The following is a 45,158-nucleotide window of genomic DNA, read 5'->3' as shown; positions in this document are numbered from 1 at the left end:
CCCACACTGGCCTCTTCCCGGCTGAAGCCGGTCCCACTATTTGAACGCGATCGTCCTGTAGGACTGGCTTTAGCCGGGAAGGCGTCTCGCGCTGCACCGCAAAGCTTCCCACTACACTCCTCGGCAGCTTGGCCCGCTCAGCCTGCTGCGCTACCATCCAGTCCCCAACGAACTCCGACCAGGACGACGCGATGAACCGAGTGTTGTACCCCGGCACCTTCGACCCTATTACCAAGGGTCATGGCGATCTGGTCGAGCGCGCCTCGCGCCTGTTCGATCAAGTGGTCATCGCCGTCGCCGCCAGCCCCAAGAAAAACCCCCTGTTCCCGCTGGAGCAACGTGTTGCGCTCGCCCGCGAAGCGACCAAGCACCTGCACAACGTGGAAGTCGTAGGATTCTCGACACTGCTGGCGCACTTCGCTCAGGAACAGAACGCCAACATCCTGCTGCGCGGCCTGCGTGCGGTGTCGGATTTCGAGTATGAATTTCAGCTCGCCAACATGAACAAGCAACTGGCCCCGGACATCGAGAGTCTTTTTCTTACGCCGTCGGAACGCTATTCGTTCATTTCATCTACGCTGGTCAGGGAAATCGCAGCGCTGGGCGGTGATATCACCAAATTCGTCCACCCCGCCGTGGCCCAGGCGCTGAGCGAACGTTTCAAAGCCTGAGGCCTTGCGTCGAGGTAAGGTGCATACCGAGCGCTAATGCGGCACAATTCGCCGCATTCGTTTTGATATGCCCCGGTGTCGACCGTGGCAGGAGTATCCATGTCCCTGATCATCACCGACGATTGCATCAACTGCGACGTCTGCGAACCCGAGTGCCCGAACGAAGCGATTTCCCAGGGTGAAGAGATCTACGTGATCAATCCCAACCTGTGCACCGAATGCGTCGGCCACTATGACGAGCCGCAGTGCCAGCAAGTCTGCCCCGTGGATTGCATCCCGCTGGATGAAAACCATGTGGAGAGCAAGGACGAGCTCATGGCCAAGTACAACCTGATCACCAGCAAGGCATAACCGAACGCATATCCTGTCGGCATACGTGCTTTCGCCGAAGACACTGGCTTATAACGCCCGTTGAATTGAGCGAGATACGCATGATCTCTATGCTGGAACGGATACCTGTTTTGTCAGGCGCAGTGTTTCTGCTGTGCGCTTTTTCGGCCCAGGCCAGCCCCGATCACCCCGATCAGGCTGCCATCGCCAGCCCGCATCCCATTGCCACCGCCGCCGGCCGGGAAATCCTGGTGGATGGCGGCAACGCATTCGATGCCGCCATTGCCATCAGTGCCACGCTCGCCGTCGTTGAACCTTACGGGTCGGGCCTCGGCGGCGGCGGGTTTTTCCTGCTGCGCCAATCCGGCGACCCCGTTCAGTATCAGTTTCTCGACGCGCGCGAAAAGGCGCCGCTCAAATCAAAACCCAAAATGTTCCACCGCAACGGGATCCTCCAGCCGGACCTGTCCCTTAACGGACCACTGGCGGCCGCGATCCCCGGGCTTCCCGCGGCATTGGTCGAACTCGCCGAACGCTATGGCCGATTGCCGCTTTCGATCTCGCTGGCGCCCGCCATCCGGGTCGCCTACCGCGGCTTCAAGGTGGACAGCGTTTATCGCGAGCGCGCCAGCTGGCGGCTGTTCGCGTTGCGCAACAATAAAGAGAGCGCGCGCCTGTTCCTGCGCAACAACGACGTGCCGAATCTGGGTGACGTCATCACCCAGCCTGAGCTGGCGCAAACCCTGGGGCGCCTTGCCGATAATGGCCGCGCCGGGTTCTACAGTGGCTTGGTGGCGCAGGCGATGGTCAGTGGGGTGCGTCGCGCCGGCGGTATCTGGAATTACCATGATTTCGAAGAATATGAAGTCATCACGCGAACGCCTCTGCGCTTTCAGATGGCCGATCAACGGGAACTGATCAGCGCACCGCCGCCCTCGGCAGGTGGCATTGCACTGGCGCAAAGCCTGTCGATGCTGCAACAGCTGCCGTGGCGGGGGTCGGAGAACATTCAGCGGGCGCATTTTGTGATTGAGGCGCTTCGCCGTGCGTATCGTGATCGCGTGCTGCTGGGCGACCCGGACTTCGTGCCCAACCCGGTGGCTCAACTCCTGTCCACCGACTACTTGCTGCAGCTGACCACCAGCATCGATCCCCACCGCGCCACGCCCAATAACACCCTGCCCCCCGCGCCGCGCTGGCGTGAGGGCGACAACACCAGCCATTTCGCCGTACTGGACAACGAAGGCAACGCCGTGACGGCGACACTGTCGCTAAACCTGCCCTTCGGCTCAGCGTTTACCGTGCCCGGCACCGGGATCATCCTCAACGATGAGATGGACGACTTTGCCATAGACCCCAAAGGTCAGGGCAACTCGGCCTCAGCCGGCGGACACGCCAATGCCATCGAGCCGGGCAAGCGACCGATCTCAAGCATGAGCCCGAGCTTCATCGAAGGCCCGCAATCACTCGCTGCCTTCGGTACCCCGGGCGGCAGCCGCATCCCCAGCATGGTGCTGCTGTCGATGCTGCAGTATCTGGACGAGCAGCCGATTGCCAACTGGGCATCAACGCCGCGCTACCACCACCAGTACACGCCGGATGTGGTGGAGTACGAGCCGGAGACATTCACGGAGCAGGAACTGGCGGACCTGCGCGAGCGCGGTTACGCGCTGAAGGAGACGGCGAAGGATTTCGGCAATCAGCAGGTGCTGTTATGGCACAAGAACAGTGCCCGGGTCGAAGCGGCCAGTGACCCGCGTGGCATTGGCGTATCGACGACTTTCAAACCCGGTGACGCGCTGAAGCTGATGCGCGCCTGCGCCGATCAGTCCTGCTTGCCATAACCGTCGCCGGTGCAACCCAGGCAGCGGACGAATGCCGCCTTGCCCGGATCCACCACCAGCGCCTTGCCGGTTCGGCCAATGCCGCCGCCGGCGGCGGTAAACGGCAGTGCAACCACGAACAACCCGGCGCCGATGATGGTGGCAGCAATGAGAATCGGCCGCGCGATCAGCAGGTCGCCGATCATCGCGTAGGCGGGAGGGCTTTCGATTTCGTAGACGGGGTCACCACTGCCGGTCGCGTCCTGAGCCAGCGCAGGCGTGAATTGCAAGCCGAAGAACACGGCCAGGGTGGCAGCAAGCATGCGAAACGGGCTCATGGCATGGTCCTTCAAGCTAAGGCAGATATGAAGCTGTTCACTATAAACAGGGCGCGGGCTTACGCAAGAGGCGGCGTGTCTCACTGACAAGACACGCCCTGTAGGAGGGATCGGATAAACCCTCGCGATCCGGGGCAGTCAGCGATCCAGGCCGACGGCTCTGCTGCTGTCTGGAACTACTTCTGGCACTTGGGGCAATAAACACTCGCCCGCTGACCCAGCTTCACTTCTCGCAGCGTGGTCCCGCACACCTTGCACGGTTCCTCGCCGCGTCCGTAGGCGAACAGTTCCTGCTGGAAGTAACCGGGCTGGCCGTCCCCGCCGATGAAATCACGCAGCGTGGTACCGCCCCGTTCGATGGCGGCGGCCAGGATGCGTTTGATTTCAATCGCCAGCTTTATATAGCGTGCCTTGGACACGCTCCCGGCGGCGCGGCGCGGATCAATGCCGGCGGCAAACAGGGCCTCGGTTGCATAGATGTTGCCGACGCCCACGACGATCGCGTTGTCCATGATGAACGGCTTGACCGCCATTGCCCGGCCACGGGACAGCTCGAACAGACGCAGCCCGTCGAACACCTCGGTCAGCGGTTCCGGCCCAAGGCGCGCGAGCAATTCATGGTTAAGCGGGTCGAGGCTCCAGAGCATGGCGCCGAAACGCCGAGGGTCGGTGTAGCGCAAGGCCAGGCCGGACTCGAGTTCGATGTCGACGTGCTCGTGCTTGAGCGGCGGCAGACCGGCGTCCACCAGGCGCAGATTACCCGACATGCCGAGGTGGCTGATCAACGTGCCGACCTCCGCCTGGATCAGCAAATACTTGGCACGACGCTCGACAGCCACGATTTTCTGACCTGACAGGCGCACGTCAAGGTCTTCGGGGATCGGCCAGCGCAGCCGACGATCACGCACAATCACGCGGCTCACGCGCTGGCCCACCAGATGCGGCGCAATGCCCCGGCGGGTGGTTTCGACTTCAGGTAATTCAGGCATGCGGCAGCTCGATGAAGGGCAAGGTCAGGCGCAGGGTCAGTGCGCGCTCAGCTCGCGAATACTTTCCTTGAGGTTTTCGAAGTCGTAGTCGGACAAGCCAACGTAATCGAGAACCAGAGGACCAATGCTGTTCCACTCGTGGTCGACGGGCTCGTTGCCCAATACACGGTGGGATTCGCAGACATGCTCGGCCATCTTCAGCACGGCCAGCATGTTTTTCAGTGGCGCGTTGCGACCCGAGTCGTCCTTGAAAATCGCCAGCGCATTATGGTGATTGGCGATCGCATTGCTGACATGTTCAGGCAAACGCCAGGACTTGGCGGTGAAATAACCGACAACGGCGTGGTTGGTGTTCAGCAGCCGGTTCTCGGTGTCGACCACCCGACACTCGGCGGTGGTGTTGGAATACGCCTCTTCGAGCACGCTCATGTAGTCGGGGAAACGCTTGATCATCAGCGGCACGCCGCAGTCATGAAACAGGCCCAGTGCGTAGGATTCGTCGACCGTTTGCGAGCCGATGCGCTTGGCGATCGTCAGACTGGTCATTGCGACGTCCTGGGCGGTGTCCCAGAAACGGTTGAGCACGACGATGGTTTCATCGCTCATCTCGCCCTTGATCGACTGTGCGTTGATCAGGTTGATGACCGAGCGGCTGCCGAGCAGGTTCACCGCCCGTTGGATCGAGGCGATTTTGTTGGTCAGTCCGTAATGGCTGGAATTGACGATTTTCAGCAGCGCGCCGGAGAGCCCCGGATCCTGGGCGATCAACCGGGCGATGGCACCCAAGTCAGGGTCAGGCATGTACTGCTCCATCTGCAAATCCACCATGATTTGCGGCTGGGGCGGAACGCTGATGCCTTGTAACGCCTGCTGGATCTGCTCGGACGTAAGCTCTTGGGACATAACTTCACACTCGGGGTCAGGCCACGATTCTAACCCCTCGCGGCCACGGGTCGACAACTGGATGACGATCCAACGGATCCGACGGACAGCCAGACGGTAATCGACCACGGCGCGCCCGTCAGCGGGTTCACGCGCTATACTCCCGCTCTTTTTTCCGGAGCGACGTCATGTCCCTGCCTAGCTTGCGCCTCAAGCCCAACGCCGATCGCCGTTTGCGCAACGGTCATTTGTGGGTCTACAGCAACGAAATCGACGTCGCTGCCACCCCGCTCAACGGCTTTGCTCCGGGCGCTCAAGCCATTCTGGAAGCTGCGGGCGGCAAGCCGCTGGGCATCGTCGCAATGAGCCCGCAAAACCTGATTTGCGCACGTTTGCTGTCCCGCGACATCAAGCTGCCACTGGACAAGTCGCTGCTGGTTCATCGCCTGAACGTCTGCCTGTCGCTGCGCGAGCGTCTGTTCGACAAGCCGTTTTATCGTCTGGTCTACGGCGACTCCGACCTGTTGCCAGGTTTGGTGGTGGATCGCTTCGGCGACATTCTGGTGGTGCAGCTGGCGTCAGCAGCCATGGAGCAGCTCAAGGACGACGTGCTCGCCGCGCTGATTCAAGTGATCAAGCCGAGGGGCATTCTGCTCAAGAACGACTCCGCCGCGCGCGACGCCGAAGGGCTGAACCGCTACGTTGAAACCGCGTTCGGCCTGGTGCCGGAGTGGGTCGCGCTGGAAGAGAACGGCGTGAAGTTCGAAGCGCCGGTGATGGAAGGCCAGAAGACGGGCTGGTTCTACGACCACCGCATGAACCGCGCGCGCCTGGCACCGTACGCCAAGGGCAAGCGTGTACTGGACCTGTTCAGTTACATCGGCGGCTGGGGCATCCAGGCCGGTGCGTTCGGCGCCAGCGAAGTCTTCTGCGTCGACGCGTCAGCCTTCGCGCTGGACGGTGTCGAGCGTAACGCCGCACTGAACGGCTTCGCGGAAAAGGTCACCTGCATCGAAGGCGACGTGTTTGAGGCGCTGAAGGAACTGAAAGCGGCTGAAGAGCGTTTCGACGTGATCATTGCCGACCCGCCCGCGTTCATCAAACGCAAGAAGGACATGAAAAACGGCGAAGGCGCCTACCGCCGCCTGAACGAGCAAGCCATGCGCCTGCTCAGCAAGGACGGCATTCTGGTCAGCGCTTCCTGCTCGATGCACCTGCCGGAAGATGACCTGCAAAACATCCTCCTGACCAGTGCCCGCCATCTGGACCGCAACATCCAGCTGCTCGAGCGCGGCGGCCAGGGCCCGGACCACCCGGTCCACCCTGCAATCCCCGAAACGCGCTACATCAAAAGCATCACCTGCCGGTTGTTGCCGAACAGCTGATGGCTGATAGCGTGACGTAACGAGCCGCCCACTCCTACAGGCCATCTGCAGAACCTGTAGGAGCGTGGCTTGTCCCGCGATCTGCCGGGAACCGGCAGCAAATCAGACGACAGTGATATGCCTGACTGAATGCATTGCAGGATTGCTGTCGCTTCGCAACAGATCGCGAGCAAGCTCACTCCTACAGGCGATGCACAGTACCTGTAGGAGTGAGCTTGCTCGCGATTCTGCTTCAAAACCAACTCGCGTCCCACAGCGGATAATCTCCGACCCGTTTGACCAATCCAGCCCTCAACGGATTGGCGACAATGTATCTGGCCATCATCAAAAGATCGTCCTCCCGTCGTAATGCTCTGTCGTGAAAACCCCTCTGCCAGACTTGCCGGTGCGTTCCTCGCGACTGATTGATTGCGCGAGCGCTTCGCGATTTCACTCCCTGTAAAATCCGAGTGAGTTCACCTCCCGTCAGTTCAAGCAGCCAGTGGATGTGGTCGGGCATGATGACCCACGCTAACGAATCCGCCGCCCCCGAGGACTGAACAGCGCGAAACTCGTTTACGACCAATCGTCCAAGCTTCCAGTCGCTGAAAACCTGCTCCCGGTTATGGGTGACCGACGTGACGAGGTAAATCCGTCCCGACTCCGAAAATCTCCCGCTCCTTAGATATCTTCCACGCGGTAATTCCGGCATTAGTCGCTCCCGTTGGTGATTACCAGGAAGGCTAGAACAGTGCCTGAGGGGTAGACGCCAAACAGAGATTCCGGATGTGTCTGCAAGATCCTTATCGCGAGCAAGCTCACTCCTACAGTGGTTCCGCGCCGAACTTTGCATTCGTGCCGGGACCATTGATCGCTCGAATCAGGGGGCATCTTTGTAGGAGTGAGCTTGCTCGCGATTGAGGTCGGATCCCCCACCGACCCGTTTGGCAATCAGACCGATGAGTCCGCAGCCCCACTTCCCGCCATTCCCTCCCGCCCCCACAGGTGTAGAATCAGCGCTATTCATCGCCAGTCATCCCCGGCGGGTTTATGAGCTCAGGCTGGGCGTACGGTGATCCCGTATCGTTCGGTTTCTTCGCTGCATCCGGTCACTGCCTTTTGCACACGACGTCACTAGAAGCTCACTCCCTTCCTCATTCAGCCGATTAGCCGGAGTGTTCCAATGCCTGATTACCGTTCAAAAACGTCCACCCACGGCCGCAATATGGCCGGCGCGCGCGCCTTGTGGCGTGCCACGGGCATGAAGGACGACGATTTCAAGAAGCCGATCATCGCCATCGCCAACTCGTTCACACAGTTCGTTCCGGGCCACGTCCACTTGAAGGACATGGGTCAGCTGGTGGCGCGCGAGATCGAAAGAGCAGGCGGCGTCGCCAAGGAATTCAACACCATCGCGGTGGATGACGGCATCGCCATGGGCCATGACGGCATGCTGTATTCGTTGCCCAGCCGCGAGATCATCGCCGACTCCGTCGAATACATGGTCAACGCCCACTGCGCCGATGCAATCGTCTGCATCTCCAACTGCGACAAGATCACCCCCGGCATGCTGATGGCTTCGTTGCGCCTGAACATCCCGGTGATCTTCGTTTCCGGCGGTCCGATGGAAGCCGGCAAGACCAAGCTCGCCAGCCACGGCCTGGACCTGGTCGACGCCATGGTCATCGCTGCCGACTCCACCGCGTCCGACGAAAAAGTCGCTGAATACGAGCGCAGCGCCTGCCCGACGTGCGGTTCGTGCTCCGGGATGTTCACCGCCAACTCGATGAACTGCCTGACTGAAGCACTGGGCCTTGCGCTGCCGGGCAACGGCTCCACGCTGGCGACCCACTCCGACCGCGAGCAGCTGTTCCTGCAGGCCGGGCGCACCATCGTCGACCTGTGCAAAACCTACTACAAAGACAACGACGAGTCGGTGCTGCCGCGTAACATCGCCAACTTCAAGGCGTTCGAGAACGCGATGACCCTCGACATCGCCATGGGCGGTTCGACCAACACCATCCTGCATTTGCTGGCCGCTGCCCAGGAAGCCGAGATTCCGTTCGACTTGCGCGACATTGATCGCCTGTCGCGCCGAGTGCCGCAGCTGTGCAAAGTCGCGCCGAACATCCAGAAGTACCACATGGAAGACGTCCACCGCGCCGGCGGCATCTTCAGCATCCTCGGCTCGCTGGCCCGTGGCGGCCTGCTGCACACCGACTTGCCGACCGTGCACAGCAAATCCATGGAAGAAGCCATCGCCAAGTGGGACATCACCCAGACTGACGACGAAGCGGTGCATCACTTCTTCAAAGCGGGCCCTGCGGGCATTCCGACCCAGACGGCCTTCAGCCAGTCGACCCGTTGGGACACCCTGGACGACGACCGCGAGAACGGCTGCATTCGCAGTGTCGAGCACGCCTACTCCCAGGAAGGTGGCCTGGCCGTGCTGTACGGCAATATCGCGCTGGACGGCTGCGTGGTGAAAACCGCTGGCGTGGACGAGTCGATTCACGTGTTCGAAGGCAACGCCAAGATCTTCGAAAGCCAGGACAGCGCTGTTCGCGGCATTCTGGCGGACGAAGTGAAGGCCGGCGACATCGTGATCATCCGTTACGAAGGTCCGAAAGGCGGCCCGGGTATGCAGGAAATGCTGTACCCGACGTCGTATCTGAAATCCAAAGGTCTGGGCAAAGACTGTGCGCTGCTGACCGACGGGCGTTTCTCGGGCGGGACCTCTGGCCTGTCCATCGGCCATGCGTCTCCTGAAGCCGCAGCAGGTGGCGCGATCGGTCTGGTCCGTGACGGCGACAAAGTACTGATCGATATTCCGAATCGCTCGATCAATCTGTTGATCGACGACGCGGAAATGGCCGAACGTCGCGCCGAGCAGGAAAAGAAAGGCTGGAAACCGGTTGAGTCACGCCCGCGCAAAGTGACCACCGCCCTCAAGGCCTACGCCCTGCTGGCGACCAGTGCCGACAAGGGTGCTGTGCGTGACAAGGCGATGCTCGACAAGCTGATGCCGTAAGCATCAACCCGCACTGGAAAACACCCCGCATGTCGGGGTGTTTTTTTGCCTGCCAACCGCTTGGAGGAGGAGGTAAGGCTCGGACACGGGTCGAACACCCGGCCGAACCTTCAATTAGCCTCCAACAGATCCGGACACCGGCGGTTTCAGGAGCCAACGGCTACAGTGATCGCGCCCAGCAGCAGGCAAAGACTGGCGACCAACGTTAAACGCAGGCGCATCGGCAAATACCAGTCGGGCAGTGTTGTGGTTTTCACCAGACGCCGGTCCTGCCAGTAGTGCGTGACGAAACCGAAAATCAGCAGCAACAGCCCCAGCGGTGCCGGCAATAACAGTGCGGGCCAGGCGATCAGCGCCGGGATGACACTCCAGATGAACCGCTCGCGACACTGGTCGGCATTCAAGCCTTGCAGGGTCATGGCGAATCCCCAATGCAGCGCGCCCACAAAACTCAGGATCACCGCTCCGTAAGCGAGCAGCGCGTGCGTCAAGAAAGCTCGGTAGTCGACTGCAAACAGGATCAGCAACAGCAGCCCAACGAACGGCAGCAAACCGCCATAACCCAGCAGCGCCACGTACCTTGGCGACGAAGACAGCGACAACGCTTTCATTTGAGCCCCTTTCAGTCATTTACTTGAAAGACTATGGCTCAAAAGTGCAATGCTGTTTAGCTTCTCTTGCTCGACCGGAAAAAGGACCACGTCCTGTCACCCACTGATCAAGGCCTCGATCCCTGGGCGCTGAGACCTTCACATGAATACGTTGATCTATTGGTTCCGTCAGGACCTTCGGCTTGCCGACAACCCCGCATTCACCCACGCATGCGAACTTGCCCACACGCTGCTGCCGGTTTACTGCACACCCGTGGTGACGTCCACGCCGTGGGGATTCGAGCGCATCGGCGCCCACCGCCAGTATTTCGAACAGACCGCGGTCAGCGCACTGGCCGGGCAGCTGAGCGCACGAGGCAACGCGCTGATGCAGATTGAGGGTGAGTCCGTTGAACGCCTCGTCGCCCTGGCCCACGAGCTGGGCATCGATACGATCATCTGCGAACGCATCGCGGCGCCGGAAGAGGAAGCACAGGTGCAAGCCCTCCGCGCGGCGGGACTGACCGTGGAGGATCACTGGCAATCGACGCTGTTTACGCTGGATGAATTGCCAATGGCGGTCGAGCAGCTGCCCGACGTATTCAGCAGCTTTCGGCGTCTTGTGGAAAAGGCCCACGCTTCTGCCCGCCCCGCCATACCATCGCCAGCGACAATTCCAGCGCTGCCGCAAGGTGTGAGGATTGAACCGGTCACGCTGCAAACGTCTGCGGCTCCGGACTCCCGCTCGGCGTTTCCTTACCAACAGCAAGCATTTCACGGCGGCGAGCAGGCGGCCATCGAGCATCTGCAGCAGTATTTTCGCCGGGGCCTGGCGAACAGCTATAAAGCCACCCGCAACAACTTGAGCGCTGTGGACGACTCCACCAAGTTTTCGCCCTGGCTTGCACGCGGTTCGCTTTCAGCGCCGCAGGTCGATCAGGCGCTGAAGGCTTTTGAGTCCGAACATGGCGCCAATGACAGTACGTACTGGATCTACTTCGAGTTGCTGTGGCGCGATTACTTTCGCTTGCTGCATCTGAAATACGGCCGGCTTCTCTATCGCGCCAGCGGCCTGAAAGGGAGCAGCGAACCGGGCCACAATCCACAGGGCTTTGCGCGCTGGTGTCGGGGTGAAACCGGAGAGGCGTTGATTGACGCGGGTATGCGGGAATTGGCAGCGACGGGCTATCTGTCCAACCGCATGCGCCAGATCGTCGCCAGTTACCTGATCTTCGATCTAAAGGGTGATTGGCGCGCCGGGGCCGCGTGGTTCGAGGCGCAGCTGGTGGATTACGACGTTTACAGCAATCAGGGCAATTGGCTGTACATCGCCGGCTACGGAACGGACCCGCGGGGCGGTCGGCGCTTCAACACCGTGAAGCAGGCCGACGAACATGATGCCGACGGCGCATACCGCAGGTTATGGGCCTGAAAAAGTGCGACACGGCAAATCGCCGCGCCGCGCAATGAGACGGCTTACTGAATCTCGTCCGGCTTGACGATCACCCAGTTCTTGTCCGCCGTGACCGGCAAGCCTTCTTTGGCCTGAGCCTCGGCATTGGTCTTCATCATGCCGTTGAGCTGGGTCATGTACTTGTCCTTTCGGTTGATCCACAGATGAACGCCGCCTTTGCTGACGTCGACGCTGTGGAACAGCATGTAGCCATCGCTGGTGGGGGTGTCGCCGCCCACCAGCACCGGTTTTTTCCACTGATCGATGTAGGTCAGAATCGCTGCCTGCTTGCCGGCCATCCAGGTCGCCGGGGTCCACAGGTAAGGCGTCAGCTCAAGACCGAGGTTGGCCTTTTCGTCGTATTTGCCGGCGGTGATCTGCTTGCGGGCGGTGGTCAGCTCGCCTGTCTCGCGGTTCTTCAGCAGAGTGGTCACCCCGATGACGTTCTGCGGCTTCACGTTGTAGCCGTATTTGGGATCGGCGGCGACCATGCGCACCAGCTCTTCTGACGCCGCGGTCATGACATAGACCTCAATACCGTTTTCCATCAGCTTGTTGTACAGCTCGGCCTGACCGGTGAAGACCTTGGGCGGCTGCACTTCGATGGTCTTGACCACATCGCCTTCGTAATACGTACTCGGCACCGGCTTGCCCGAGGCCATCAGCTCGTCGACGTAGCCTTTGAGCTCTTTGAGGGTGAAGCCGGAAAACACTTGCGCGACCCACGGATAGCAGACCATGTCGTCGATTTCGCAAAGCCGGTAGTAGTAGCTGAACAGGCTTTCCTTGTGGTCAGCGGTGTCCTTGAACGGGATGAGCTTGAGGGAAGGATCGAGTGTGTCGCGGGTGATCAGCCCCTTGTTTTCCATGAACGGCAGCAGCGACTCTTCCAGGTCGAAGCGGTAGCTGGTGTTGTCCATGTCGAAAACGGCGAAATTACCTTTGTTGGCGTTTGCCGCAATCATGGCGTTGAGCTGCTTGGCGGCAGGCGCAGGCCAGTGGGTCAGTTCGGTGGCGAGTGCATGTCCGGCCAGACCCAGACACAGCGCGGTGGCCAATAATGTTGGTACGAATTTCATGGTGATCCCCTCCCCTTTTTTGGTTCGAGGAGGACCGTAACAAAAAGCCATGACTGTTTGGATGCGTCAGCGACAACGTCTGTTCTGATGGCGTCACCCCGATCGCCATTCACGACAGATGACATGAAAACGACATTTTTGTGACAGCGTTGGGCTGCTCACTCCCACAGTTGACCGCATTCCCCTGTAGGAGTGAGCTTGCTCGCGATAGCGATATCAGGCCCGCTCCCAAACCTCGAAACTGTACGCAGGCTTGTCATCCAGTGCCGGGTTTGGAGTGTCGGAAACCAGTTTCCACTGCGCCAGATCGAATTCCGGAAACCACGCATCGCCTTCGGGACTCAGCGCCACGCGGGTGAGGTACAGGCGGTCAGCGTTCTCAAGGGCCTGGCCGTAAAGCTGGGCGCCGCCGATCAGCATCACTTCACTGACGCCCTGCTCGGCCGCCCACTCTTCCGCGCGGTGCACCGCCGCTTCCAGAGAGGTGAAGACCTCGGCGCCCTCAAGCTGCAAATCCTGTTGGCGCGTGACCACCAGATTCAACCGCCCCGGCAGCGGACGACCGAGCGAATCCCAAGTCTTGCGACCCATGATGATCGGCTTGCCCAGCGTGGTCGCCTTGAAATATTTGAAATCACCCGGCAAGTGCCAGGGCATGGAATTGTCGACGCCGATGACCCGGTTTTCGGCGAGTGCGGCGATCAAGCTCAAGGGGAGATGTTTTTTCATGGCGCGAGGATATCAGAGCGCCCTGCCCCAGCACATTCGCTCGCCACGCGGTCCAAGCACCGATACCCGTTCGCTGCGCGATCGCAGCCACACCGGTTATGCTCAACCACGACTTTACCGACGAGACGCCGCGTGACTGCACTGACTCCCCTTGATGAACTCTGGCTGACCGAAGCCGTGCGCCTGCGTGAAGAACACGCCGGCGCGCTCGAAGACGAAGAAGCCAACCGCCGCGCACGCGCCTCGGCGGGCGACCTGCAAACCCGGATCAAACACCGCGCCCTGTGGCTCGCCGAACGCGACGGCATGCTCAAGGCGCTGCATCACTGGAAACAAGGCGCGCGCCTGGCGTTGATCGTGCTGGCGGTGTTCGCGGTGGTCAGCGGCGCCGGACTGGCGTTCGCTGCCTTGGGCGACGGCCAGACGCCCGTCAATGTGTTCTGGGCGCTCGGCAGCCTGCTCGGGCTTAACCTGATTCTGCTGTTGAGTTGGGCCATCGGCGTGCTCTTCGTCGGGGAAAGTACCGCCGGCCTCGGTCGCCTCTGGCTGTGGCTAAGCGAGAAACTGGCGCGCGATGCCCAGGCGGCGCAGCTCGCGCCGGCGTTGATATTGCTGCTGCAACGCAAGCGCCTGAACCGCTGGGTGCTGGGTATCTGCGTCAACGGCTTGTGGCTGCTCGCCTTGGTCAGCGCCCTGACGCTGCTGCTGTTACTGATGGCGACGCGGCGCTACGGCTTCGTCTGGGAAACCACCATTCTGGGCAGCGACACCTTTGTCAGCCTGACCCGAGGCCTGGGAGCAATCCCCTCGCCTCTCGGTTTCAGCGTCCCCACCGAGTCGATGATCCGCGCCAGCGGTGATAACGCGCTCGCCATCGAAAACGCCCGTCAGGCCTGGGCTGGATGGCTGGTCGGCGTGCTGGTGGTGTTCGGTATTGTGCCGCGCTTGCTGCTGACGATGCTGTGTTACCTGCGTTGGCGCGTGGGTCGACGAGGGTTGTCACTGGATCTGAGCCATCCCGGTTTCGTCGAGCTGCGCGAGCGCTTGATGCCCAGCAGCGAACGGCTGGGCATCAACGATGCCGCGCCTCCCGAGCTTCACACCGTGGTCACCGGTCCGTCAGCGAGCGAAAGCCAGGGCGCGCTGCTGGTCGCCATCGAGCTGGACAATCAGCAGCCGTGGCCGCCCGAGCTTCCCGACAGCGTGGTCAACGCCGGCATTCTCGACTCCCGTGAGTCAAGGCGCACACTGCTCGACCAACTGACACGCTACCCGCCTGCGCGTCTTGCCATCGCCTGCGATCCACGTCGCTCGCCGGATCGCGGCAGCCTGGCGTTGATTGCCGAGTTGGCTCGCTGCGCCACCGCGACGCGCATCTGGCTGTTGCCGGCCCCCACCGGACAGGTGCTGGACGCCGACCGACTGGAGGATTGGCACACGGCGCTGCAGCAGCTTGAACTGCACTGGACCGACAGTGCGCCGATGACCTGGCTGGAGAGCGGGCATGACTGACAAGGACGCAATTCTCCCGTTGAAACTGGCCGTGGTCGGCCACACCAACGTCGGCAAAACCTCACTGTTGCGCACGCTCACCCGCGACGTCGGCTTCGGCGAAGTCTCCCACCGCCCGAGCACCACCCGGCACGTCGAAGGCGCGCGGTTGTCGGTGGATGGCGAGGCGCTGCTGGAGCTGTACGACACGCCCGGCCTGGAAGACGCCATCGCCCTGCTGGATTACCTCGAGCGGCTGGACCGACCCGGCGAACGGCTCGACGGCCCGGCGCGGCTCGGGCGCTTTCTGGAAGGCAGCGAGGCGCGCCAGCGTTTTGAACAGGAGGCCAAAGTGCTTCGTCAGCTACTCGCCTCCGACGCCGGCCTGTACGTGATCGACGCGCGAGAGCCGGTGCTTGCCAAGTACCGCGACGAGCTTGCGGTGCTTGCCAGTTGCGGCAAGCCGTTGCTGCCCGTGCTCAATTTTGTCAGCAGTGCGCAGCAGCGCGAACCGCACTGGCGTGAAGCGCTGGCGCGTCTCGGCCTGCACGCGCTGGTGCGTTTTGACAGCGTTGCACCGCCCGAAGATGGCGAACGCCGTCTGTATGAAAGCCTGGCCCTGCTGCTGGAAACCTCCCGCGGCAGACTGGAGCGTCTCATCGCAGATCAGCAGGCCCAGCGTGAGGCTCGCAAGCAGAGCGCCGCCAGGCTGATCTCCGAGCTGTTGCTGGACTGCGCTGCCTGCCGCCGAAGTGTTGCGACGGATTCCGGTCAGGTACAGGCGGCCATCGACGATCTGCGCAAAGCCGTGCGCCAGCGCGAACAACGTTGCGTCGAGTCGCTGCTCAAGCTCTACGCGTTTCGTCGAGAAGATGCCTCGGCCAGCGATTTGCCGTTGATGGATGGCCGCTGGGGGGATGACCTGTTCAATCCCGAAACCCTGAAATTGCTGGGCGTACGTGTGGGTGGCGGTATTGCTGCGGGCGCGGCAGCAGGTGCAGGCGTGGACTTGCTGGTGGGCGGCATCACGCTGGGTGCGGCGGCACTGGTCGGCGCGATTGCCGGCGGCGCTCTGCAAACAGCGCGCAGTTACGGCGGGCGGCTGATGGACAAATTCAAGGGGCAGCGCGAACTGACGGTCGACGATGCCGTGCTGCGACTGTTGGCGCTGCGCCAACGGCAATTGCTGCAAGCGCTGGAAGTGCGCGGCCACGCCGCCATGGAGAGCATCAAACTGACCGCGCCTCTGGACAAGACCTGGCGCGAAGGCAAGCTGCCGGAGGCGCTGCACAAGGCGCGAGCGCATCCGCAATGGTCGTCGCTGAATCCTGGCGCAAAGCTGAACCAGAGCGAGCGGCAGGAGCAAGTCGAGGCCTTGGCAAAGACCGTGCTGGTCTGAAATGGGCGGCCGCAATGCTCTACCGGTCAGCAGCCGACAGTCGCCCCGACGATTTTGCGATAGGGGAATTGCGCGCGGACCGGTATGATCGCGCGCCCGATACACCCGGAAGCACACGCGCATGAAACCCACCTTGATCGCCGCTGCAGAACTCGACCGCATCGAGACCTGGCAGAAATATTCCAGCTACATGTGCGGAGGCTGTGTTTCCAGTTGCTGCACGCTCCCTGTGGAAGTGAAGATCAAGGACCTGATCCGCATCGGCATCGTCGACGAGTTCGAACAGGGCGATAACCCGAAGAACATCGCCAAACGCCTGCAGAAGGACGGGATCGTCGAGCGCTTCAATCAGAAGTCCGGGATCTTCACCCTCCAGCGCATGAGCAACAACGATTGCCTGTACCTGGATCGCAAGAGCCGGCTGTGCACCATCTATGACAAACGCCCCGACACTTGCCGCAACCACCCGAAGATCGGCCCGCGCCCGGGTTATTGCGCCTATAAACCGAAAGAAGTCGTGCGCGAAGCTACCGGTACGCTGAACTCGAACTCCGGCCGGGTGCCGTTGAAGTTCTAAGCCTTCTATAGTGCTCGCGTACGCCTTCCCGGCTGAAGCCGGTCCTACCAAAGGCGCGCAGACCTTAGTGGGACCGGCTTTAGCCGGGAAGACGCCGGATTGAGCGACATCGCCCTCACAGCATCGACACCGGCCAAACCAAAACGCAGACAAACAAAAACGCCCCCGGCCTTTCGACCGGGGGCGTTTTCGTTCAGCCGGGGCTAGTTACGCCTTGGCTTTCTTGGCAGCACGGGTACGCTCGCCTTCGTCGAGGATCTTCTTGCGAAGACGGATCGACTTAGGGGTGACTTCGCACAGCTCGTCGTCCTGGATGAATTCCAGAGCCTGTTCCAGGGTGAAGCGAACAGGTGGAACCAGAGCGATGGTTTCGTCTTTGCCCGAAGCACGCATGTTATCGAGCTTCTTGCCTTTGGTTGGGTTCACGCCCATGTCGTTATCGCGGCTGTTCAAGCCAACGATCTGACCGTTGTAGATCTCCTGACCGTGCTCGACGAACAGCTTGCCGCGCGCCTGCAGGGTTTCCAGGGAATAGGTCAGTGCCTTGCCGGTCTCAACCGATACCAGAACGCCGTTCTGACGACCGGACATGTCGCCGGACTTCATGGTGTCGTAGCGGTCAAAGATCGAGGTCAGGATGCCAGCACCGTTGGTCAGGGTCAGGAACTGGTTACGGAAACCAATCAGGCCACGAGCAGGGATGTTGTATTCCAGACGCACACGGCCTTTGCCATCCGGCACCATGTTGGTCAGGTCGCCCTTACGCAGACCCATCTCTTCCATGACCTTGCCCTGGGATTCTTCCGGGGTATCAATGGTCACGTTTTCAAACGGTTCCTGCTTCACGCCGTCTACCTGACGGATGATCACTTCAGGACGACCGACACCCATTTCGAAGCCTTCGCGACGCATGGTTTCGATCAGTACCGACAAGTGCAGCTCACCACGGCCGGAGACCTTGAACTTGTCAGCCGAGTCGCCTTCTTCAACGCGCAGAGCAACGTTGTACAGCAGCTCCTTGTCCAGACGCTCCTTGATGTTACGGGACGTCACGAACTTGCCTTCTTTACCGCAGAACGGCGAGTCGTTGACCTGGAAGGTCATCGAAACGGTGGGTTCGTCAACGGTCAGCGGCTTCATCGCTTCCACTGTGTCCGGGTGGCACAGAGTGTCGGAGATGAACAGCGATTCCATACCGCTGATGCAAACGATATCGCCAGCAGCAGCTTCTTCGACGTCGATGCGGTGCAGACCGTGGTGACCCATCAGCTTCAGGATACGGCCGTTGCGGCGCTTGCCGTCGGCACCGATCGCAACAACCGGAGTGTTTGGCTTGACGCGGCCACGAGCGATACGGCCAACACCGATGACGCCCAGGAAGCTGTTGTAGTCCAGTGCCGAGATCTGCATCTGGAACGGACCGTCACGGTCAACCTTTGGCGCAGGGACGTTGTCGACGATCGACTGGTACAGCGGGGTCATGTCTTCAGCCATGTCGGTGTGATCCAGACCGGCAATACCGTTCAGGGCCGAGGCGTAGACGACTTTGAAGTCCAGCTGTTCTTCGGTAGCACCGAGGTTGTCGAACAGGTCGAAGATCTGGTCCAGAACCCAGTCCGGACGCGCGCCTGGACGGTCAACCTTGTTGATGCAGACGATTGGACGCAGGCCGGCTTCGAAAGCCTTCTTGGTCACGAAACGCGTTTGCGGCATAGGGCCGTCCTGGGCGTCGACCAGCAGCAGAACGGAGTCAACCATCGACATCACGCGCTCTACTTCACCGCCGAAGTCGGCGTGGCCCGGGGTGTCAACGATGTTGATGTGGTAGCCATTCCAGTTGATCGCGGTGTTCTTCGCGAGAATGGTAATACCGCGTTCTTTTTCCTGGTCGTTGGAGTCCATCACGCGTTCGTCGTTGAGCTCGTTGCGCTCAAGGGTGCCGGACTGGCGCAGGAGCTTGTCAACGAGGGTAGTTTTACCGTGGTCAACGTGAGCAATGATGGCGATGTTGCGTAGATTTTCGATCACTTGTGTATCTCGATCAGAGGATTCGGTCAGCTGTCTGATTGTAGGCAGCTATGAACGGTGGAGCCGGCGAAAGCCGTTACGGCTGACGACTGGTGTCGGGGGGCCGGTGACGCAAGCCACAGGCAAACAGCCCCGGGCACTTAGCTCGGTCGATAAACGCGCACATTGGCATGCCCCTCACTGAGCAGATGATGAGCATGCAGGCGACTCATGACGCCTTTGTCGCAATAGAGCAGGTACTGGCGCGTATCATCCAGTTCCTTGAAACGGCTGTTCAATGCAAAGAACGGCAGCGTTTGTACTTCAACGCCAGTCAGCGCCAGCGGGCGGTCTTCAGTGTCATCCGGGTGACGGATGTCGATGACCACTTGCCCGACCAGCGCCTGACCGACTTCTTCAATCTGAACGTCCTGGCCCAATTCCTCGATCACGCGATCGATCGGTACCAGACGAGCGTTTTCAAGCGCACGCTCGAGCACGGCCATGTCGAACGATTTTTCTTCGTGCTCGACCCGGTTGCGCTTGGCAGCGGTCTTCGGGTTCACCGAAATCACCCCGCAGTATTCGGGCATGTGCCGGGCAAAATCGCCGGTGCCGATCTGATCGGCCAGGTCGATGATGTCCTGCTTGTGACTGGCGATCAGCGGCCGCAAGACCAGCTTCTCCGTCACGCAATCAATGACCGACAGGTTGGGCAGCGTCTGGCTGGACACCTGGGAAATCGCCTCGCCGGTGACCAGCGCGTCGATTTCCATCCGGTCGGCAATGTTCGTCGCGGCGCGCAACATCATACGCTTCAATACTACGCCCATATGACTGTTATCGACTTTTCCGAGAATTTCTCCCAGAACTTCCTCGAACGGTACGCTGACAAACAGCACGCGCTGGGAGCTGCCGTACTTCTTCCAGATGAAGTGCGCGACTTCCATCACGCCCAGCTCGTGGGCACGTCCGCCCAGGTTGAAGAAGCAGAAATGGCTCATCAGGCCACGACGCATGATCTGGTACGCGGCCACGGTGGAGTCAAAACCACCGGACATCAGGATCAGGGTCTGCTCAAGCGAACCCAGCGGATAACCGCCCATGCCGTTGTGCTGGCTGTGAATCACGAACAGGCGCTGGTCGCGGATTTCGATTCTGACTTCGACTTCCGGGGCCTTCAGCGAGATGCCGGCGGCGTTGCATTCACGGCGCAGCTTGCTGCCGACGTACTTCTCGACGTCCATGGAGCTGAAGTCGTGATGACCCGCTCGCTTGCAGCGCACCCCGAATATCTTGCCGGGGATCGCATCGCCGAAGTGCAGCTTGCACTTCTCATAGATGTCTTCCATGTCGCCCAGCGGATACTGGTCAACCTGCAGAAAGTGCGTGATGCCGGGCATGCAGCTCAGCCGCTCGGTCATCTCGCGCAGTACTTTGGCATCCTCGACCCTGGTTTCGACCTCAAGGTTGTCCCACACGCCATCCACCACCAACGCCGGGTCCAGATCGCGGAGCACCGTACGGATGTTCTTGGCCAGCTGTTTGATGAAGCGCTTGCGCACAGGCCGGCTTTTGATAGTGATTTCTGGGAAGACTTTGACGATTAATTTCATGAAAACAGCGCGCTAGGTCCCGGTCGAAAAAGGGGGGCGCGGATTATAGCGGAAATTGCTCAAGGTTTAACCAGTTATCGTGCAGTCAATCGTCCACGCACCAAAACGGCCCTGTATACAATTACTTGGCACCACAACGGTGCGCCTGTTTTCGAATATGCGACGTTTAACACGCTAAAAGACAGGTATTCCCGAGGAAATCCCAACACAGGGCACTGGCATGCAAATTGCTCCCTTGTGAGGCAGGTTGCCTTGGTCGAGTATCGCGCCCGGCATCACCCAAATTGAAGGGCCCACTACTACTCAGGCCCTAATCCACCCCGGAGGACAACATGTCGAAGTCGGTTCAACTCATCAAAGATCATGACGTTAAGTGGATTGATCTGCGCTTCACGGACACCAAAGGCACTCAGCACCACGTGACCATGCCGGCCCGCGATGCGCTGGAAGACGACTTCTTCGAAGTCGGCAAAATGTTCGACGGTTCCTCCATCTCGGGCTGGAAAGGCATCGAAGCCTCCGACATGATCCTGCTGCCGGACGACGAAACCGCCGTCCTGGATCCGTTCACCGAAGAGCCTACCCTGATCCTGGTTTGCGACATCATCGAACCGTCGACCATGCAAGGTTATGATCGCGACCCACGCGCCATCGCTCACCGCGCCGAGGAATACCTGAAGTCGACCGGCATCGGTGACACTGTATTCGCCGGCCCTGAGCCAGAATTCTTCATCTTCGACGAAGTGAAATTCAAGTCCGACATCTCCGGCTCCATGTTCAAGATCTACTCCGAACAAGGTTCGTGGATGTCCGACGCTGACATCGAAGGCGGCAACAAGGGCCACCGTCCAGGTATCAAAGGCGGCTACTTCCCGGTTCCACCGTTCGACCACGACCACGAAATCCGCACCGCAATGTGCAACGCTCTGGAAGAAATGGGCCAGGTCGTCGAAGTTCACCACCACGAAGTGGCAACCGCTGGCCAGAACGAAATCGGCGTGAAATTCAACACGCTGGTTAAAAAGGCTGACGAAGTTCAGACCTTGAAATACGTCGTGCATAACGTTGCCGACGCTTACGGCCGCACCGCTACCTTCATGCCCAAGCCTCTGTACGGCGATAACGGTTCGGGTATGCACGTTCACATGTCCATCTCCAAAGATGGCAAGAACACCTTCGCAGGCGAAGGTTATGCCGGCCTGTCCGACACCGCTCTGTACTTCATCGGCGGCATCATCAAACACGGCAAGGCCCTGAACGGCTTCACCAACCCGGCAACCAACTCGTACAAGCGTCTGGTTCCAGGCTTCGAAGCGCCGGTCATGCTGGCCTACTCGGCTCGTAACCGTTCGGCTTCGATCCGTATTCCTTACGTCAATAGCCCTAAAGGCCGTCGTATCGAAGCACGTTTCCCGGACCCGGCAGCCAACCCTTACCTGGCATTCGCTGCCCTGTTGATGGCTGGCCTGGACGGCATCCAGAACAAGATCCACCCTGGCGATGCTGCTGACAAAAACCTGTATGACCTGCCGCCTGAAGAGGCGAAAGAGATCCCACAAGTTTGCGGCAGCCTGAAAGAAGCCCTGGAAGAACTGGATAAAGGCCGTGCGTTCCTGACCAAAGGCGGCGTATTCAGCGACGACTTCATCGACGCTTACATCGCTCTGAAATCCGAAGAAGAAATCAAAGTACGCACCTTCGTACACCCACTGGAATATGAGCTGTACTACAGCTGCTGATCCAGTCGCGCCGGCGTAAGCCGCGTGAACAAGAGGCCTCCTTCGGGAGGCCTTTTTTGTTACTGAGCGCGTATTGTTCAGTCGCTATAAATATGTACCGCAGATGGGAACGATGCTTCCGGCAACCTTGTGCTTTCTGCTCTTCAACAAGCACAAGGATTTCTTTCATGCTCAACATCACCCCCGCCTGCCTGCTGCTGGCGATGATCGCCCTTGGCGGATGCGCCACCGCGCAAACGTCCAGCTCCGCTCCAGTCTCAACGGTCGAGTCCACCGTTCTGCTCAAAAGCTCAACTTCCTGGGACGGAACACCCTATGACGCCTACCCTGTCGGCAACCCTGAGCTGACGGTCCTCAACATCAAGATCCCCGCCAACACCGCCCTCAAATGGCACGAGCACCCGATGCCCAATGCGGCCTATGTCGTGTCCGGCAATCTCACGGTGGAAACCCGCGAAGGCGGCAAGTCGATTCAGCTGAAACCAGGCGATGTGCTGCCTGAAATGGTCGCCAGGCAGCACCGAGGCCTGACGGGAGACACCGCCGTGGAGCTCGTCGTTTTTTACGCCGGAACACCGGGAATGCCACTTTCTTCCAGCCAAAATGTTAAACAGTGATCGCTTGGTCATACGTGAGGACATGACAATGCTCAAACAGCTCCAACTCGCCGCCCTGGCCTGCGGCCTGGTGTCGGCCGGCGTTCACGCGGCGCCTGCTCAGCAGCCTCCTGGGCAACTTCAGCCGCTTATTGCGGCCATGGAGCAAAGGCTGGAAATCGCCAATGACGTGGCGCGCAGCAAATGGCACAGCGGCAAGCCGGTACAGGACAGTGAGCGCGAGCGCCAGGTGATCCAGAGCGCCGAATCACGGGCGGGTGAATTCAAACTGGCGGCCGACGACGTGCGCGAGTTCATGACCGCCCAGATGGAAGCCAACAAGATGGTGCAATACGCGCGCATCGAGCAGTGGCGTGAAACCGGCCACTCTCCGGAGAAGCCCGAATCCAGTCTCACCGATGGCATCCGGGGTCGGCTGGATACGCTGCTGCCGGTGTTGATGCAAAGTTACTCGGCGTTTCAGCCTTATCGCAGCGATGCCAAGTGCCCGGGTTGGGTGCAGTCGGAAATCCAGCGGCAGGCAAGTGATCCGGTCATCGTGACCGCGTTGCAACGGGCGGCAGGCGACCTTTGCCGGATCAAGGCAAGCCAGTAAGCAGGCACGCAGATCCGCTTCTCAACTGACACCGTCGATCAGTATTCCTCTATGCTGATCCTGTGCCGCGCCATGCATTGAGCGCGGCACCATTGTTGGTTGTCCTGATCGCTGCACTGGAGTGTTCATGCGTCAATGTCTCGCCCTTCTGCTGCTGGTGTTTGCACTGCCCGCTGCCGCGCAGATTTACAAATACACCGATGCCTCCGGTAACACGGCGTACAGCAACCAGCCGCCGAACGGCACCAAAGCCGAGACTGTCGAGCTGCCGCCGCTCAACAGCGTCGAGACCGTGGTGCCTGCCGCGCCGCCGCCACTGCCCGCGACGCAGAACCAGAACCAGAACCAGCAAACCGCTGCCACCTATCAGGTGCTCGCGCTGAAAGACTTGCCCCAGGACGAAGCGCTTCGTGCCAACAACGGCTCGTTTACCGTTGGCGTGGCCATTGAGCCTCGTCTGCAGCCCGGGCATTTGCTGCAGTTGATAGTGGACGGCACGCCCTACGGCCAGCCCACCAATATTCCGCGACTGCAGGTGATGGAGCTTGAACGGGGCGAACACAGCTTTTCGGTTCAGGTGCTGGAAAATCAGCGTTCCATCCAGCAAAGCGAGACGGTCAACCTGACAGTGCAGCGAGTTCATGTCGGCAGACCTTAAACACTTTTGCCGGTTGGCCATTGCCCTCTGCCTGCTGTTCGGCGTAAGTCAGTCCGCCCTCTCCCAGGTGTATACCTACGTCGATGCAGACGGGAATCGGGTCTTCACCGACCAACCTCACCGCAATGCGAAGAAGGTCGACATTGCGCCGACCAACCGGGTCGATCAGCCTGCGAAGGCGCCCAGTCGGCCATCCAAACCGAAGCCAGCGGCGGGGCCCATCTTTCATTATCAGTTGCTGCGCATTCTGGCGCCGGAACCTGACAGCACGATTCGCGACATTGAGGGCAACCTGAATGTCACCGTCAGCAATGAGCCAGAGCTACAGCCAGACCACCTGTACCGGTTACTGCTCGACAGCAAACCCTATGGCGAGCCGACGCGCAGCCCGGTGTTTCCGCTGACCAACATCGACCGCGGCACTCACCAGCTGTCCGTGGAGATCATCGATCAATACGGCCGAGTGCTGGAGCGAACCCCCAATCAGCCCTTTCACCTGATACGCATCTCTCTGGCGCAGAAGCGGCTCGCACAGCCTTGCAAAACGGATGATTACGGAGTGCGCCCCGAATGCCCCCTCAAGGACAAGCCAGAAGAAGAATCGAGCTTCTTTCCATTTTTCCGCTAAACCATGCCTGACTGGCTATGCTCTATTATGGTGCGCAACCTGAACAAGGTTTCGTTATAAAAGCCCATTTTGGTTCAGCATTCAGGAATTCATGCACTGTCGCCGCGCCCGCCGTGCAAAAAACGCTCTCAATTCCTCAATCCGCGCTTCTTTTCGGAGCCTTGGTTTGGTTTTTGCATTTTGTAATGAATGCGCAAGCACATCACACGTTTCAGCGGTTTCCATACGCTGGCAAAGACCAATCAGCGCCTGCACTCACGGCCCAGACCGTGTGCATAGAGCCAAAAGAGGTCACCGGGATTCATGACTATCAGCGATGCGTTGCATCGGTTGTTACTCGACAACCTGACCACTGCCACGATTCTGCTCAACTCGGACCTGCGCCTCGAGTACATGAATCCTGCCGCTGAAATGCTGCTGGCCATCAGCGGTCAGCGCAGCCACGGACAATTCATCAGCGAGCTGTTCACCGAATCCGCCGAAGCGCTGAGCTCCCTTCGTCAGGCGGTGGAACAGGCGCATCCGTTCACCAAGCGTGAGGCCATGCTCACCGCACTGACCGGCCAGACGCTGACGGTTGATTACGCCGTCACGCCGATCCTTTCCCAGGCCGAGACGATGCTGCTGCTGGAAGTCCATCCCCGTGATCGCTTGCTGCGCATCACCAAGGAGGAGGCTCAGCTGTCCAAGCAGGAAACCACCAAGATGCTGGTGCGTGGCCTGGCCCATGAGATCAAGAACCCCCTTGGCGGGATTCGCGGTGCCGCGCAGTTGCTGGCACGTGAGCTGCCGGAGGAGAGCCTCAAGGACTACACCAACGTCATCATCGAAGAGGCCGACCGTCTGCGTAATCTGGTCGACCGCATGCTCGGCTCGAACAAGCTGCCGATGCTGGCGATGACCAACGTGCATGAAGTGCTCGAGCGCGTGTGCAGCCTGGTCGAAGCCGAAAGCCAGGGATGCATCACCCTCGTGCGCGACTACGACCCGAGCATTCCCGATGTGCTGATCGACCGCGAGCAGATGATTCAGGCGGTGCTCAATATCGTGCGCAATGCCATGCAGGCGATCAGCAGCCAGAACGAGCTGCGTCTGGGCCGCATCAGCCTGCGCACGCGCGCCATGCGCCAGTTCACCATCGGCCACGTGCGCCATCGTCTGGTCAGCAAGATCGAAATCATCGACAACGGCCCCGGCATTCCGCCGGAGCTGCAAGAAACCATTTTTTATCCCATGGTCAGCGGCCGCCCGGATGGCACCGGGCTGGGCCTTGCCATTACCCAGAACATCATCAGTCAGCACCAGGGGCTGATCGAGTGTGATAGCCATCCTGGCCATACAACATTCTCGATCTTCCTGCCGCTGGAACAAGGAGCAGCGTCGACATGAGCCGTAGTGAAACTGTCTGGATCGTCGATGACGACCGTTCCATCCGCTGGGTACTGGAGAAAGCCCTGCAGCAAGAGGGCATGACCACGCAAAGTTTCGACAGCGCCGATGGTGTGATGAGCCGCCTGGCCCGCCAGCAACCGGACGTGATCATTTCCGATATCCGCATGCCCGGCGCCAGCGGCCTGGACCTGCTGGCGCGCATTCGCGAACAGCATCCGCGCCTGCCGGTCATCATCATGACCGCGCATTCGGACCTCGACAGCGCCGTGGCGTCCTATCAGGGCGGTGCCTTCGAGTACCTGCCCAAGCCGTTCGACGTTGACGAAGCTGTTTCTCTGGTCAAACGCGCCAATCAGCACGCTCAAGAGCAGCAAGGCCTGGCCGTTCCGCCTGCCCTGACCCGCACGCCGGAAATCATCGGCGAAGCGCCGGCGATGCAAGAGGTGTTTCGCGCCATCGGCCGCTTGAGCCACTCCAATATCACCGTGTTGATCAACGGCGAATCCGGGACCGGTAAAGAACTGGTTGCCCACGCCCTGCACCGGCACAGCCCACGGTCGGCGTCGCCGTTCATTGCGCTGAACATGGCCGCAATTCCGAAAGACTTGATGGAATCCGAACTGTTCGGCCATGAAAAAGGCGCGTTCACCGGCGCGGCGAACCTGCGCCGCGGGCGTTTCGAGCAGGCCGACGGCGGCACCCTGTTTCTCGATGAAATCGGCGACATGCCGGCCGATACCCAGACCCGACTGCTGCGCGTGCTGGCCGACGGCGAGTTCTACCGGGTGGGCGGTCACGTGCCGGTCAAAGTCGACGTGCGCATCATTGCGGCGACCCACCAGAATCTGGAAACCCTGGTCCAGGCCGGCAAGTTCCGCGAAGACTTGTTTCACCGCCTGAACGTGATCCGCATTCACATCCCGCGCATGTCCGACCGTCGCGAGGACATCCCGACGCTGGCACGCCACTTCCTCAGCCGCGCTGCGCAGGAACTGGCCGTTGAGCCCAAGCTATTGAAGGCGGAAACGGAGGAATACCTCAAGCACCTGCCGTGGCCGGGCAACGTCCGTCAGTTGGAAAACACCTGCCGCTGGATCACGGTGATGGCTTCAGGCCGCGAAGTGCACGTCAGCGATCTGCCGCCTGAACTGCTGAGCCTGCCGCAGGACGCTGCCCCGGTGACCAACTGGGAACAAGCGCTGCGCCAATGGGCGGATCAAGCGCTGGCGCGCGGCCAATCCAGCCTGCTGGACAGTGCCGTGCCGACGTTCGAACGCATCATGATCGAGACCGCGCTCAAGCATACCGCTGGCCGTCGTCGCGACGCTGCCGTGCTGCTGGGCTGGGGCCGTAACACCTTGACCCGCAAGATCAAGGAATTGGGCATGAAGATCGATGGCGGGGACGATGACGAGGGTGATGAGGGCTGAACGGATGCAGCCCCGTGTATTGATGGGCTAGACCAGAAATTGTAGGAGCCGGCTTGCTGGCGAACGGACCGGTGTCAACGATAGAAACGTCGCCTGACGTGTTGAGTTCGCCAGCAAGCCGGCTCCAACAGCCCAGCGTCACTCAGCCGAAGACGGCTTCTCCCACAGATTAATCCCGCCTTCGACTGCGAAGCGGTCGATCTCTGCCAGTTCTTCCTGACTGAACTCAAGGTTGTCGAGGGCGCCGACGTTCTCGATGATCTGCTCCGGACGGCTTGCACCGATCAGTGCGGAGGTGACGCGTGGATCGCGCAGCGTCCAGGCCAGTGCCATCTGCGCCAGGCTCTGGCCGCGACGCTTGGCGATCTCGTTCAGCGCACGCACGTGCTCGATGTTCTGCTCCGACAAATGCGCCGCCTGCAACGAGCCGCCACCGGGACGGTTGACCCGCGCGTCTTTTGGAATGCCGTTCAGGTACTTGTCCGAGAGCAACCCCTGGGCCAGTGCGGTGAACGCGATAACGCCCGAGCCGAGTTCCTCTGTGGTGTCCAGCAGGTCTTTTTCGACCCAGCGATTGAGCAGGTTATAGGCCGGCTGATGAATCAGCAGCGGCACTTTCCACTCTTTCAGCAGGCCGGCGATTTCCCGGGTTTTGGCGCCTGAATACGACGAAATCCCGATATACAGCGCTTTGCCCTGCTGCACAGCGGTGGCCAGTGCGCTGGCGGTTTCTTCCAGCGGGGTGTCCGGGTCGAAGCGGTGGGAATAGAAAATATCGACGTAGTCCAGACCCATGCGCTGCAGGCTCTGGTCGAGGCTGGCGAGCACGTACTTGCGCGATCCGCCGCCCTGACCGTAAGGCCCCGGCCACATATCCCAGCCGGCTTTGCTGGAGATGATCAACTCGTCCCGGTACTGCTTGAAGTCTTCTTTGAGCAGGCGGCCGAAATTGATCTCGGCACTGCCGTAGGGCGGGCCATAGTTGTTGGCGAGGTCGAAGTGGTTGATACCCAGATCGAAGGCCGTGCGCAGCATCGCGCGCTGGGTGTCCATCGGCGTGCTGTCGCCGAAGTTGTGCCACAGCCCCATGGAGAGCGCTGGCAACACCAGGCCGCTACGGCCTACGCGACGATAGGGAATGCGTTCATAACGGTTTTCGGCAGCGATGTAAGTCATCCAGTCCTCTCTTTCTTGTATGGAAGTCAGGTCACATAACCAAACCCGTGAGATTACTCGGATTTCCGTGCGACGAGGGGGTTCAAGCGAGTGGACGAATGCCACCCGTTCAGCGCAGACAGGCGGCGATGCGCATTCAATTGTTCGCTTAGCAGATCCAGCACTTCGCCAACATGCCGCCGCTGCAACGGCTGGGACAGCCGAAAGATATCGCCAGCGTCGTGTCCTTCCTTGCCGGCCCGGATTCAGGCTGGGTGAATGGTCAAGTGCTGCGGGCGAATGGTGGCCTGGCGTAAAACCAGGCGGTAGAAGCGCGCGTGCCCGCGAAGATTTCGTGGCAGCCCCCGGTTAGGGGGACTGGCACGACGCCGTCGCGGGCACGCGTGTTTCTACAAACGAAACAGCCTCAACGCACCAGGTGCAGGAACTGCATGTGGCGCTCGTACTGATCGAGGATGTCGTTGATCACCTGTTCCTTGGTGTAGCCCACCAGGTCGTAGTCCTGACTGCCTTCGCTCAGGTGCACTTCGGCACGGTAGTAACGGCGGTTGTTGAGCTGCTTGGAGCCCATGCCGCCGCGCGCAAAGGACGGCGTGAAGTAGCCACGCATGGTCACCTGGTACACGAACGGACGCTCTTCACCGTGGCCGATCTCCAGGCCCACGGTGTCGTTGGCCGGATCCGGCTGAGTCACGACGGTCAGGCCCTTCTCGACGAACACTGCCGTCACTTCTTCAATCGCCGGGCGCACGGTCTGATCGAGGAAGCGGTAAACCTCGTCCCGGGACGGGAACGCCACCGCCTGGGTCAGACGCTGACGCCATCCGCCGCGCCGCGCTCCAGAGACCGGTGCCAGCGAATACAGCTGGGCGATCTTGCGCTGGGATTCCATATAGAACGCCTTGTGCAGCCCCCACATCATCAGCAGCAGAATCAGCGAGAACGGCAACGAGGTCAGCACCACCGCTGACTTCAGCGCATCGATGCTGCCCGAGAACAGCAACCCGCTGGTGATCAGCGCGGTCATCACGCCCCAGAACACGCGCAGCCATTTCGGGCCGTCTTCGTCCGGGCTGCCGCCTTTGGCGGACAGTGTCGACAGCACCACGGTGCCGGAGTCGGCAGAGGTCACGAAGAACACGAAGCTGATGAACACCGTCACGGCAATGACCGTCCGGCTCCACGGGTACGTCTGCAACATCAGGTACAGGGTCATCGACGGATCGTCGATAGCCGATTGGCCCAAGGCCGCCATGCCGTGGTTCAGCACCAGGTCGATGGCGCTGTTACCGAAGATCGACATCCAGGCCAGGGTGAAACCCAGCGGAATCAGCAACACGCCACAGACGAATTCACGAATGGTGCGGCCACGGGAGATACGCGCAATGAACAGACCCACGAACGGCGACCAGGCAATCCACCACGCCCAATAGAACACGGTCCAGCCGCCCAGCCAGTCACTCGGGCCGTCGTACGCATACACGTCGAAGCTCTTGACCGGCAGTGCGCCGAGGTAATCACCGATGTTCTGCACCAGGGTATTGAGCAGGTGTTGCGTGGGCCCGGCAAACAACACGAACAGCAGCAGCGCGCAGGCTAGCAGCATGTTGATGTCGGACATGACGCGCACGCCTTTGTCCACGCCCGCGATGGCTACGAGGATTGCCGCGCCCATCATCAGGGTGATCAAACCCACCTGAATCCATTGGGTGTGCGGCACGTTGAACAGGTAGTCCAGCCCGGAGTTCAGGTGCAGGACGCCAAAGCCCATGTCGGCGCCGAGGCCGAAGATGGTGGCGATGATGCCGAAGCCGTCGACCGCATAGCCGATCGGGCCATTGATGCGCTTGCCGATCAGCGGATACAGCGCTGAACGCAATGCCAGCGGCAGGTTATGGCGATACGCGAAGTAAGCCAGTGCCATGCCGACGAACGCGAACACGCCCCAACCGTGCAAGCCCCAGTGCAGAAACAGCAACTGCATGGCCTGACGTGCCGATTGGGTGGTCCCGCCTTCGCCCTGTGGCGGCGCCAGCATGTGGGTCAGCGGTTCGGACACACAGAAGAAGAACAGCGTGATGCTGATCCCTGCGGCGAACAGCATGCCGGCCCAGGACAGGTAGCTGAACTCGGGTTCGTCGTGGTCCGCGCCAAGCTTGATCTTGCCGTAGCCTGAAATCGCGGTAACAACCACGAACAGTAGATACAGGGTCATGGCCAGCATGTAGTACCAGCCAACGGTATTGGCGGCCCAGTTCTGCGCGGCAAGCAACCAGGCACCCGAGGCTTCCGGGAAACCGATCACGACCAGTCCGAAGATCAGGATGAAGCTGGCCGCAAAGTAGAAAACAGGGCCGTTCATGCGAACGGCCGAGCTGTTCGGAGCGCTCGAATTATTCATATGAATACCGCCGCGCGGGCGAGGGGATTGATCATGCAACGTGTATGCGGCAAAGGTAGGCCTCCTGAGATCAGCGGGCAGCGAACCACCGGTTTAACTTGATTGAACGTTCAATTAAAACACGAAAACACGGCTGGAGACTAATGCACAGTGGCGTGACGCTCTCTCAGGCGAGGGTAGGACGGACGACGAAAGCCTTTCGTTCCGTGGGTTCGGGAGGGTTTTTAAAGCGCTGAAGAAATTGCGGAGTGACACACGCCGCCTTGCCGGCTAAAGCCGGTCCTACGAAGCGTACGCGGTCGGTCAGTAGGACCGGCTTCAGCCGGGAAGAGGCCAGTGTGCGCACCCCGAAATTTGCGACATGACGACTGCCGCCTTCCCGGCTAAAGCCGGTCCTACACGATGTGCGCGATCGATTAGTGGGACCGGCTTCAGCCGGGATCAGGCCAGCGTGCGCACCCCGAAATTTGCGACATGACGACCGACGCCTTCCCGGCTAAAGCCGGTCCTACGAAGCGTACGCGGTCGATCAGTAGGACCCGCTTCAGCCGGGAAGAGGCCAGTGCGCGCGCAAGAAGATTGGCGACATGACGACTGACGCCTTCCCGGCTAAAGCCGGTCCTACGAAGCGTACGCGGTCGATCAGTAGGACCGGCTTCAGCCGGGAAAAGGCCAGTGCGCGCACCCAAAAATTTGCGACATGACGACTGACGCCTTCCCGGCTAAAGCCGGTCCTACACGATGTGCGCGGTTGGTCAGTAGGACCGGCTTCAGCCGGGAAGAGGCCAGCGTGCGCACCCCGAAATTTGCGACATGACGGGCTACTTCGGACAGCCATCCTCGTGCTGCAGGCTCGCCTGATTGACGTTGCTGCCTGCCGGGACGCCGCGCGTCAGCCAGACGTTGCCGCCGATGGTCGAGCCCTTGCCAATGGTGATGCGCCCCAGAATCGTGGCGCCCGCATAAATCACCACATCATCTTCGACGATCGGGTGGCGCGCATGGCCCTTCAGCAACTGACCATCCTCATCGGAAGGGAAACGTTTGGCGCCCAGCGTGACCGCCTGATAAATGCGCACGCGCTCGCCGATGATTGCAGTCTCGCCAATCACCACGCCTGTCCCGTGATCGATGAAGAAGCTTGGGCCGATCTGCGCGCCGGGATGAATATCGATGCCGGTCGCGGAATGGGCCAGTTCGGCGCTGATGCGTGCCAGCAAGGGCAAACCGTTGTGATACAGGTGATGGGCCAGACGATGGTGGATCACCGCCAGAATGCCCGGGTAGCACAGCAACACCTCATCCACACTGCGCGCGGCGGGGTCGCCGTGATACGCCGCCAGCACGTCGGTGTCGAGGATGCGGCGAATGGTCGGCAGCGCGCTGGCGAAATCCTGAATCAGCCGTTCCGCATGCACGTCCGCACAGCTGGCATCCTGGCCTTTCTGGCGGGCGGCGTAGCGCAGTTCGAGCCGCGCCTGGTCGAGCAACGAATTCAGCGCCACGTCGAGGGTGTAGCCGACGTAGAAGTCCTCGCTCTCTTCGCGCAGGTCCACCGGCCCCAGCCGCATCGGAAACAGCGCGCCGCACAAGGCATCGAGAATGTCGCGCATGGCCTCCCGCGAAGGCAGCTCGCGGCCGCCCTTCTCGCCGCTGATTCGGCCGTTGCTGGTACGCCAGTCATCACGCGCGGCGCGCAATTCGCCCACAATCCGCTGCAATTGCCAGTGGCCGGTCACGCCCTCGGCGCAGGATTCCGGGGATAGGTCGGGAATAGTGCTCACGCAGATTTCTCCTCAATTCAACGGCGAGTCAGGCTGTAACGGCCGAAGTGGAATCACTCTACGACATCCCTTTGCGGCAAAAAAATAACTATTTTTGTGGGGCTTCTGCCTAGAGGATGGCGGACGCCGGGCGGTTGCCCTGCGGGAAACGTCTGCCTATAGTCCTGCGACTCAATTGCAGACCTTTCGACGCCACCATGATCAAACAACAGCTCGCCCGTTTTAACCGTCTGGAATTGCTCGGCGGCCCGACGCCTTTTGAAAAGCTCGAACGCCTTTCGACCTGGGCCGGCCGCGACATTTACGTGAAACGCGACGACATCACCCCGTTGGCCATGGGCGGCAACAAGCTGCGCAAGCTGGAATACCTCGCGGCCGACGCCTTGGCTCAAGGGTGCGACACGCTGATCACTGCGGGCGCCATTCAGTCCAATCATGTGCGCCAAACCGCCGCCCTCGCCGCCCGTCTTGGCCTGGGTTGTGTCGCCCTGCTGGAAAACCCGATCGCGACTGACGACAGCAATTACCTGGGCAACGGCAATCGCCTGTTGCTGGATTTGTTCGATACCAAAGTCGAATTGGTCGAAAACCTCGACAATGCAGACGAGCAGTTGCAGGCACTTGCGAGCCGGCTGCGTCTCAGCGGCAAGAAGCCGTACCTGGTGCCGATTGGCGGTTCGAACGCCCTCGGCGCGCTGGGTTATGTGCAGGCCGGTTTTGAACTGGCCGAGCAGATCAAGCAAAGCGGCCTCTCATTTGCAGCCGTCGTCCTCGCGTCGGGCAGTGCCGGCACCCACAGCGGCCTGGCACTTGCGCTGGCGGAAGAACTGCCCGAGCTGCCGGTGATTGGCGTGACCGTGTCGCGCCCGGAAGAAACCCAGGCGCCCAAGGTTCAGCGTCTGGCCGAGCAAACCGTTGAACTGCTGGGCGAATCATTGCCCGCCGCGTTCAAGGTGCAGCTGTGGGACGAATACTTCGGCCCACGGTACGGCGAGCCGAATGCCGGGACGCTGGCGGCGATCCGGCTGGTGGCCAGTCATGAAGGGCTGCTGCTGGACCCGGTCTATACCGGCAAAGCCATGGCCGGACTGCTCGACGGCATTGGCCGGCAGCGTTTCGAAGACGGGCCGATCGTGTTCCTGCACACCGGCGGGGCGCCTGCCTTGTTTGCGTACCAGGGCGTCTTTTCGGCGGCATAGAGCCCCCTTCACACTCCTGCTCGCAGGGTTGCACAGGCTTAATATTCCAAAAACTGATAAGCAGTTCGATTTTTATTATTTTTCAGGCCTTGGTTCGGGTCTTATGATCGCCGCCAGCCGGCGCGCAGAGCCTCGCAGGCGACTGAAAAAGCTGGATAAACGCGTGATCCCAACGTAGCTTCGTCGGGTCTGATACTTGCCTGACATTCCAATTAAAACAGGGGACTTTCATGAACATGTCTGCAATCCGCCGCACCTTTCTGTTGTCGGCCTTCAGCCTGGTGCTGGGCACCGGTCTGGTCAGCCAGGCTATGGCTGGCGAACAACTGGCAACGATCAAAAAGAATGGAACCCTCAATGTCGGCCTGGAAGGCACTTATCCCCCGTTCAGCTTCGTGGGTGAAGACGGCAAACTAACCGGTTTTGAAGTCGAGTTCTCTGAAGCACTCGCCAAGGAACTGGGCGTCAAGGTCAAGCTGCAAGCCACGCCGTGGGCTGGAATTCTGGCCGCGCTGGAATCCAAGCGTCTGGATGTGGTGATCAATCAGGTGACCATCTCCGACGAGCGCAAGAAAAAGTACGACTTCTCCGAACCGTACACCGTGTCGGGCATTCAAGCGTTGGTGCAGACCAAAGACGTCGGCGTGATCAAGACGGCTGCTGACCTGAAAGGCAAGAAAGTCGGCGTCGGTCTGGGCACCAACTACGAAGAATGGCTCAAAGCCAACGTGCCTGATGCCATCGTCAAAACCTACGACGATGATCCGACCAAATACCAGGACCTGCGTGTCGGCCGTATCGACGCCATCCTCGTCGATCGCCTCGCTGCACTGGAACTGGTCGCCAAGACCAAGGACAAACTGGCGGTCTCCGGCGAAGCGTTCTCCCGTCAGGAGTCCGGTGTCGCACTGCGCAAGGGCGAGCCTGAATTGCTGGACGCGATCAACAAGGCCATCGACAAGCTGCGCGCCGACGGCACCCTCGCCAAGCTGTCGGACAAGTACTTCAAGGCTGACGTGACCAAATGATTCCAGAGAGCCTTCAGCTCGCGCTGGACTCCGCGCCCTTTTTGCTCAAGGGCGCGTATTACACGGTGGGCTTGAGCCTGGGGTCGATGTTTTTCGGATTGGTGCTGGGCTTCGGCCTGGCACTGATGCGTTTGTCGAAGATCTGGGTCATCAGTGCCGTTGCCAGGGTTTACGTGTCGTTTTTCCGTGGGACGCCGCTTCTCGTCCAGCTGTTCATGATCTATTACGGCTTGCCGGACCTGGGGATTGAACTGGATGCGATCACCGCAGCGCTGATCGGTCTTTCGCTGAACATGGCCGCATATGCCTGCGAAATCCTTCGGGCCGCGATCAGTTCGGTGGACCGAGGGCAATGGGAAGCCGCTGCGAGCATCGGCATGACGCGCGCCCAGACGATGCGCCGCGCCATCTTGCCGCAAGCTGCACGCACCGCGTTGCCGCCACTGGGCAACAGCTTTATTTCGCTGGTCAAGGACACGGCGATGGCCGCCACCATTCAGGTGCCGGAAGTGTTCCGCCAGGCGCAGCTGATCTCTTCGCGGACGCTGGAAATTTTCACCATGTATTTCACCGTTGCGGTGATCTACTGGGTGCTGTGCAGCATCCTGGCGCATTTCCAAAATCGCCTGGAAGCACGGGCCAACCGCCACGACGTGGAGTCCTGAGGCATGATCACGGTTGAAAAACTGACCAAGCAATTCAAGGGCAACGAAGTGCTCAAGGGCATCGACCTGAAGGTCGAGCCTGGCGAGGTGGTGGCGATCATCGGCCCAAGCGGGTCGGGCAAAACCACTTTGTTGCGCTGCCTGAACCTGCTGGAAGTGCCCACGAGCGGCAGCATTGTCGTGGGCGACATCAAAGTCGATTTGAGCCGTCCGCTGAGCCAGCAACAGGGACTGATCCGGCAACTGCGCCAGCATGTCGGGTTCGTCTTCCAGAACTTCAACCTGTTCCCGCACCGCACGGCGCTGGAAAACGTCATCGAAGGCCCGACCGTGGTCAAGAAGATGCCGCGCGAGCAGGCCATCGAGCTGGGCCGCGCGCTGCTGGCGAAAGTCGGCCTCGCGGGGAAAGAGGACGCTTATCCGCGTCGGCTGTCTGGCGGCCAACAACAGCGGGTGGCGATTGCCCGTGCGCTGGCCATGGAGCCTGAAGTCATTCTGTTCGATGAACCGACGTCTGCGCTCGATCCCGAGCTGGTGGGCGAGGTGCTGAATACGATTCACGCCCTGGCGCTGGAGAAACGCACGATGGTGATCGTGACCCACGAAATGAGCTTCGCGCGGGACGTCGCCAACCGGGTGATTTTCATCGACAAGGGCGTCATCGTTGAACAGGGTGAGGCGAAAGCGCTGTTTGCCAATCCCAAAGAAGAACGCACAAGGCAGTTTCTTGAGCGCAGCAGGAACTAGTCCGACACGATATGTGTTCAAAACGGCGCCAACAGGCGCCGTTTTCTTTGTCGTTCATATTTAGAAAAGCGTTGATCCACTAAAAGTCTTACTGTTTCGACGCCGGCTAACCGCCGCACATCTATCTATTTTTTCTATATGTACAGCCCTCACTCTCTCCGCTTCCCCGCAACGTTGATTGACCATTTCTCCGCCCACAAATAACTGCCGCTGACACTTTTCATCCACTCGCTGGCTGTCAAAGGCGGCACGCCCGGCCGCTCAGGTAGGACCGGAGTCGTAACTCCCTCCCATAAGCAACGCCCGAGTGTAGGAAACTTCTGCATTTGTCTCTCACAGACTTTAAAAACTTAAATGCCGTTGACACAAACACCGCAACACAATTAGCTGAAATCGCTCCGTGTTTATTTTCTTTCCCAAACGGCAACTCACCAATTGCCACCGTTTGTAATGTTTGCCATGCCTGCGCATCCCGGCGTGTACTAGTGCCAGTCGTTTCCACGTTGCAGTTGCGATGAATTAACTACCTGACTTGCCTTGACCCAGGCACACATTCGAAGAGTATTAAAAAATGATCCATACCCCTGTAATGACTCAGTCTTTCAAGTTGATGGCCCCGTATCTCCCACAGTCGAACAAGCACGGGATTGGCGCCCTTGCGGCGGCCGATCTGCAGGTACACATTGACCCCTGGCCAGAAATGGACTGTGGTGACTTGATCGAATTGTTTTGGGGAGGTTGTTATGCCGCGTCAAAACTTTTATCGGAGTCCGACATCGGGCATACATCCGTCCTACATGTACCCGAAAGTTTTCTTCGAAGCGGAAAAGTTAAAACCTACTATCGCGTTACCAAAATTGGCAGCGAACCCATTAAGTCTCCTGGCGCCAAACTGTGGGTCAAACTGGAGACTCCCGGCGGTCAATTGGTCAGCGGCGAGGGCGATGAGAATCAGGGGCTGGCACCAGTGACCTTCGCAGAGTTGGTCATGCACGACGGTTTGACGGCGCGCCATTTCGATGAGGGCGTGCAGCTCACCCTCGACGCCTATCCCAACATGGATGCCTACGACGAGATCACCCTGCGCTGGGGCGACCTGCGTTTGGACTTGCCACCCCTCACTCAGGATGACGTCGGCCGGCCTATCGTTGTTGAAATACCGGCAGAGCTGGTGCGCGAGACCGGCGATGATCCCCATCTGGAGGTGAGCTACTGCGTGATTGACCGGGTCGGCAACAACTCGCGCTGGGCGCCGGCACGGCTGATCAAGGTATCGACCGACGTGACCGATGGGGCCGAAGTTTGATATCGACCCTGCCCAGAACGCTGTCGCGGCGCACCTTCTGCGCGCTGCGACACGTGTGCTGCCCGCCACATGCCCGCCACATGGCGTCGTGCAATGTGAACACCTCCACAGATCCGCAGAGGAGAAGAAAGCTCCCACATGATCTGCATCAGCGTCCTACAAATTCCTCCCTCGTCCATCGAAGACTGACTGCTAGCCTGCGGTGAAACCCTTCACGAGGTGTTCGCCATGCCCTGCAGACATATCGTCAAGTACATGATTCTGGCGCTGGCTTTCGGCTCATGCCTGACCTACACCCAAGCCACGGCGTTGGGGACGGCCGCCGCCATTTCGCCTTCTATGCTTATGCCTAAATGTGAGTTTATTTAATGTTTATACACGCTTAGGGTATATGCACCGGACCACCGGACCATCGTCAATTTTCCCGCCGCCATCGCGGTATTGATTCGAGGTTCGAATGGTCAAGCACAACGACCCCAGTGCTCGCGCTCGAGAAGGTCACCACCATGACTGATCTGAACGCCCTTTCTGTCCAGCACACCCTGGACGTGGCTCCTCCCCTGCTTCCTGCCAACGTATTGCGTAACGACGCCGACGCCATTGCCGCGGCCCATGAACTGGCCGCGATCGTGCGCCCCAATGCCGCTACGCGAGACCGCGAGCGGCAACTGCCCTGGTCGGAAATCGAACTGTTTACCCGCAGCGGTCTGGGCAGCATCTCGGTGCCGCGCGCGTACGGCGGGCCCCAAGTGTCGTTCGTCACAGTGGCCGAGGTTTTCGCCATCCTCTCGGCAGCTGACCCTGCCGTGGGCCAGATTCCACAGAACCACTTCGGCATCCTCTACTCGCTGACGGGCAGCGCCACGGAGGCTCAGAAGGAAACGCTGTTCGCCAGCATCCTGGGCGGCGCACGCATCGGCAACGGCGGCCCCGAGCGAGGAACCAAAAACACCCTCGACGTGCGAACCCGACTGACTGCGGACGGCGATCATTTTTTGCTCAACGGCCGCAAGTTCTACTCGACGGGCGCGCTGTTCGCCCACTGGGTGGCGGTCAAGGCCATCAATGACGACGGCAAACAGGTGCTGGTGTTCGTGCCACGCGGGACGCCGGGGCTGCACATCATCGATGATTGGTCCGGCTTCGGTCAGCGCACCACCGCCAGCGGCAGCGTGCTGCTGGAAAACGTGCGCGTGAGTGGCGAGCTGGTTGTGGATAACTGGAAGCTCGGCCTGTCGCCGAACATTCAGGGCGCGGTTTCGCAGCTGATTCAGGCGGCCATCGATGCGGGCATTGCCCGGGAAGCCATCGACGAAAGCATCCGTTTTGTGCGCGAGCGTTCACGGCCATGGATCGACGCCAATGTGGAGCGCGCCAGTGACGATCCCTATGTGATCGCCGACATCGGCAAGTTAAAGCTCGAACTGCACGCCGCCGAAGCGCTGTTGCGCAAGGCCGGTCGCGTGCTCGATGACATTGCCGCCGCCCCCATCGACGAACACTCAGCGGCGCGGGCGTCCATCGTGGTCGCCGAAGCCAAGGTGCTGACCACTCAGATCGCCCTGCTCGCCAGTGAAAAATTGTTCGAGCTGTCGGGCAGTCGCGCGACGTTGGCTGAATTCAATCTGGATCGGCACTGGCGCAACGCGCGGGTTCATACCCTCCATGACCCGGTGCGCTGGAAGGTGCACGCCGTCGGCGCCTGGCACCTGAACGGCACCCTGCCTGCCCGTCATTCCTGGATATAACCAGACCACTGGAAGCACACTTATGAGCCTTCAAACCTTGCCGCGTGACACGCAGGCGACCGCCGTGACCGCGATCATTCGTGACGACGCCGAGGCACTGCGCATCGCCCGCACGCTGGCGGAAGATTTCAAACAACAGAGCGCCACGCGTGATCGCGAACGGCGTCTGCCCCATCAGGAACTGGAAGCGTTTTCCCGCTCCGGACTGTGGGGCATCAGCGTGCCGAAGGCCTTCGGCGGCGCAGGCGTCTCCAATGTCACCCTGGCCGACGTCATTCGGATCATCTCTGCCGCCGACGCCTCCCTGGGGCAAATTCCACAGAACCACTTCTACGCGCTGGAAGTGCTGCGGCTGAATGGCAGCCCGGCGCAGCAGGCGCGGCTGTATGCAGAGGTCCTTGCCGGTCAGCGCTTCGGCAACGCGCTGGCCGAACTGGGCACCAAAACCGCCCACGACCGCACCACCCGCCTGAGCCGCGACGGCAACGGCTGGCGCATCAACGGCCGTAAGTTCTACGCCACCGGCGCTCTTTACGCCCAACGCATACCGACCTCGGTGGTCGATGACCACGGCGTGCAGCAGCTGGCATTCGTGCCGGCGAATGCCGCGGGGCTGAGCGTGATCGACGACTGGAGCGGGTTCGGGCAGCGCACCACGGGCAGCGGCTCGGTGGTGTTCGATAACGTGTACGTCGAAGCCGATGACGTGGTGCCTTTTCAGACGGCGTTTGAGCGCCCGACCACCGTGGGCCCGCTGGCGCAGATTCTCCATGCCGCCATCGACACCGGCATCGCTCGCGCGGCCTTTGAAGACGCGCTGCATTTCGTGCGCACCCGCACCCGGCCATGGATCGACTCCGGCATAGAAAAAGCCGTCGATGATCCGCTGACGCTGCACAGCTTCGGCAGGCTCGGCATTCGTCTGCACGCCGCCGAAGCCCTGCTTGAACGTTCAGGGGAATACCTTGATCGCGCACAGGCCGAGACCACGCCCGAAACGCTGGCCCAGGCATCGATTGCGGTGGCGGAAGCGCGGGCGATCAGCACTGAGATCTCACTGGATGCCGGCAGCACGTTGTTCGAACTCGCCGGTTCCCAGGCCACGCTGGCGGAGCACGGCCTTGACCGGCACTGGCGCAACGCGCGGGTTCACACGCTGCACGACCCGGTGCGCTGGAAGTATCACGCCATCGGCAATTACTACCTCAATGACGTCAAGCCGCCACGCCGGGGGACGATCTGATGAGCAAGAAAAAGATCCTGCTCAACGCGTTCAACATGAACTGCATTGGCCACATCAATCACGGCTTCTGGACACACCCGCGGGACACGTCCACCCAGTACAAGACCCTGGAATACTGGACAGATCTGGCGCAGTTGCTGGAGCGCGGGCTGTTCGACGGTTTGTTCATCGCGGACATCGTCGGGGTCTACGACGTCTATCAGAAGTCGGTGGACGTGACGCTGAAGGAGTCGATCCAGTTGCCAGTGAATGATCCGTTGCTGCTGGTATCGGCCATGGCCGCGGTCACGAAAAACCTCGGCTTCGGCCTGACCGCCAACCTCACCTACGAGGCGCCGTATCTGTTCGCCCGGCGCATGTCGACGCTGGATCACCTCACCCGCGGACGCGTGGGCTGGAACATCGTCACCGGGTATCTGGACAGCGCCGCACGCGCGATGGGCCTGACCGAGCAGATCGAACACGACCGCCGCTACGACCAGGCCGATGAGTACCTGGAGGTTTTGTACAAGCTGTGGGAAGGCAGTTGGGAGGACGACGCTGTGATCGAGGACCGTCAGGCGCGCATTTATGCCCAGCCTGCAAAGGTCCACCCCGTGCGGCACAGCGGCGAGTTCTATCAGGTGGAGGGTTATCACTTGTGCGAGCCGTCGCCGCAGCGCACGCCGGTGTTGTTTCAGGCGGGCAGTTCCGACCGCGGTTTGCAGTTTGCCGGCAGCAACGCCGAGTGCGTGTTTATCAGCGGGCAGAACAAACCCGCGACCCGCGAACAGGTCGACAAGGTCCGCGCCAGTGCCGTGGCCGCCGGGCGCAATCCCGATGACATCAAGGTGTTCATGGGCCTCAACGTGATCGTCGGCGCCACCGAAGAAGCGGCGCGGGCCAAGCATGCGGAGTACCGGTCTTACGCCAGCGCGGAGGCCGGGCTCGCCCATTTTGCCGCGTCCACCGGCATCGACTTCGCCGACTACGCGCTCGACGAGCCGATCCAGCACGTGAAAGGCAATGCCATTCAGTCAGCGACGAAGATCCTCAAGAACAACGACTGGACCCGCCAGAAGTTGCTCGATCAGCACGCCCTGGGCGGCCGTTACCTCACGCTGACTGGCTCGCCCGAGCAGGTCGCCGACGAGCTGGAATCGTGGATCGCCGAAACCGGTCTGGACGGCTTCAACCTCACCCGCATCGTCACCCCGGAGAGCTACGAGGATTTCATCGATCTGGTGATCCCCGAGCTGCAACGACGGGGTTCGTACAAGACCGCGTACGAACACGGCACCTTGCGCGAGAAGTTATTTGAAGGCGACGCGCGACTGCCGGATCGCCACGCAGGCGCGAGCTACAGAACGCGCCGCAACGTGTAGGCGCGCGCTTGGTCTGGGCCGCATCCGGACGAAGACGGCTTCACAGACATCCAAGCATTCAAACCAGACCACTGACCCGGATTACCACCCATGACCAAAACCCTCCTCACCCTCGCGCTGTCCCTGGGCCTGTTTACCGGGATCACCCACGCCGCTGATCAACCGCTCAAAATCGGTACCACGGCGGCGTTCGCCATACCGCTGGAAGCCGCCGCGGCCGAAGCCGAGAAGCAGGGCCTGAAGGTCGAGCTGGTGGAATTCACCGACTGGATCGCGCCCAACGTCAGCCTCAACGCCGGTGACATCGACGTGAACTACTTCCAGCACATTCCATTTCTGGAAAACGCCAAGGCCGCGTCCGGCTTCGATCTGGTGCCCTACGCGCCGGGCATCATCAACAACGTCGGGCTGTATTCGAAGCAGTACAAAAGCTTCGATGAGCTGCCAACCGGTGCGACTGTGGCGATCGCCAACGACCCGATCAATAGCGGACGCGGTCTGCAACTGCTGGCCAAGGCCGGCCTGATTACGTTGAAACCGGGCGTGGGTTACAAGGCCACCGAAGACGACATCACCGCCAATCCGAAGAAGATCAAGCTGATCCAGGTCGAAGCCGTGCAACTGGTGCGCGCTTATGACGATGCCGATCTGGTGCAGGGCTACCCGGCCTACATCCGTTTGTCGAAGACCTTCGATGCTGGCTCGGCGATCCTGTTCGACGGCCTCGACCACCCGGAATACGTGATTCAGTTCGTCATCAAACCGGACCACAAGGATGACCCGCGTCTGGCCAAGTTCATCGATATCTACCAGCACTCGCCCGTCGTGCGCGCCTCGCTGGATAAGGTCAATGGCTCGCTGTATCAAGTTGGCTGGAAGAACTGACCATGACCGCATCCGCGCAACGCGCTTTGACGCTTGAGGGTGCTGCGGCTCCCCATGCCGCCGAGCAAGCCGAACTCCATCCGCAGAAGCAACACGCCCATGTGCGTTTCATTAATCTGGGCAAGGTCTATGAAGGTCCGCAAGGGCCGGTGCCGGCGCTTCAGGGCATCGACCTGGATATCCAGCGCGGTGAGGTGTTCGGCATCATCGGCCGCAGCGGCGCAGGTAAGTCGTCGCTGATCCGCACCATCAATCGTCTGGAGAAACCCAGCAGCGGCCGCGTGCTGATCGATCAAGTGGACATCGGCGACTTCAACGAAGACACGCTGGTGGCGCTGCGCCGACGCATCGGCATGATCTTTCAGCATTTCAATCTGATGTCGGCCAAGACTGTGTGGCAGAACGTCGAATTGCCGCTCAAGGTCGCGGGCGTGCCCAAGGCGCAGCGTCAGCGCAAAGTCGCCGAGCTGCTGGCGTTGGTCGGGCTGGAAGGCAAGCACAAGGCCTACCCGGCACAGCTGTCGGGTGGGCAGAAGCAGCGCGTCGGCATTGCCCGGGCATTGGTGCATGATCCGGCGATTCTGCTGTGCGACGAGGCGACTTCGGCACTCGACCCGGAGACCACGCAATCAATTCTCGGCCTGCTGCGTGAGATCAACCGGCGCCTGGGGCTGACGATCATTTTGATCACCCACGAGATGGCGGTGATCCGGGAGATCTGTGACCGGGTGGTGGTGCTGGAAAAAGGTCAGGTTGTCGAGCAAGGCCCGGTCTGGCAGGTGTTCGGCAACCCGCAGCATGAGGTGAGCAAGACGCTGCTGGCGCCGCTGCAACAGGCGCTGCCGGAGGATGTTCAAGCGCGCTTGCAGCCGCACCCTTCCGATCATCACGCCAGCGTTGTGCTGGATCTGCAGTTCACCGGCAGCGACGGCAAGGAGCCTGATCTGTCGGCCTTGTTCAGCGCCTTTGGCGGGCGGGTGAGCCTGCTGCATGGCGGCGTCGAACGCATTCAAGGGCGTGCGCTGGGTCATCTGCTGCTGGCGGTGAGTCATTCGCCACTGTCGGCGGAAGAATTGCTCAATCGCGCCCGCAAACACGCGCAGCAGGCGGAGGTACTGGGTTATGTGGCTTGATCGTCTCTGGCAGGGCGTCATCGATACCTTCCTGATGGTCGGCGTGTCGTCGTTGATCGCGTTGATGCTGGGCATTCCACTGGCGGTGATTCTGGTGACCAGCGGCAAGGGCGGGATCTTTGAAGCGCCCACTGTGAACCGGGTGCTGGGGGCGTTCGTGAATATCTTCCGTTCGGTGCCGTTCTTGATTCTGATGGTCGCGCTGATCCCGTTCACGCGGCTGATCGTCGGCACGACCTACGGCGTGTGGGCGGCGGTGGTGCCGCTGACCATTGCGTCGACGCCGTTCTTCGCGCGCATTGCGGAAGTCAGCTTGCGCGAGGTGGACCACGGTTTGGTCGAAGCCGCACAAGCGATGGGTTGCCGCCGCTGGCACATCGTCTGGCACGTGCTGCTGCCCGAAGCGCTGCCGGGCATCGTTGGGGGATTCACCATCACCCTCGTGACGATGATCAATTCATCGGCCATGGCGGGCGCGATTGGCGCCGGAGGGTTGGGCGACATCGCTTATCGCTACGGTTATCAGCGGTTTGACACCCAAGTGATGCTCACCGTGATCGTGTTGCTGGTGATATTGGTGGCGGTGATCCAGTTGGGCGGGGATCGATTGGCGTTGCGGCTGAACAAGCGCTGATCGAAGGGTGCTTTCCCTGCAGGACGGGCTTTAGCCGGGAAAGCGCCAGGCGTCACACTGCAAAATGGATGGCGCTGCCATCGGCCTCTTCCCGGCTGAAGCCGGTCCCACTAACAGCATGCGTTCATTCAGTGGGACTGGATTTGGCCGATCCCACTATTGGCATGGGTTCATTCAGTAGGACCGGCTTTAGCCGGGAATGCGTCGGGCGTCACACTGCAAAATGGATGGTGCTGCCACGGGCCTTTTCCCGACTGAAGCCGGTCCCACTAACAGCATGCGCTCATTCAGTGGGACTGGATTTGGCCGATCCCACTATTGGCATGGGTGTAGTGGTCAACTAATTCCGGACACCTCGATAGGTTGTTTCAAGGCCATCGTCCGTTCGTAAACGGTCGGTGGCAGATACCCCAGTTT

At 60.5% G+C, this 45,158-nt stretch carries 39 protein-coding genes and 1 pseudogene; 28 read left to right on the top strand and 12 right to left on the bottom strand.

Annotation, left to right across the window (positions count from 1 at the left end):
• Positions 1-191: 191 nt before the first annotated feature.
• The 3 genes from coaD (at position 192) to ggt (ending at position 2,845) form a co-directional block, all read left to right on the top strand.
• Complete coding sequence (gene coaD, locus QWI18_RS24335) at positions 192-671, top strand: pantetheine-phosphate adenylyltransferase (RefSeq protein ID WP_065991094.1); 480 nt, start codon at positions 192-194, stop codon at positions 669-671.
• Positions 672-770: 99 nt separating this feature from the next.
• Complete coding sequence (locus QWI18_RS24330) at positions 771-1,022, top strand: YfhL family 4Fe-4S dicluster ferredoxin (RefSeq protein ID WP_065991092.1); 252 nt, start codon at positions 771-773, stop codon at positions 1,020-1,022.
• A gap of 89 nt (positions 1,023-1,111) precedes the next feature.
• Positions 1,112-2,845: a gamma-glutamyltransferase gene (gene ggt, locus QWI18_RS24325; protein ID WP_065991090.1), complete on the top strand. Its 1,734-nt coding sequence runs from the start codon at positions 1,112-1,114 to the stop codon at positions 2,843-2,845.
• On the opposite strand, the gene QWI18_RS24320 is transcribed toward ggt, so the two are convergent.
• The 3 genes from QWI18_RS24320 to QWI18_RS24310 form a co-directional block, all read right to left on the bottom strand.
• Positions 2,827-3,162, bottom strand: a complete 336-nt coding sequence (locus tag QWI18_RS24320) for a multidrug transporter (RefSeq protein ID WP_065991088.1) — start codon at positions 3,160-3,162, stop codon at positions 2,827-2,829. The two genes, ggt and QWI18_RS24320, sit on opposite strands and share 19 nt — an antisense overlap.
• 176 nt (positions 3,163-3,338) lie before the next feature.
• A complete protein-coding gene (mutM, locus tag QWI18_RS24315; RefSeq protein ID WP_296310354.1) occupies positions 3,339-4,151 on the bottom strand; it encodes a bifunctional DNA-formamidopyrimidine glycosylase/DNA-(apurinic or apyrimidinic site) lyase in 813 nt (270 codons plus the stop codon).
• Positions 4,152-4,187: 36 nt separating this feature from the next.
• Entirely contained in the window at positions 4,188-5,054 is an 867-nt protein-coding gene (locus QWI18_RS24310) for an HDOD domain-containing protein (RefSeq protein WP_074890184.1), read from the bottom strand.
• A gap of 167 nt (positions 5,055-5,221) precedes the next feature.
• Here QWI18_RS24310 and QWI18_RS24305 point away from each other — a divergent pair, with 167 nt between their 5' ends.
• Entirely contained in the window at positions 5,222-6,418 is a 1,197-nt protein-coding gene (locus QWI18_RS24305) for a class I SAM-dependent rRNA methyltransferase (RefSeq protein ID WP_065991078.1), read from the top strand.
• Between the two features lie 232 nt (positions 6,419-6,650).
• Here QWI18_RS24305 and QWI18_RS24300 read toward each other — a convergent pair whose 3' ends face one another.
• A complete protein-coding gene (locus QWI18_RS24300) occupies positions 6,651-7,109 on the bottom strand; it encodes a transposase (protein WP_369320060.1) in 459 nt (152 codons plus the stop codon).
• 471 nt (positions 7,110-7,580) lie between these two features.
• Between QWI18_RS24300 and ilvD the strand changes: the two genes are divergently transcribed.
• Entirely contained in the window at positions 7,581-9,428 is a 1,848-nt protein-coding gene (ilvD, locus tag QWI18_RS24295) for a dihydroxy-acid dehydratase (protein WP_192135555.1), read from the top strand.
• Between the two features lie 146 nt (positions 9,429-9,574).
• On the opposite strand, the gene QWI18_RS24290 is transcribed toward ilvD, so the two are convergent.
• Positions 9,575-10,039 carry a DUF3429 domain-containing protein gene (locus QWI18_RS24290; RefSeq protein ID WP_065991072.1) on the bottom strand — a complete coding sequence of 155 codons (465 nt, stop codon included), beginning with the start codon at positions 10,037-10,039 and terminating at the stop codon, positions 9,575-9,577.
• A gap of 142 nt (positions 10,040-10,181) precedes the next feature.
• On the opposite strand from QWI18_RS24290, the gene QWI18_RS24285 reads away from it, so the two are divergent.
• Positions 10,182-11,450, top strand: coding sequence for a DASH family cryptochrome (locus QWI18_RS24285; RefSeq protein WP_369320059.1), 1,269 nt, complete (start codon positions 10,182-10,184; stop codon positions 11,448-11,450).
• Positions 11,451-11,494: 44 nt separating this feature from the next.
• Here QWI18_RS24285 and QWI18_RS24280 read toward each other — a convergent pair whose 3' ends face one another.
• Positions 11,495-12,550 (bottom strand): haloacid dehalogenase-like hydrolase, encoded by a 1,056-nt coding sequence (locus QWI18_RS24280; RefSeq protein WP_369320058.1) that lies wholly within the window; start codon positions 12,548-12,550, stop codon positions 11,495-11,497.
• A gap of 216 nt (positions 12,551-12,766) precedes the next feature.
• A complete protein-coding gene (locus QWI18_RS24275) occupies positions 12,767-13,279 on the bottom strand; it encodes a dihydrofolate reductase (RefSeq protein ID WP_296307008.1) in 513 nt (170 codons plus the stop codon).
• A 132-nt stretch (positions 13,280-13,411) separates the two neighbouring features.
• Between QWI18_RS24275 and QWI18_RS24270 the strand changes: the two genes are divergently transcribed.
• The 3 genes from QWI18_RS24270 (at position 13,412) to QWI18_RS24260 (ending at position 16,746) form a co-directional block, all read left to right on the top strand.
• Positions 13,412-14,791: a DUF2868 domain-containing protein gene (locus QWI18_RS24270; protein ID WP_369320057.1), complete on the top strand. Its 1,380-nt coding sequence runs from the start codon at positions 13,412-13,414 to the stop codon at positions 14,789-14,791.
• Entirely contained in the window at positions 14,784-16,169 is a 1,386-nt protein-coding gene (locus tag QWI18_RS24265) for a GTPase/DUF3482 domain-containing protein (RefSeq protein ID WP_369320056.1), read from the top strand. The genes QWI18_RS24270 and QWI18_RS24265 overlap by 8 nt, the downstream gene beginning before the upstream one ends.
• A 121-nt stretch (positions 16,170-16,290) precedes the next feature.
• Positions 16,291-16,746 carry a YkgJ family cysteine cluster protein gene (locus tag QWI18_RS24260; protein ID WP_065991059.1) on the top strand — a complete coding sequence of 152 codons (456 nt, stop codon included), beginning with the start codon at positions 16,291-16,293 and terminating at the stop codon, positions 16,744-16,746.
• Positions 16,747-16,953: 207 nt separating this feature from the next.
• Here the strand turns inward: QWI18_RS24260 and typA are convergent, their stop codons facing one another.
• Together typA and thiI are read right to left on the bottom strand one after the other, a co-directional pair.
• Entirely contained in the window at positions 16,954-18,774 is a 1,821-nt protein-coding gene (gene typA, locus QWI18_RS24255; protein WP_065991054.1) for a translational GTPase TypA, read from the bottom strand.
• 140 nt (positions 18,775-18,914) lie between these two features.
• Positions 18,915-20,369, bottom strand: coding sequence for a tRNA uracil 4-sulfurtransferase ThiI (gene thiI, locus QWI18_RS24250; RefSeq protein ID WP_369320055.1), 1,455 nt, complete (start codon positions 20,367-20,369; stop codon positions 18,915-18,917).
• A 332-nt stretch (positions 20,370-20,701) separates the two neighbouring features.
• Here thiI and glnA point away from each other — a divergent pair, with 332 nt between their 5' ends.
• From glnA to ntrC, 7 genes are all read left to right on the top strand, one after another.
• Entirely contained in the window at positions 20,702-22,108 is a 1,407-nt protein-coding gene (gene glnA, locus QWI18_RS24245; RefSeq protein ID WP_037018763.1) for a glutamate--ammonia ligase, read from the top strand.
• 167 nt (positions 22,109-22,275) lie between these two features.
• Entirely contained in the window at positions 22,276-22,725 is a 450-nt protein-coding gene (locus tag QWI18_RS24240; RefSeq protein WP_065991050.1) for a cupin domain-containing protein, read from the top strand.
• A 28-nt stretch (positions 22,726-22,753) separates the two neighbouring features.
• Positions 22,754-23,320, top strand: a complete 567-nt coding sequence (locus QWI18_RS24235; RefSeq protein WP_369320054.1) for a chorismate mutase — start codon at positions 22,754-22,756, stop codon at positions 23,318-23,320.
• A 127-nt stretch (positions 23,321-23,447) separates the two neighbouring features.
• Positions 23,448-23,978, top strand: a complete 531-nt coding sequence (locus tag QWI18_RS24230) for a DUF4124 domain-containing protein (protein ID WP_369320053.1) — start codon at positions 23,448-23,450, stop codon at positions 23,976-23,978.
• Positions 23,962-24,606 (top strand): DUF4124 domain-containing protein, encoded by a 645-nt coding sequence (locus QWI18_RS24225; protein WP_065991044.1) that lies wholly within the window; start codon positions 23,962-23,964, stop codon positions 24,604-24,606. Before QWI18_RS24230 ends, QWI18_RS24225 begins: the two co-directional genes overlap by 17 nt.
• Positions 24,607-24,909: 303 nt before the next feature.
• On the top strand, positions 24,910-25,995 hold the full coding sequence (glnL, locus tag QWI18_RS24220; RefSeq protein ID WP_065991042.1) for a nitrogen regulation protein NR(II): 1,086 nt from the start codon (positions 24,910-24,912) through the stop codon (positions 25,993-25,995).
• Complete coding sequence (ntrC, locus tag QWI18_RS24215) at positions 25,992-27,428, top strand: nitrogen regulation protein NR(I) (protein WP_133775642.1); 1,437 nt, start codon at positions 25,992-25,994, stop codon at positions 27,426-27,428. Before glnL ends, ntrC begins: the two co-directional genes overlap by 4 nt.
• 138 nt (positions 27,429-27,566) lie before the next feature.
• Here ntrC and mgrA read toward each other — a convergent pair whose 3' ends face one another.
• A complete protein-coding gene (mgrA, locus tag QWI18_RS24210) occupies positions 27,567-28,604 on the bottom strand; it encodes an L-glyceraldehyde 3-phosphate reductase (protein WP_065991034.1) in 1,038 nt (345 codons plus the stop codon).
• 152 nt (positions 28,605-28,756) lie between these two features.
• Between mgrA and QWI18_RS24205 the strand changes: the two are divergent.
• Positions 28,757-28,900, top strand: a pseudogene (locus QWI18_RS24205) (SDR family oxidoreductase); the annotation flags it as partial.
• A gap of 110 nt (positions 28,901-29,010) precedes the next feature.
• Here the strand turns inward: QWI18_RS24205 and betT are convergent.
• Positions 29,011-31,005: a choline transporter BetT gene (betT, locus tag QWI18_RS24200; protein WP_065991032.1), complete on the bottom strand. Its 1,995-nt coding sequence runs from the start codon at positions 31,003-31,005 to the stop codon at positions 29,011-29,013.
• 821 nt (positions 31,006-31,826) lie between these two features.
• Entirely contained in the window at positions 31,827-32,780 is a 954-nt protein-coding gene (epsC, locus tag QWI18_RS24195) for a serine O-acetyltransferase EpsC (protein ID WP_065991374.1), read from the bottom strand.
• A 206-nt stretch (positions 32,781-32,986) separates the two neighbouring features.
• Between epsC and QWI18_RS24190 the strand changes: the two genes are divergently transcribed.
• The 11 genes from QWI18_RS24190 to QWI18_RS24140 all read left to right on the top strand — a co-directional run bounded on the left by QWI18_RS24190 (position 32,987) and on the right by QWI18_RS24140 (position 44,741).
• Positions 32,987-33,988: a D-cysteine desulfhydrase gene (locus QWI18_RS24190; protein WP_369320052.1), complete on the top strand. Its 1,002-nt coding sequence runs from the start codon at positions 32,987-32,989 to the stop codon at positions 33,986-33,988.
• Between the two features lie 230 nt (positions 33,989-34,218).
• Entirely contained in the window at positions 34,219-35,016 is a 798-nt protein-coding gene (gene tcyJ, locus QWI18_RS24185) for a cystine ABC transporter substrate-binding protein (protein ID WP_065991028.1), read from the top strand.
• Entirely contained in the window at positions 35,013-35,681 is a 669-nt protein-coding gene (tcyL, locus tag QWI18_RS24180; protein ID WP_065991026.1) for a cystine ABC transporter permease, read from the top strand. The genes tcyJ and tcyL overlap by 4 nt, the downstream gene beginning before the upstream one ends.
• Positions 35,682-35,684: 3 nt before the next feature.
• Positions 35,685-36,428 (top strand): L-cystine ABC transporter ATP-binding protein TcyN, encoded by a 744-nt coding sequence (gene tcyN, locus QWI18_RS24175; protein ID WP_065991020.1) that lies wholly within the window; start codon positions 35,685-35,687, stop codon positions 36,426-36,428.
• A 571-nt stretch (positions 36,429-36,999) separates the two neighbouring features.
• Complete coding sequence (locus QWI18_RS24170) at positions 37,000-37,734, top strand: hypothetical protein (protein WP_296309813.1); 735 nt, start codon at positions 37,000-37,002, stop codon at positions 37,732-37,734.
• Positions 37,735-38,240: 506 nt separating this feature from the next.
• Complete coding sequence (locus QWI18_RS24165) at positions 38,241-39,482, top strand: SfnB family sulfur acquisition oxidoreductase (protein ID WP_369320051.1); 1,242 nt, start codon at positions 38,241-38,243, stop codon at positions 39,480-39,482.
• Between the two features lie 37 nt (positions 39,483-39,519).
• Positions 39,520-40,725 carry an SfnB family sulfur acquisition oxidoreductase gene (locus tag QWI18_RS24160; protein WP_369320061.1) on the top strand — a complete coding sequence of 402 codons (1,206 nt, stop codon included), beginning with the start codon at positions 39,520-39,522 and terminating at the stop codon, positions 40,723-40,725.
• Entirely contained in the window at positions 40,725-42,089 is a 1,365-nt protein-coding gene (locus QWI18_RS24155) for an LLM class flavin-dependent oxidoreductase (RefSeq protein ID WP_369320050.1), read from the top strand. Before QWI18_RS24160 ends, QWI18_RS24155 begins: the two co-directional genes overlap by 1 nt.
• A 90-nt stretch (positions 42,090-42,179) precedes the next feature.
• On the top strand, positions 42,180-42,974 hold the full coding sequence (locus QWI18_RS24150) for a MetQ/NlpA family ABC transporter substrate-binding protein (protein ID WP_369320049.1): 795 nt from the start codon (positions 42,180-42,182) through the stop codon (positions 42,972-42,974).
• Between the two features lie 2 nt (positions 42,975-42,976).
• Positions 42,977-44,107: a methionine ABC transporter ATP-binding protein gene (locus tag QWI18_RS24145; protein WP_369320048.1), complete on the top strand. Its 1,131-nt coding sequence runs from the start codon at positions 42,977-42,979 to the stop codon at positions 44,105-44,107.
• A complete protein-coding gene (locus QWI18_RS24140; RefSeq protein WP_192135597.1) occupies positions 44,097-44,741 on the top strand; it encodes a methionine ABC transporter permease in 645 nt (214 codons plus the stop codon). Before QWI18_RS24145 ends, QWI18_RS24140 begins: the two co-directional genes overlap by 11 nt.
• Positions 44,742-45,158: the final 417 nt, after the last annotated feature.

The sequence above is a fragment of the Pseudomonas sp. W2Oct36 genome (assembly GCF_041060465.1).
Classification (GTDB): Bacteria; Pseudomonadota; Gammaproteobacteria; order Pseudomonadales; family Pseudomonadaceae; genus Aquipseudomonas; species Aquipseudomonas graminis_B.
The sequence above is the reverse complement of the archived record's forward strand: the minus strand, read 5'-3'. Positions and strand labels throughout refer to the sequence as shown.

Excerpts from the sequence above, each read along its gene's own strand:
- coaD (WP_065991094.1), top strand. The coding sequence starts at position 192 with ATGAACCGAGTGTTGTACCCCGGCACCTTCGACCCTATTACCAAGGGT.
- QWI18_RS24330 (WP_065991092.1), top strand. The coding sequence starts at position 771 with ATGTCCCTGATCATCACCGACGATTGCATCAACTGCGACGTCTGCGAA.
- ggt (WP_065991090.1), top strand. The coding sequence starts at position 1,112 with ATGCTGGAACGGATACCTGTTTTGTCAGGCGCAGTGTTTCTGCTGTGC.
- QWI18_RS24320 (WP_065991088.1), bottom strand. The coding sequence starts at position 3,162 with ATGAGCCCGTTTCGCATGCTTGCTGCCACCCTGGCCGTGTTCTTCGGC.
- mutM (WP_296310354.1), bottom strand. The coding sequence starts at position 4,151 with ATGCCTGAATTACCTGAAGTCGAAACCACCCGCCGGGGCATTGCGCCG.
- QWI18_RS24310 (WP_074890184.1), bottom strand. The coding sequence starts at position 5,054 with ATGTCCCAAGAGCTTACGTCCGAGCAGATCCAGCAGGCGTTACAAGGC.
- QWI18_RS24305 (WP_065991078.1), top strand. The coding sequence starts at position 5,222 with ATGTCCCTGCCTAGCTTGCGCCTCAAGCCCAACGCCGATCGCCGTTTG.
- QWI18_RS24300 (WP_369320060.1), bottom strand. The coding sequence starts at position 7,109 with ATGCCGGAATTACCGCGTGGAAGATATCTAAGGAGCGGGAGATTTTCG.
- ilvD (WP_192135555.1), top strand. The coding sequence starts at position 7,581 with ATGCCTGATTACCGTTCAAAAACGTCCACCCACGGCCGCAATATGGCC.
- QWI18_RS24290 (WP_065991072.1), bottom strand. The coding sequence starts at position 10,039 with ATGAAAGCGTTGTCGCTGTCTTCGTCGCCAAGGTACGTGGCGCTGCTG.
- QWI18_RS24285 (WP_369320059.1), top strand. The coding sequence starts at position 10,182 with ATGAATACGTTGATCTATTGGTTCCGTCAGGACCTTCGGCTTGCCGAC.
- QWI18_RS24280 (WP_369320058.1), bottom strand. The coding sequence starts at position 12,550 with ATGAAATTCGTACCAACATTATTGGCCACCGCGCTGTGTCTGGGTCTG.
- QWI18_RS24275 (WP_296307008.1), bottom strand. The coding sequence starts at position 13,279 with ATGAAAAAACATCTCCCCTTGAGCTTGATCGCCGCACTCGCCGAAAAC.
- QWI18_RS24265 (WP_369320056.1), top strand. The coding sequence starts at position 14,784 with ATGACTGACAAGGACGCAATTCTCCCGTTGAAACTGGCCGTGGTCGGC.
- QWI18_RS24260 (WP_065991059.1), top strand. The coding sequence starts at position 16,291 with ATGAAACCCACCTTGATCGCCGCTGCAGAACTCGACCGCATCGAGACC.
- thiI (WP_369320055.1), bottom strand. The coding sequence starts at position 20,369 with ATGAAATTAATCGTCAAAGTCTTCCCAGAAATCACTATCAAAAGCCGG.
- glnA (WP_037018763.1), top strand. The coding sequence starts at position 20,702 with ATGTCGAAGTCGGTTCAACTCATCAAAGATCATGACGTTAAGTGGATT.
- QWI18_RS24240 (WP_065991050.1), top strand. The coding sequence starts at position 22,276 with ATGCTCAACATCACCCCCGCCTGCCTGCTGCTGGCGATGATCGCCCTT.
- QWI18_RS24235 (WP_369320054.1), top strand. The coding sequence starts at position 22,754 with ATGCTCAAACAGCTCCAACTCGCCGCCCTGGCCTGCGGCCTGGTGTCG.
- QWI18_RS24230 (WP_369320053.1), top strand. The coding sequence starts at position 23,448 with ATGCGTCAATGTCTCGCCCTTCTGCTGCTGGTGTTTGCACTGCCCGCT.
- QWI18_RS24225 (WP_065991044.1), top strand. The coding sequence starts at position 23,962 with ATGTCGGCAGACCTTAAACACTTTTGCCGGTTGGCCATTGCCCTCTGC.
- glnL (WP_065991042.1), top strand. The coding sequence starts at position 24,910 with ATGACTATCAGCGATGCGTTGCATCGGTTGTTACTCGACAACCTGACC.
- ntrC (WP_133775642.1), top strand. The coding sequence starts at position 25,992 with ATGAGCCGTAGTGAAACTGTCTGGATCGTCGATGACGACCGTTCCATC.
- mgrA (WP_065991034.1), bottom strand. The coding sequence starts at position 28,604 with ATGACTTACATCGCTGCCGAAAACCGTTATGAACGCATTCCCTATCGT.
- betT (WP_065991032.1), bottom strand. The coding sequence starts at position 31,005 with ATGAATAATTCGAGCGCTCCGAACAGCTCGGCCGTTCGCATGAACGGC.
- QWI18_RS24190 (WP_369320052.1), top strand. The coding sequence starts at position 32,987 with ATGATCAAACAACAGCTCGCCCGTTTTAACCGTCTGGAATTGCTCGGC.
- tcyJ (WP_065991028.1), top strand. The coding sequence starts at position 34,219 with ATGAACATGTCTGCAATCCGCCGCACCTTTCTGTTGTCGGCCTTCAGC.
- tcyL (WP_065991026.1), top strand. The coding sequence starts at position 35,013 with ATGATTCCAGAGAGCCTTCAGCTCGCGCTGGACTCCGCGCCCTTTTTG.
- tcyN (WP_065991020.1), top strand. The coding sequence starts at position 35,685 with ATGATCACGGTTGAAAAACTGACCAAGCAATTCAAGGGCAACGAAGTG.
- QWI18_RS24170 (WP_296309813.1), top strand. The coding sequence starts at position 37,000 with ATGATCCATACCCCTGTAATGACTCAGTCTTTCAAGTTGATGGCCCCG.
- QWI18_RS24165 (WP_369320051.1), top strand. The coding sequence starts at position 38,241 with ATGACTGATCTGAACGCCCTTTCTGTCCAGCACACCCTGGACGTGGCT.
- QWI18_RS24155 (WP_369320050.1), top strand. The coding sequence starts at position 40,725 with ATGAGCAAGAAAAAGATCCTGCTCAACGCGTTCAACATGAACTGCATT.
- QWI18_RS24150 (WP_369320049.1), top strand. The coding sequence starts at position 42,180 with ATGACCAAAACCCTCCTCACCCTCGCGCTGTCCCTGGGCCTGTTTACC.
- QWI18_RS24145 (WP_369320048.1), top strand. The coding sequence starts at position 42,977 with ATGACCGCATCCGCGCAACGCGCTTTGACGCTTGAGGGTGCTGCGGCT.
- QWI18_RS24140 (WP_192135597.1), top strand. The coding sequence starts at position 44,097 with ATGTGGCTTGATCGTCTCTGGCAGGGCGTCATCGATACCTTCCTGATG.